Raw genomic sequence first — 57,671 nt, 5'->3', positions numbered from 1 at the left:
TCGAGGGTGACCTGAGGGGCCGGCGACTGCTCCGGGACGTCCTCGACGCCGGCAAGGCGCACGATGCGCCCGGTCATGCCCGTGAACCCAAGGGCAGAGAAGGCCTCGGCCACCTCTGCCGGGTCGAAGGTGGGAAAGCGAGCGTCCTTGAGCTCGAGCTCGAGCGGCGCGTCGGTCCGGATCGTGGCGACCTTGCGGCTAAGAAGGGCGTCGTCCACGTGGGCGCGGAGGTTCTCTCCCATCTTGCCCTTGACCTCGTCCGCATGGGCTATGACCTCGTCCAGGCTTCCGTACTGCACGATGAGGGCCGCCGCCTTCTTGGGGCCGATGCCGGGAACGCCGGGGATGTTGTCCGAGCTGTCTCCCTTGAGGCCGTAGAAGTCGGGCACGAGCTCGGGTGTGACGCCATGGTAGAGGTCGTCCACGCTCTCGGGCGTCATGATGGCGACGTCCGAGGTGCCCTTCTTGGTGGAGACGATGCGCACCCTCTCGGTCGCGAGCTGATACATGTCGCGGTCGCCGGTGACCAGCAGCATCTGGTAGCCGGCCTCCTCTCCCCTGCGGGCGAGGGTGCCCAGGATGTCGTCGCCCTCCCAGCCCTGGAGCTCCGCCACGGGCACGTCCATCGCGCGGAGCAGCTCCTTGACCATGGGGAACTGCTCGTGGAGGTCGGGGTCCATGGGGGGCCGCTGGGCCTTGTACTGGGGCAGCATGTCTATGCGGACCTGTGGGTGGCCCTTGTCGAAGGCGCAGATGATGCCGTCGGGACGGAAGGTCTCGACGAACTTGACGAACATGTTGAAGAAGCCGAAGAGGGCGTTGGTGGAGCGTCCGTCCGGCGCGCTCATGGGCTGGCGGATGGCATGGAAGGCGCGGTGCATGAGCGAGTTGCCGTCGATCACGGCGATGGTGCGCTGCTCCGCGGGCTGCGCGGTGGGCTGGGCCTGGGCGGCCTCGGTGCTTGGCTGGTCTGGCATGGGTGCTCCTTGCTGTGGTCGAGGGACGTTCGCGAGCGCGATGGCCCCAGGCCACATTGTACCCGCGGGCCGGGACGGCGGCGGAAGGGGCGAGGAGCCTGGGATAGGATCCTCGACGACGTCCGGCGCGCGTCTCAGCTGCTCGAAAACGTCCAACACGTCCAAGGCATCAGAGAACTCGCAAGTCGCGGTTCTCGCTTAGACGCGTTGGACGCTACCGGGCAAAAGTAGCGCGCGTTGGACGCTACCGGGCAAAAGTAGTGCGCGTTGGACGTTGTCGAACGGGGCAGGCACGTTTTCGGCACGCCGCGCTCCAGCCAACCGTTCAGGACTCGCCCGAGATGACAGCAAACTGCAATCTCGAGCGAGTCCTGAACGAATCGGACGAGATAGGCCAGGCCACCCGGCCGGGACCCAGCCCGGCCGGACGACCCCGACCCCGCCGAATGTCTCCCGGCCCTACCTCGCCGCGTCGGCCTCCGCAACGGCCTGCATGGCCACGGCACCGACGTAGTTGACGGGCTGGCCGAAGTTGGGCTGGAAGAAGAAGTCGAAGCCCGCCAGCTCGTCGATGGTGTTGTGGTTGTGAATCGCGATCGACACCGCATTCGCGGCCTGAGAGATGTCATGCCTGCAGGCGAACTGCGCCCCCTTGACCTCGCGGGTCGTGGGGTCCCAGGTCAGGACGCAGGTCACGGGCTCGGTGGTGAGCATGAAGTCGGGACGGAAGTCCTGCACCAGCGTGGTGGAGGCGACCTCGACGCCACGCGCCGCAGCGCCCGCCACGGTAAGCCCCGTCGCCGCGAGCGAGAGGTCATAGAGCTGCACGGACGAGGTCGCCTGCGTGCCCAGGTAGGCCTTCGTGGGCTCGACGGCGTTGGCCCCCACGAGCAGCCCCTGCCTCACCGCGTTGGTAGCCAGGGGGATGTAGTCGTCCTCGCCCGTGGGGTTGTAGAGCACGGTGGCGCTGTCGCCCGCCGCGAACACGTCCTGACAGGGCTCCGACTCGGGCATGCCGTCCTCGCCGAGCAGCGTCGCACGCATGTAGGGGTCGACCTTGATGGCCCCGTTGGGCAGCATGTCGAGCTTGCCCCGGAAGAGCTCGGTCCGGGGAGAGAAGCCCGCGGCCATGATCAGGTAGTCAACGCGGCGCTCGACCCCACCACTCGTGACGCTGACCCCCGCCTCGTCCGCCTCGACCCTTTCGACCATCTGGCCGAAGGCCAGCTCAACGCCATGCTCGCGGTATGCCTCCTCGACCAGGCGGGTGACGTCCTCGTCGAAGTTCTTCGCGAGCGCTCGATCGAGGCCGTCGATCAGCGTGACCTTCGCACCCATGAGCGAGGCCTGCTCAGCGAGCTCGGCCCCGATGTAGCCCGCGCCCACGACGGCGACCGACCTGGCGTCGGCCATCCTCTCCTTGATCTGGCGACCGTCGTCCCAGTTCTTGCAGCGCAGGACGCGACCGGCCTGGAAGCCCTCCGCCAGGCCGGGAATGGGCGGAATCACGGGCTTGGAGCCGGTGGTGACGACGATCTTGTCAAACGGGAGGGTCCCCTCGCCCTCGCCGTCGAGCTCGCGCCAGGCCAGGGTCTTTGCCGCCAGGTCGACGGAGGTCACGTCGCAGCGCATGTGCATGGTGGCGCCGAGCTCGGTCAGGGCCGCCGGCGAGGAGTAGAACATGCGCCTGGGGTCCGACACGTGGCCGCCCACCCAGAGCGCGATGCCACAGGAGAGGAACGAGAGCGTGTCGTTGCGCTCGAAGACGTGGACCTGCCAGTCGGGATGTGCTGCGAGGATCGACTGGGTGGCAAAGGTCCCCGCGTGGGTGCAGCCCACGACGGCGACGGTCAGGGCCCCATTCTTGCTGTCTGGCATCAGTGCTTCCCCTCTCTTCCGGTGGCGCTTCCTGCGCCCTCGTGCCAGCTGCGGGAGGGAATGCGGTCACTCTCGCCCCTGGCCTCTTCGTTTTAATGTTACCTAATTACTAACAGTTTTGGGGCGAGAGGGACGAGCTCCTTTTGGGACGAGAGGAACGGCGGCCTTTGCGGAGACCCTCACGGGGATCGTCGCCCCACCCGCGAACGACGCGTCCCCTCTCACCCAGCCACGCCAAGTCGCAAGCGCATGGGGCAGGCGGGGCACCCGAGCGCAGCCAATGCCCGCATTTCGTGTCGGTGGCCGTTCACTCCCCTTTAACAGGGGTCAGGTAGTGTACCTTTCGGAAAGAAACGCAGGCCCGGGCCACCGCGGAGCGCGGGCTCACAGGGGAATTGGGGGCACCATGTCAAAGGACAAGGTTTCCGAGGAATACGGCAGCCTGGTCTTCACGGACGCGGACATGCAGGACCGGCTTCCCAAGCCGACCTACCGCGAGCTCCGGCAGACCATCGACGACGGCAAGCCCCTCGACCTCGACATCGCCAACGAGGTCGCGCATGCCATGAAGGAGTGGGCGCTGGAGAAGGGCGCCACCCACTTCACCCACTGGTTCCAGCCGCTCACGGGCATCACGTCCGAGAAGCACGACAGCTTCATCAACCCCAAGGACGACGGCACCGTGCTCATGGCGTTCTCGGGCAAGGAGCTGGTCCAGGGCGAGCCGGACGCCTCGAGCTTCCCCAACGGCGGCCTGCGCGCCACCTTCGAGGCCCGCGGCTACACCGTCTGGGACCCCATGAGCCCCGCCTTCATCAAGGACGAGGTGCTCTGCATCCCCACCGCCTTCATCAGCTACACCGGCGAGGCGCTGGACAAGAAGACCCCGCTCCTGCGCTCCGAGGTGGCCCTCGAGAAGCAGGCCAAGCGCGTCCTGGCGCTCTTCGGCAAGGAGCCGCGGCGCGTGGTGACCACCTGCGGCCCCGAGCAGGAGTACTTCCTCATCAAGGAGGAGGACTACGAGGCGCGTCCCGACCTCATCCTCTGCGGCCGCACCCTCTTCGGCTGCGAGCCCGCAAAGGGCCAGGAGCTCGAGGAGCACTACTTCGGCGCCATCCGCCCCTCCGTCAACGCCTTCATGAAGGAGGTCGACGACGAGCTCTGGAAGCTCGGCGTGCCCGCGCGCACCAAGCACAACGAGGTCGCGCCCTGCCAGCATGAGCTCGCGCCCATCTTCGAGCAGGGGCCGCTCGCCATCGACGACAACCTCATCACCATGGAGAAGCTCAAGCTTCTGGCCACCCACTACGGCCTGGCCTGCCTGGAGCACGAGAAGCCCTTCGAGTACGTGAACGGCTCGGGCAAGCATGACAACTGGTCTCTTTCCGCCGACGGCGAGAACCTGCTCGAGCCAGGGGACAAGGCCGAGGACAACCTGCAGTTCCTCGTCTTCCTCGCCTGCCTGGTCGCGGCCGTCGACGAGCACGCCGACCTCTTGCGCGTCTCCGTCGCGTCCGCGGGCAACGACCACCGCCTGGGCGCCAACGAGGCGCCCCCGGCGATCATCTCGGTCTTCCTGGGAGACGCGCTCTCGCCCGTCGTCGACGCGCTCATCCGCAAGGAGCACGCCGAGTCCCACGACCGCGAGCTCGTCGACCTGGGGGTGCCCGCCCTACCCGACGTGCTGCGCGACAACACCGATCGCAACCGCACCAGCCCCTTCGCCTTCACGGGCAACAAGTTCGAGTTCCGCATGTGCGGCAGCCAGCAGAACCTGAGCGACCCCAACGTGGTGCTCAACACCGCCGTGGCCGAGCAGTGCGACCGCTTCTGCTCCTACGTGGCGGACCGCATCGGCGAGCTGGGCGACTTCACCCAGGTGGCCATGCGCTTCGTGCGTCACACCTTCCGCGACCACCAGCGCGTCATCTTCGACGGCAACGGCTACGCCGACGAGTGGGAGGAGGAGGCGGCCCGGCGCGGGCTCCTCAACCTCAAGACCACGCCCGACGCCCTCCCCTGCATGGTCGAGCCCCAGAACATCGCCTTCATGGAGAAGTACTCCGTCCTCAGCGAGGCGGAGAGCCGCGCGCGCTACGCCGCCGCCGCCGAGCAGTACGCGAAGCTCATCAACATCGAGGCGAACACCATGGTCTACATGGCGCGCCACCTGTACCTGCCCGCCCTATTCAGCTACTCGGGCGACATCGCGACCTCCGTCGCCGCCAAGGCCGAGATCGGCATCGCCGCGACGGCCGAGAAGGCCACCGTGGTCGCGCTCACCGACGGCATCAACGCCATCCACGAGGCCGTGGCAGAGCTCGAGGAGAAGAACTCCCACGCGCATGGCATCGCAAGCTGCAAGGAGCAGGACGACTTCTACCGCGACGAGGTCATCCCCGCCATGGCGCGGCTGCGCGAGCTGGTGGACGGCATGGAGAGGATCTGCGGCAGGGACTACTGGCCCGTGCCCAGCTACAACAGGATGCTCTTCTACGTCTAGGCCGCCGCGCGTGCGTGCTGTCCGCAAGTGCGTCCGTCGCGTGTCTCACCTTGCCGACGACGTCCAACGCGTGTCTCATTTCATTGACAGCGTCCAACGCGTCTGATGCCTCCGCGTTTGCCCAGTTGGCGCGCGGCGCTCAGACGCGTTCGACGTAGTCGAACATCAAATAGACGCGCCGAGCGTAGTCGCGCACTGGGTTGACGCGTTCGACGTAGTCGCATAGCGGACAAACGCGTTGGACGTAGTCGCGCGGCAGACGAACGCGTTCGACGTGCTCGCCCCACCTACCTCGCACGGCGAAGGGGCGCGCCGTCTACCCCAGGAAGGCCCTCAGGCCGATGATGACGAGCACGACGCCGCCCGCCACTTCGACGCGATCTCCCAAAAGGCAGCCGAGCCTGCGGCCGATGGCAAGCGCGACCACGCAGCAGGCTGCCGTGGTGAGGCCGATGACGCCCACGGCAAGCGGCAGGTTGACGGCCATGGCCCTGAGCGACACGCCCACGGCGAAGGCGTCGATTGCAGTGGCGACCGCCTGGAAGAGCAGCGTGGCAATGGTCAGGCGAGAGGCGCTCCCGTCCTTCCCCGAGACCACCGCGACCTGGCAGGCCTCGCTGGAGCTTGGGTCCATGAGCGCCGCCGCGCCCTCGCGCACCATGTTGCCCCCGATGACCCCCAGGATGACCAGGGTCACCACTCCGGAGTAGGCCTCGATCAGCTCCGCTGCGAGCTCTCCCAGGTAATAGCCCAAAAGGGGCATGAGCGCCTGAAAGGCACCGAAGAAGAGCGGCATGAGCAGCAGGCGCGAACGGCGCTCGCCGCCGTACACGAAGCTGTTGGATATGGTGACGGCGAAAGCGGCGGCGGAGAGCGCGAGGCCCAGGATGAATATTCCTGCGATGGACACGGCACAACCCCCCAACTGCGCTCGCGATTTTGCACAGAAACGCGATTGTACGACTGCCCGGCCCGATGGGACGGACTCGATGCCACGGTCACAAAATGGTCTACCCTGTAGCCCAGTCATCCGCATGGGACGAGGCAAGGAGCAGCAGGATGCCGGCACTTATCACGCACCACCTGTTTGGCGAGGAGGCGGCCGCCCTCCTGCCCCAGGGGATTCTGGCAGACGAGCAGGACCTCCTAGCCTTCCTCCTGGGCAACCAGGGTCCCGACCCTCTCTTCGCGCGCTTCTCGACCCTTCCCCGGACGGCTGCCACCTGTCATCGCCTAGGCAGCCTCATGCACGGCCAGAAGGTGCTCGACGCCTTCCTCGCCCTGCGCGACGCCGTGAGCCACCTGCGCGAGGACGACAAGACCTGTGGTCGCGCCTTCGCGCTGGGCATGCTCAGCCACTACGCACTGGACAGCGGCTCCCATGCCTTCGTGTACGCCCAGCAGGCGGCCATCATCGCGGCGGCGGACGGGCTCGAGGACGCACAGAGCGAGGTCCACAGCCTGATCGAGACCGACATCGACAGCTGGCTCCTCTGGGAGCTGCGCCGTCAGACCGTGGTCCAGGCGCCTCCCGCCGACATGCTGGCGCGCACGGAGCGCATCGACCGCGTCGCGGGCGCCCTGCTCTCCCAGCTGGCCTGGCAGGTCTACGGCGTCTCCCTCGACGCGGAGGAGTACGCCGGCTGCACCCACGACTACGAGCTCCTGTACCGCGCCATCGAGCCCGTGGGCTCGCCTCGGGGTCGTGCCCTCATGGCAGTGGAGAGGCTCGTGCGCCCTCACTCCAAGCTGGCGTCCCTCGCCCATCCCGTCTGGGAGGGCGGAGACTGCCCTGCCGCAAACCTGGACCGTCACGAATGGGCGGACCCCTCGACGGGAGAGCGGCGGTTCGAGAGCTTCCCCGACCTCTTCTATGCGGCGTTGGACGCCTGGCCCGACCTGGCGGAGGCCTTCGTCACGCGCGACGTCGAGGCCCTGCGGGAGCTGGCGGGACGCATCGACTACGACGGCAGGCCCCAGGAGGCCTAGCGGCCTGGGCAGCGCCCGAGCAACCTGACGACCGGCGGCATGCGGCCCGGTCCGGAGCCTGGGGCAAGGAGGCCCGAGCGACGTGGGCCCGCAGCCTGGCTCGGCGGCGCGAGCGCGTGGCGCCGCCCCTCTCCCCTACTCTTGGGGACTCTGGGGACGGTGGCCCTCCGCACGCGAGGCCCTGCCCCTGCCGGCAAGGTAGTCTGCCGAGCTGATCTGCAGGCCGCGACTCCTGCCCAGGCGGCGCTGCTCCCGAAAGACGCGCTGCCGTTCCTGGTAGGCCCTGCCGTGGCCCTCCACGACCTCGGTGAGGCTGCCCTCCCCGCGCGCAACCTCGAGCACGGCGCTCGCCACGTCGGCGTCGTCTGCCACACGGACGAAGGAGGTCAGCACGGGGATGCCAAGCACCGTGAGGGCGGCTGCGGTGACCAGCACCGACGCGCTCTGCGACGCCATGACGCCGCCCTCGACGGCAACGGAGGTCACGGCGACGACCAGCGGCAGCGCCATGGTGCAGTAGGCCGCGGCCGAGACGAGCTCGCGCCAGCTCAGGTCGCGCGTCTTGGGGTCGAGGTGCAGCGATAGTGCCACCATGACGCCGCGCACCAGGACCAGCGCGCCCATGAAGCCAAAGAGCAGGGGCAGGTTCTGGGTGGCGGCGGCAAGGTCGATCCCCGCGCCCGAGATGACGAAGAAGGCTGGCTGGAAGAAGCCATTGGAGATGATGTCGATCTTCTCCTCCATCTGCTCGTTGCCCTCGGGGAAGAGGGCGCGCAGGATGAAGCCAGCGGCGAAGGCGCCGAGCGCCGCGTCGAAGTCGAAGTAGGTCGCCGCCAGGAGCAGCAGCACCAGCACGGCCGACACCATGCGCAGGAGGGGCTGCGAGGCATGGCCCACGTCGTTGACCAGGAAGTGCCAGAAGCGTGCGCCGGCACCCTTCGCCCTGGCGGAGAGACCCAGGACCAAGAGGGCGATGAGGCCGAAGGTGGCGAAGCTCGCGAGCGTGCCCACCGTGGAGCGAGACGAGAGCAGAAAGGACATGGCCACGACGGGAAGGAGCTCCCCGAAGGCGCCGTGCACGGTGACCAGGCGGCCGACACGGGTCTGGGTGAGGTCGCGGTCGCGCAGGATGGGCGCCAGGGTGCCGTAGGCGGTGGTGGTCATGGCGATGGCGAGCGCCATCCAGGCTGCGGGGTCCGAGAGCCCCAGGTTGGCGAAGAGCGGGACGAGGGCACTCCCCACCGCGAGCGAGGCCACCCACGACGCGGCGGCAACCCGACCGGAGTGCCCCACCAGCTCGCGGGGGTCTATCTCGTAGCCTGCCTTGAGGAAGAGGAAGCCCAGGCCAAGGTCGCTCACCAGGCTGAGCGCGATGCTCGAGGTGTTGATCAGCTTGAGCCCATGCGCGCCCAGGAAGGCGCCGGCGAAGACGAGGAAGACGACCTCGGGCACGGCACGGCCGGGAACGAGGCTGGCGAGGAAGGGCGCGAAGGCACAGACGGCCAGGATGAGCGCCAGGGAGAAGAGTATCGTGTTCATGCCGTCACTATAGCGCCCCCACGTGTGCAGGACGTGGGGGCGCCATTCGCTCCAACTCCTATGTCCCGTCCCGCGCAGCCCATCTGCGAACTGCTCAGGATGATCAATTTACCTGGTCATTCTCTCTTTCGCGCGCAAACTGATCGTAATCTGCGCAGCTAGCGCCCGAGTCACCGGCCATCAGGCGAGAGGAGCCCCGGATCGATCCGGCGCGTCGCCCGAAGTCGAGCTGCCTCCGGGGGCGAACCCTGGCTGGCCCGGGCCCGTCTGGTCGCCTCCGCCTTGCGGAGCACCGCCGCCCACCGCGCCGCTGACGTCGCTGTAGGTCGTGCCGTCCATCGTCACATCGGTGAAGGTAGCTCCCACCGCGAGAGTGTAGCTCTGGCCCGCCTCGACGCCCGGGGCGCTGACCAGCACGCAGGCGAAGGACTTGGCAGGCGAGAAGGACGCGAGCGTCTCTCCGCCGGAGTCCTTGAGGGTCACCACGTCACCGGCGTCGCCCGAGGCTGCGACCAGCATGCTTCCCTGCGAGGAGGAGGTCGAGAAGTCCTCGGCCATCCCCGCGGAGCCCGCCGCCACGACGATGCCGCCCGATATGGTGGCCGTGGCGCCGTCGCCGTAGTCTATGGCCCCATCGCCGTCGCCGGTGGGACCGCTCACGTAGGTCTCGCCCCCCGTGATGGTGAGGTCGCCGTTGGAGTCGATGCCGTCGCCCTCGGCGTTCACCACCACCCTTCCGCCACTGATGAGGATGGATGCGCTGGAGTCGGAGCCCATCATGCCACCGCTCGGCGCCGACGGTGCCTGACCGGACTGGGCGAGGTCCGTCACGCTCGTCGAGTCCGTCGAGCTCATCACGCCAGTAGTGCCCGTAGGCCCCGTCGGGTCGCCTGCCGCGTTGAGGCCGTCATCGCTCGAGACGACGCTCGTCTCGCCGCCCGTGATGCTGACGCGCGCGCCCTCGACGCCCTCGTAGCTCTGGGTGACGTTGACGCTGCCACCGTTGATGGCGAGGTCGTACTCGGCGTGGAGCCCGTCGTCCTGGGCGGCGACGCTCACGCTGCCCCCATCCACCTGCAGGACCGAGCCCGCGTCGATGCCGTCGCTGCCCGCGGTGATGCCCAGCGAGCCTCCGGCGAGGTAGACGTAGCCCTTCGAGGAGTCCTCGTCGTTCTCGGCATGGATGCCATCCGTGCCTGCCGTGAGGGTCCAGGCGCCGCCGTTGACGCGGACGCTGTCGTTGGCCTGGATGGCATGGCCCGCCGCGCTCACGTCCACGATGCCGTCCACCAGCCGCAGGTCGTCCTTGCAGACGATGCCATGGCCCTGCGAGCTCGAGACGCTCAGGTTGCCATCGCCGTTGATGGTGGGGTCTGACTTCGAGAAGACGGCGCCATCCACGTTGCCATAGTCCGACTCGACGTCCGCACCGCTTGCCGTGAGGGTGTTCTGGCTGCCCTGAGCCAGGGTCAGGAATACTTTGTCGGCCTGCGTCACGACGAGGGCGGCGCTCGAGGAGCTGCCCACGCTCGCACCGTCGAGCACGACCTGCACCTTGTCCTCCTCCCCCGCGCTCACGACTATCCGCCCATCCGACAGGCTGCCGCTGACGACGTATGTGCCGCTCTCGGTGATGGTCACGGTACCGCCGTCCACGCTCGCCCCGTCGCCAGTGACCTTCGACCCCGAGTCGGCGAGCTCGACGCGCGTGGCGCCCGACTCGTCATAGCTGGCATCGAGGTCGCGGTCGGTGAACTGGGAGCTTGCATCCACCAGGCTGGTCGCCGTCCCACTCGCAACGGAACTGGTCGATCCGGACTCCGTCGAAGCGCCCGTCGCAGTCGATGACTGCACGGCGCTTGCGGTGCAGCCTGTGAGCGGGGTCGCAGCGAGGGCGAACGCCAAGCCTGCGACGATGACGCCACCACGAAGGCCATGCATACGCCCCTGGGAAGTGGCCGCGACCAATCCGCACCTCTCCCCTTGTCCGAAGTCACCCGTGCGAGCCCCCGTGGGCTCCCCACCTTCGTTGCGTCTCCTACATCTCATTTCCCGCCACCTCCCGATGCGCAAGGGCAACCTCGAGGTTGCCGTTCCGGCAGCGCAGCTCGTCCATGAGGGGCCGCCCCTGCTCCGGTTCGCGCAGACAGACGTCGTAGACGAGCTTGTAGAGGCTGCCCATGTTGGTGGTCTTCACCGAGACGAGCTCATGCTGGCTGGTGTAGCGCTCGAGTAGGTCGTCGAAGGCGTGGGTGTGGTCCAGGTCCTCGGGAATGGTCACGCGCAGGCTGAGGTGATCGTCCTCGGTCCCGTGGCCGAAGTCGACTGCCTGGAGAACGAGGTTGCAGCCGCCTATGGCCACGGTCACGATCGCGGCGAGCGCCAGGTAGCCCATGCCGCAAACCAGGCCCAGGGCCATGGCCAGGAAGATGTAGGCGATGTCGCGAGCCTGGCCGGGGACGCTGCGAAAGCGCACCAGGCTAAAACCTCCGGCAACTGCGACGCCGGTCCCCACGTTGCCGTCGACCATCATGATGACCACGGCGACGATGGCGGGAAGGGTGACCAGGGACATGGCAAGGCTCCGGGTGTGTCGGCCGCGGTAGCCGTAGATGAGGGCGAGGGCGAGCCCCAGCGCCAGGGCCACGAGCATGCAGACGACGAACTCGAAGGCGTCCTGCGCCGTGGTGGCGTTGCTGAGGTTCGTGTCGTTGAAGAGCGTCTCGAACATGGCTGGGTTCCTCCTCTAGCCTCGTTGGATGACGTAGGGCGCTATGCCGCGGCGAAGCTTGGCACGGACCTGCTCGCCGGCACGGGGACCCGACACCAGAGGCAGACCTTCCCTCCCGCCTGTCGACAGGACCTGCTGGCACAGGGGACGACGGGAGGACTGAAGTCGCCAGGCGGCCCCGTACTTCGAGAAGCTCGCCTTGAAGATCCTCTGGGAGCCAAGGAACTCGACCATCCAGAGGGGCAGGGCCTGGCTGCTCTTGAGCTCCATCAGCGTCTCGCCAGGGGAAATGAGCAGCTCGCCGTCGGTGGGGCCCGCCAGGCTCACGTCGTCCCAGCGGCAGCGGATGCCTTGGTCGAGGGTGACGCGGAAGTCATGGTCGCCGCGGGCGAAGAAGGCCTCTCGCTCGTAGGCGAGGTACATCGCCGGACGCAAGCCTTCGTAGACGGACGCCGCCGTGGCGATCTCGCGCTCGATTTGCCCCTGGGGTGCCCGCTCGCCGACGAGCGTGGCCTCCGCGGCGGCGAGGGGAAGGGTCGCGCGACGCTTGTACACCACCCCATCGAACTTCTTCTTAAGCTCGATGAAGACGAGGGAGGACTCGCGCGCGGGCACGTAGCTGCGCAGTCGGAGCTTCTCCTTGTAGAGCGGGTGCTCCTCGGAGCGTCGAGCCAGAAGGTGGGTGGGGGTGTCGTAGTAGACGTTGCGCACGGTGGACGCCCCATGGGCATCAGGCTCCATGTGTGCCGCCAGGAGCTCTTCGAGGAGCCTGCGCTGGTCCTCCCGCAGGCGGTACTTGAGCTCGTTGCGCTTGAAAACGAACTGCATGCTGCCTCCTCTCCTCGCCCAGCTCAGGGTGGCCGTCACGGCGTCTGGAGGCTGGGTTGGAGGCATTATGCGAATCGAAATCGTAAGCTAGCTTAAAATCCATGGCAGCCCACCAAAGGGCGACCACGTTCTTGGTAATCTGAAACTAGATTGACAAATTTCTGAAAACCTGAAGGCTGACAAGGCGAGAGGGGCGGGGTCGATGCGGCATGCGACCGCGAGGCGTGCGCCGTCGCCCCGGCACGACCCTCTCGCTTGGCGCGACCTATGCCTGGGGCGGCACGTCGTCGGGAATCTCGAACTCGTCCCAGCACTCGACCCGCAGTCCATCCACGCGCTTGAACTCCCTCACGTTCCTCGTCACGAGTGTCGCTCCGTTCGCAAGTGCGGTCGCGGCGATGAGCAGGTCGTTGGGCCCTATGACCATACCTTTGCCCGCGAGGTCCTGTCGAATCCTGCCATAGGTCCAGGCGCAGCGGTCATCGAAGGGCAGCACCCGGTAGGGTGCCAGGAGCCTCTCCACCGCAAGCCTTGACTTCGAGGGGTTTCCGGAGCGCTCCGTGCCATACGCGAGCTCCCCCACTACCACCGCAGGAACGCCAAAGGACTTCGGGTCGCTGGAACGGAGCGCCTCAAGGGTGCCCGGAAGCCTTCCGCGCAGAAACTCGACCAGTACGCAGGAATCGATGAGGTACATGGCTAGGCCTCGAACCAGTCGCAGGCCTCGTCGAGGGAGGCATCAAGGGACTCGTCGTCCTCTGCCGGAAAGTCCGGCAGCGACCCGTAGAGGTCGAAATAGCCCGAGGGCCATCCAGACATGAGCTGACGCTCGCGCAGGATGCCGCCCACGAGCTTGGATATCGAGACGTGCTCGCGCGTTGCTTCGCTGCGAAGCCCCTCAAGAGTCGCGTCGTTCACATAGAGCGAGAGCTGCGCCATCGTTCCACCCCTTCATCCATTCGAAGAATGACAAGTATAGTGTCAAGTATAGAGAATGACCGAGGCGATGGCCCTACTATCACGGCGATTGGGACCACGGGCTTGGTCACCGCCAAACAGAGCAGCAGCCAAGCAGCCCCGACCCTCTCGTCTGGCGCGACCTATGCCTGGGGCGGCTCCCCCGTCGCGAGGATCTGCGCAAGCGCCGCCTCGTCCAGCACGGGCACGCCCAGCTCCTGCGCCTTGGCGAGCTTGGAGCCCGCCGCCTCCCCCGCCACGACGAAGCTCGTCCTCTTCGAGACCGAGCCCGAGACCTTGGCGCCCAGGGCCTTGAGCTGGTCGCCCGCGTCAGTGCGCTTGTAGTTCTGCAGCGTGCCCGTGAGCACGAAGGTGAGGCCTGCCAAGGACTGTGGCCGCTCGGGCTCGCGGACCTCCTCCTCGAGCACGACGCCCGCCTCGCGCAGGCGTTCGACCACGGCGACGTTCTCGCGCACGGAGAAGAACTCGCGCACCGACGCCGCAATCTTGGGTCCGATGCCATCCACCTGCGCGATCTCTTCCTCGCTCGCCGACGAGAGGGCGGCCATGCTGCCGAAGCGCTCGGCGAGGAGCACCGCCACGTTGGCCCCCACGTGACGGATTCCCAGCCCGAAGAGCACGCGCGAGAGCCCGCGGCCCTTCGACTCCTCGACCTGCGCCATCACCTTGCCGGCAATGGTCCTCCCCACCAGGATCGGGTCGCCCTCCTCGTGGTCCTTCGCGCTCGTCTCGTAGACGCGGCCGGTGTCGACGCCGGCGAGGAGGTCCTCGCTGAGCGCGTCGTAATAGTCCGCGACGTCCGTGAGCAGGCCCTGCTCGACCATGCGGCCCACGAGCTCGTCGCCCAGGCCGTCGATGTCCATGGCCTTGCGGCTGCCCCAGTGGATGAGGCGCTCGGAGGCCTGGGCCGGACAGTCGATCGAGACGCAGCGGAAGGCGACCTCGCCCTCCTCGCGGACCACGGGGCTCCCGCAGCTGGGACAGGCCTCGGGCATCTGCCAGAGGGGGCGCGCCTCGTGCCCGGCTGCCAGGTCGCCCTCGGTCACGGGACCCACGACCTCGGGAATCACGTCGCCCGCCTTATGCACCACGATGGTGTCGCCCACGCGCACGTCCTTGCGGCGCACCTCGTCGATGTTGTGCAGGGTCGCACGGGCGATGGTCGAGCCGGCGACCACGACGGGGTCGAACTCGGCGACCGGCGTCAGGACGCCGGTGCGGCCCACCTGGACGCGGATCTCGCGCAGGACGGTGCGCCTCTCCTCGGGGGGGAACTTGAACGCGATGGACCAGCGCGGGGCGCGGGCGGTGAAGCCCAACGCGTCCTGGCCAGCGAAGGAGTCGACCTTCACCACGACGCCGTCGATGTCGTAGTCGAGCTCGTCCCGGTGCGCCAGGGCGTCGGCGCAGAAGTCATGCACCTCTCGGGAGCTGGTGACGAGGGCGGCGCGGTCGTTCACGTGGAAGCCGCAGGCGCGCAGCCAGTCGAGGAAGGCGTGCTGGGTGTCCACGGCCAGCGGGGACTCGTCCGCCACGGCATAGATGAAGGTCTCGAGGTCGCGGTGGGCGGTGATGGCCGCGTTCTTCTGGCGGAGGCTGCCGGCGGCGGCGTTGCGGGGGTTGGCGAAGACCTGCTCGCCGGCGGCGTCACGCTCTTCGTTGAGGCGCACGAAGCTGTGCTTGGGCATGTAGACCTCGCCGCGCACCTCGATGGAGTGGCCAAAGCCGCCGTCGGCGACGTCGTCGAGGCCTGCGGGCGCCAGGGCGCGCGGGATGTCGTCGATGGTGAGGACGTTTGCCGTGACGTCCTCACCCGTGGTCCCGTCCCCACGCGTGGCGGCACGCACCAGCTGGCCGTCGCGGTAGGTCAGCGCCACGCCCAGGCCGTCGATCTTGAGCTCGCAGGTGTAAGCGACGGGGTCGTCGGGCGTGGAGCCCAGGGCCTCGTCGGTGCGGGCAAGCCACTCGTCGAGCTCACCCAGGTCCATGGCGTCGTCGATGGAGTACATGCGCTGGGCGTGCTGGACGGGTGCGAACTGCTCGCTCACGTAGCCGCCCACGCGCTGGGTGTAGCTGTCGGGACGCGCGAGCTCGGGATGGGCGGCCTCGATGGCCTGCAGCTCACGCAGGGCGCGGTCGAAGTCGACGTCCGACATCTCCGGGTCGTCGAGGGCATAGTACTGGTACGCGGCGTGCTTGAGGATGCGGTCGAGCTCCGCGGCGCGGGCGGCTGGCGACTGCTGCGCGGCGCGGCGCGATGCGGGGACGCCGACGGGGGTGCCGGCCGGGTCGTCCCCGCTCGCGAACATCGACTTCTGCGACTGCTCCTGTGCCATGTGCCTCTCCCTTGCACCGTTTCTTCCGGCGACGCGCACTCGTTGCGCCGTCGATTATCGCATTCCCGGCACGCCCCGCCGCGCCGGGGTGCCGCCGCCTCTCCCCCGCCGCCGCGCCGGACGCCCGCGCCTCTCCCCCCCGCCGTCGCGCCGGACGCCCGCGCCTCTCCCCCCGCCGTCGCGCCGACCCCGTTCCCCCTTTCGTTCTCTATGCATTCTCCTGAAATGAATCATGCACCAACTGGGCTTTTGCGATGACGATTTCAGAGAACGGCATAGAGAAGGAGGGGGCCTGTCATGAACTTGCATAGAGAACGTGGCAGCTAAGCGCAAAGCTACCGTTTGCGGAACAACAACCAGACGGGCGGTGTGGACGTCTCCCCACATATGGGAAATCATTCCATTTACCAGTAGTTCCCGTCGAAGGGAGAGGCGTGGAGGGAAGCGTGACGGACGAGCTGAGAGTGGCCCTGGACGACGCCGAGGCACGCGAAAGCTGCCTGGTTCCATCCACCACGGCCGTACGGAATCGTCTCGATCATCTGACCCGACGTGGGGAGCTTGCGCGCGTCCAGAGCTCTGCCTACGCACGTGCGGCACACTGGGATGGGCTCGATGCGGCCAGGCGCGCGATGTGCCGAATTCGGGCGCTCGCGACACTCCATCCCGACTGGGTGTTCTGCGGGGCTTCAGCCGCGCTCGTCCATGGGCTCTCCGTCTCGTACCGCTCCGCCAGTCGCATCGAGGTCGCCACGCGCAAAGAGGCACCATGTCGTTCGACAAGAAACGTCGGAAGGCACGTCATCGGGCGCGACGAGCGCACGGTCGTCGCGGGCGTACGGGTCTCGACCTTGGAGCGGACCGTCTACGACTGTCTGAGGAGACTCGACTTCCGAGGCGGGCTCGCGCTCGCCGACTCCGCACTGAGGGTGACCGGAAAACCACGGGAGTGGCTCACGTCCCTGTTCGCGGCACCTCGCAAGGGAGCTCGCGGCATCAAGCACGCGCGCGTGGTGGCGTCCTATGCCGATGGCCGTGCGGAGAGTGGCGGCGAGTCGATAGCTCGTGGGGCGATGATAGAGCTTGGCTTCATGCTTCCCGAGCTGCAGGTCGAGGTGCCAGACCCGTTGGAGCCCTGGCATGGCTACCGTGTCGACTTCGCTTGGGCGGCGCTTGACGGAGCGACGGTGTTTGGCGAGTTCGACGGGCGAGAGAAGTACCGCAACCCCCGCATGACGCAGGGGAGAGATGCCGTTGACGTCTTTGCCGACGAGCGCCTGCGGGAATCCAGGATCAGCGCGCAGGGTGCGCGCATCCTGCGCTTCTCGTTCGCCGACCTGCTCGATGACCAGCGCTTCTCTCGTCTGCTTGTGGCTTACGGGGTCCCGAGGGTGGGCGAGCCTGGAAGAATCGAGCTTCGCCCCGGCCATCGTGATTGGCAGCCGTCCGACGATGAATCCCGGTAGCGGGGTCCAACAGCGGGGTTCCGGTGGTGAGTTCCGGCGGTGGGTTGGCAGCGGAATCCCCCCCGCATGCGGCGTTCTCAGCGGAATCCCCCCCGCATACGGCGTTCTCTATGCAACTCTCTGAACGACAACACATCGCAACTGGGGTTTTGTAATAGCGATTTCAGAGAAAGGCATAGAGAACGAGAGTTGAGGGCGCACAAGTCAGGAACTTGCATAGAGAACGGAGGGTGAGAGAGGTGGCAGGGTGAGGGCGCGTCGCAGCAGGGTACGGCATCGTAGCGGGGCGCGTCGCCGCGTCGCGGCAGGGTACAGCATCGCAGCAGGGCACGTCGCCGCGTCGCGGCAGGGCACAGCGCCGCGGCAAACCACTGCGCCACAGCAATACGGGTCACGGCGGAGGGATGCCGACATCATCCCTCGCATTACGTCCGTGGGTCGAAGTGCGCAGCAGCCGACCCAACGTCCCTGTCGTCCCCTAGAATCCTCACAATGCGCAACACACCGCGCATGGCATCGCACGCGACGCAGGCGCAAGCGCCACGCATGCGCGCAACGACGCCATGCGTCGCAGGGGATGGAGGCCACATGGGAAGCTACGTCGAGCGCGAATGGTGGGGCCGGCGCGAGGACCGGGACATCTACGGCAAGCTCTTCCTGCCCGAGGGTTTCGACGACGGTCGCCCGCGAGCCACCGCGATCTTCTCCCACGGACTCGCCACGAACCGTGGTGACATGGAGCCCTACGCCCGCACGGCGGCGGAGCGCGGCATGGTCAGCTACGTCTTCGACTTCTGCGGCTCGGGACCCTACAGCCGCTCGAGCGACCAGCCTGGCGGCATGTCGCTCTTCACCGAGCAGCACGACCTCGAGTCCGTTGCATGGGAGCTCTCGCGGGAGCCCTTCGTGGACGAGGACAACGTCTTCCTCATGGGAGCCAGCCTGGGGGCCACCGTCACGCTCATGGCCGCGCGCGCCAACGCCGAGCTCGTGCGCGCCTGCGTGTTGCTCTATCCCGCCTTCAACCTGCACGACTCCGTGCGCGCCGCCTGCCCAAGGCGAGAGGACATCCCCGACGAGTTCCCCATCATGACCACGACGGTGAGCAAGGCGTTCCTGCAGAGCTGCTGGGACTACGACTTCTTCGAGCACATCCCCTCGTTCCCTCGCGACGTGCTCATCTGCCACGGCGACAGCGACCAAGCCGTGCCGCTCTCGTACTCCGAGCGTGCCGCGGCGCTGTTCCCCCACGCCGAGCTGCACGTCGTGCACGGCGGGGGCCACGGCTTCGTGGAGCCGGCCTACAGCGAGGTCGTCAACGTGGCGGCTGACTTCCTGGTGAGTCACATAGCGCACTGACCCGTAGCGTCCCGACGGCGCCGAACCGTCCCGCACGCATCGCACACGTCGCCCTCCCCTCCTGTGGAGTCGGCCTCTTTTCCTCTTTACATCATACTGTGTTTTACATAGTATGATGTAAAACACAGTTAGAGAGAGGAGGGAAGTTGGACTCGCAATTCAAGCGTGGGTTCCTCGATGCGTGCGTTCTTGCCATCCTCGCCGCACAGGACTCCTACGGATACCAGATCGTGAGGGATGCTCCGCCATCGCTGGAGCTTTCGGAGTCGACGCTCTATCCCGTGCTCCGTCGCTTGGAGAAGCAGGGTGCCCTCACGGAGTATCGCAGCGAACATAACGGTCGCCTGCGCAAGTACTACTCCATCACCGAGCAGGGGCGCCTCCAGCTACGGGAATTCGTCGCCGAGCGCGACGCCATCGACCGACTTATGGACTTCATCCAGAAGGGAGCGGAGCAATGAACAAAGGGGCATTCCTCGACGCGCTCGAAGGCGAGCTGACAAAGCGTCGGCTCTCGGCAGACGAGGTCCGTGCGGCAAGGGAGTACTACGCCGACGCCATCGACGAGCGCATGGACGACGGGCTCTCCGAGCAGGAAGCCACCGCGTGCATGGGGTTGCCCGTCACCTGTGCCCAGGCGGCAGCCAGCGAGACGGCTCCCGTCCCCCACCTCGTCCGTCGCTTTGCCACGCGCTTCGCGTTGGTCAACCTCGTGCTGGCAATCCTGACGCTCCCCGTCTGGGGGATGTTCGTCATCGCGTTCCTGATGATAGTCGCGTCGGCATACGTCACGCTCTTCTCCCTCCTGCTCTGCGCGTGGCTCTTCTTTGGCTGCGGGATCTTTCTGGGGGTCGCGAGCGTCGTGACGTTCTTCTCGTCCCTCCACGCGGGCGTGCCCTTCTCCGGGCTCTTCGTCCTTGGCGTGGGGATGCTCTCCACGGGCACGGCGCTGCGCCTGCTTCCCCTGGTCGCCTGGGCGACGCAAGCCCTCGTGGAGACCATCCGTCTGCTTGGCCTTCGGATCGTCGGCCTCTTCAGGCGAGGCGGGCAGGGTGATGCGGCGGCATCGCGACCCCGCACGAGGCTCCACGCCCCTCGATGGCCCAAGGAGTTGCTCTCTTCCGGCCTGGGCTTCGTGGGACTTGGGGCCCTCTCTACTCTCACAGCGCTCGTGAGCTGCGGATTTGATATCAGCGCGCTGCCTGGCGTCCCCGTTCAGCAGCTGGGACGGCTGACGGTGAACCTCAATGGGCTCCTGCACCTTGGTGACACGATACTCATAAATCTCTAACAGGATGCGATAAGCGCGCAGAGCATGCCCCGCCCCGCCCAAGTAGTGGAGCCGGGCGGGGCTGTGCTATAGTTGCCCGCGTGTTGTTGCACGAGCAAGGGGCCGTCGTCGACTCTTGATGGCCCACTCCGTCTGGGAGAATGTCGTATGTCTGCTGGGATCAAGGAGCGCCTCGCCCATTAGGGCGTGCCGTGGCAGCCAGCCTGTCCACTCTTGTCCGCATCCCTCATATGCATCGCCACCGCACGCGAGGCCCATGGGCCAGCGGCGATGGGCATTTGCAGACGTCACCCAGGAGACCACCCATGCATCTCGTCAAGTCGCTCAGGGCGTGCAGCCCATCCGAGCGCGCCCTCGTGCTCGCATCCTTCTTTCTCGTGACCGCCTTCCAGTCATCCTATTTCATAGGCATCATCGGCTATGCGACCTATGCGCTTGGCGCGGGGCCCGACCTGGTCTCCCTTCTCACCCTTGCGTACAACGCGGCGACGTTCCTCGGCAGCATCGCCGCTGGCATACTGATCGACCGCAGAGGGCCGCGGCAGGTCCTGCTGGCCTCGCTCGCCGGCGGGATCTGCCTGGCGTTGTTTGCGTGGGCCGTTCCCCTCTCTCCCCTCATGCTCATGACGTCCTCCTGCCTCTTTAGCCTCGCGTGGAGCGTCTCGAGTGGGACGCTGTCGAGCTTCGCCCCCTACCTCACGCAGGAGGGCGAGCGCCTCAAGCAGTTGAACGGGCTCATTGACACCGCGACGAGCGTCTCCGTCGTGGTGGGGCCCGCCATCGGAGGGACCATCTCTGCCGCGTCGTCGACCAGCGGCGTCTTCGCGTTCATGGCGGCATCACTCGGGGCTGCGCTGGCCTGCGCCGTCGCATGCAAGGAGCTGCCCGGAGCACGGCAGGCAGGCGAGAGGGACGATGGCCCGCTGCCGAAGGCCACCCTGCGCGAATTCGGAGAGGGGCTTCGCGTGACGCTCTCCTCCCGCGACCTTCGCCTCATCCTTGCGATGTGCTTCTTTGGCTTCTTTGCCTTTGGGGCCTTCGATGCCCTCGAGTCCGTCTACTACCGTGACGTGCTGAGACTCGACGCGTCCTGGATGGGCTGGCTCTCCATGGTGGCTGGCGTGGGCTGCACGCTGGGGTCGCTCGCGCTGTTGCGCATCCCACGTCGCCAGGTGAGCCTCAGGCTCCTGGCCACCACCCTCCTCGTCGAGGGCCTGGGCGCCATGCTCTATGTCGGAACCGGGAAGCCATGGTGCGCCGTGCTGGGACAGCTTGTCCTGGGCGTGGGCAACGGCCTTTCCGTTCCCGTCGAGCACACGCTCGTCCAGGAACGCTGCGAGATCGGGCAGTTGGGTCGGGTGAGCAGCGTCATTCGAATGGGCATCATGAGCTCGGGCATCGTGCCGCTGCTCCTCGCGCCGCTGCTCGCGGACAGGCTTGGGGCCCAGTCGGTGCTGTTTGCCGCCTCGACGACCGTGGCAATCGTCGCCCTTGCCTTCTTGCTGCGGCTGAGGGTGCGCAGGGCGGAATAGCGGCCGTGGGGACGGGGAGCTGTCTCTTCATCGACAGCGCCCCTCGCCCGCGGCACAAGCTGCCCCCGGTCGCCAGCACGCCCCCAACCACGAGCGCGCCGTAGCCCCCCAGCCACGCTTCTCTATGCAACTCTCTGAACTGCCGTACCTCTCAACTGGGGTTTTGTGCTGGTGATTTCAGAGAAAGGCATAGAGAACGAGAGGTGACGTCGCACAACTACAAGTCCACGCCCGCAAGACAGAAAGTGCGGGGGGTCCGCCGGAGCGAGCCCCCGCACCATGTGCGCCAGACGCCTCAGCCTAGGCGCCATCCTCGGCGGTGCCTCCTACGCGATGGAGGTCACCTTGTAGCCGGCATCCACCACAGCTTGCTCGAGCGCCTCGTCCTTGACGAGCAGCCCGGCGTCCACCTTGGCCGTGCCGTCCTCCAGCGAGACGCGGACGTTCTTGACGCCCTTGACGCCCTCCAGGGCCTCGGTCACATGGGCCACGCAGTGCTGGCACATCATCCCCTCGACGTTCAGGGTCTTTTCGGTCATGTCTTCTCTCCCTTCGTCGGCTCCCTCGAGAGCCTTCCTGCTTGCGTCGACTTGTTTGGTTCCGCCGCGCGTCTCGGCTCGACGCGGCTCGACGTCATTCGCCACGGCGCCACCCACTCCGGCGTCACGCACGCCCGCGCCACCGCCCCGCGCCGCCCGGCTGGGCCTCCAGCCGAAGAGCCTGAGCGCGTTGCTCACCACGAACACGGACGAGAAGCCCATGGCGGCCGCCCCGATCATGGGATTGAGCGTGACGCCCCACGGGGCCAGCACGCCCATGGCCACCGGAATGCAGATGGCGTTGTAGAACAGGGCCCAGAACAGGTTCTGGCGGATGTTGCGCATCGTGGCGCGCGAGAGCTCGATCGCCGTGGCGACGTCTGCCGGGTCGGAGCGCATCAGCACGATGTCCGCCGAGCTTATGGCCACGTCGGTCCCGGCACCGATGGCGATCCCGACGTCCGCCCGGGCCAGGGCCGGCGCGTCGTTGATGCCGTCTCCCACCATGGCCACCCTGGCGCCTGCCTCCTGGAGCTCGCGGACCTTCTCCTCCTTCTGGTCGGGAAGGACCCCCGCCACCACCTCGTCCACGCCCACCTGGTCGGCGACCACCTGCGCCGTCGCGGCCTGGTCTCCGGTGAGCATGATGGTGCGCACGCCCATCTGGCGCAGGCGGGCTACGGCCTCGGCGGAGCTGGGCTTGACCACGTCGGCCACGCCCATGAGGCCCAGGACGCTCCCGTCGGCGGCAAAGAAGAGCGGCGTGCGCCCCCGTGCCGCCATGTCGTCCGCCGCACGCGTGAGCCCAGAGACATCCACGCCGCGCTGCGCCATGAGGCGCGCGTTGCCGGCCAGCACGGCATAGCCTGCCACCGTGCCCGCAAGGCCACCACCCGCGACCTGCTCGAAGCCCTCGACCTCGGCCTCGCTGGCCACGTCACGCCCGTCGGCATAGGCGCAGATGGCCTCGGCCAGGGGGTGCTCGCTCTTGCGCTCGAGCGCGGCAGCGAGCCCCACGAGCTCGTCCTCCTCGACGCCCTCGGCCATCACCACGTCGGTCACGCGGGGCGCACCCTCGGTGACGGTGCCGGTCTTGTCCAGCACCACGGTGTCCAACCTGCAGGCGCCCTCGAGGGCCTCGGCACTCTTTATCATGATGCCGTTGGCCGCCCCGCGCTCGGTACCCACCATGATGGCCGTCGGCGTGGCCAGCCCCAGCGCGCAGGGGCAGCTGATCACCAGGACCGAGACGGCGTGCGTGAAGGCGCCGGCAAAGTCGCCAGGCGAGAGGAACGCGAGCCAGGCCACCAGCGTGGCCAGCGCGATGGCGATGACGACGGGCACGAAGACGCCGGCGATGCGGTCCGCCTGCCTCTCGATGGGAGCCTTGGTGCTGGTCGCCTCGTCCACGAGGCGGATGATCCGCGCGAGGGCCGTGTCCTCGCCCACGGCGGTCACGTCCATGGCCAGCCAGCCCCGCCTGGACACGGTGGCGCCCGTCAGCCGGTCGCCCACGCCCTTCTCGACGGGAAGGGGCTCGCCCGTGATGGCAGACTCGTCCACGGAGGCGGCACCCTCCGCGACCACGCCGTCCACCGGCACGGACTCTCCGGCCCTCACCACGACGCGGTCTCCCACGCGCAGCTCGGAGGTAGCCACCTCCCGCTCGACGCTGTCACGCACGACGGTCGCGGTCTTGGGAGCGAGGTTCATGAGCGCGCTGATGGCGCTGGTGGTGCGGCCCTTCGCGCGGGCCTCGAAGAACTTTCCCAGGGTGATGAGGGTCAAGATCATGCCCGCCGAGTCGAAGTACAGCCCATGGAAGGCAGCGTGCGCGAGTCCTGCGTCGCCCACCCCCAGGGCGAGCGCCATACGGTACAGGCCCACCAGGCTGTAGGCGAAGGACGACGCCGAGCCGATGGCGATGAGCGAGTCCATGTTGGGCGAGAGGTGCGCGAGCGTCCTGAAGCCCATGACGAAGTAGTGACGGTTGGCGAACAGGATGGGGATGCAGAGCAGCAGTTGCGTGAGCGCGGAGGCCATCATGCCCTGCGTGCCCGCAAGCGCGGGCGGTTCGGGCCAGCCGAACATGGGACCCATGGCCAGGTAGAAGAGGGGCACGGAGAAGGCGAGCGAGACGACGAGCTGGCCTCGCTTCTCGTCTATGGCGCGCTGTGCAGCCCTCTGCGGGTCCACGAGTCCCGCCGCCTCGGGCGAGAGGGGCGTCCCGTCCGAGTCCGTGCCCTCCGCATGGGTTCGGCGCGGTGTGGCACCGTAGCCCGCCTTCCTGATGGCGGCCTGCACCGCGCTCACGGTGGCAGCCGACCCGTCATATTCGAGCTCCATCGAGTTCTTGAGCAGGTTGACGTTGGCTGCGGCGACGCCGGAAACGCCCGACGCAGCCCTTTGGACCCTGGCCGAACAGGCAGCGCAGGTCATGCCCGTGACATCGAAGGTCTCGCGCACGGCACCGCTCTGCGCCGTGCCATCCTTGGCATATGTAGCGGTCTCTGCCATCGACAGGGCCTCCCCTCTTCCCGCGTCCGCGGGAGCGATCACATGAACTTCTTGAAGAGCCGCATGACCTCGTCGGTCACCTCGGTGTCCCCCGCCTGGATGCGTTCGACCACGCAGGTCTGAAGATGGTCGCGCATGACCTCGCGCGAGATCGCCTTGACGGCGGACTCGACGGCGGCGAGCTGGGTGAGGACGTCGCCGCAGTAGCGGTCCTCCTCCACCATGCTCTTGATGCCACCCAACTGGCCGATCGCCCGGTTGATCCGACATTCAAGGTCGCGCTTGAGCCTCTCGTCGCGAGGCGTCGCCTTCATGCTGACGTCGCAGGCATGCTGCGAGTCCACGTCCCTCTCCTCTGGCATCGCTTCCTCCTCAATACCCCTTGAGGGTATGTTCCATCGACGTCACTATACCCTCTGGGGGCATATGTAATGATGGGGTGGCAGACTCGACCATAGGACGGCCACAGAAGGAAGGGGCCCGGCGTCGCCGTCGAGCCCCCCCGAGGACGTGCGTCACGAGCGTGGCTACGACTGGCTGCCGTCCTGTTGGGTCTGGCTGTAGCCGCCGCCACGGTTGCCGAACGGGTCATTCTGCTGGTTGCGCTGGTTGTACAGCTCCTCCAGGTACCGGTACAGGTCGTTGGTCGAGATGCCGTTTCCGGAGTCGGACCCGGAGTTGCCCTGGTCGCTGCCGCTGCCCTTCTGCTGCTCCTGCAGGGCCTCGTCGGAGCCCAGGGTCACGTTGACCGTCTGCTCGCTGGTGCCGCGCATGAAGGTGACGGCAACCGTCTCGCCGATCTCGTGCGAGCGGATGTTGAGGATCATGCCGTCGGCAGAGATGATGGACTCGCCGTTGACGGCGGTGATGATGTCGCCCTTCTGGATGCCGGCCGTGTCGGCGGGGCTGCCGCTCGTGACCTCGCTCACGTAGGCACCTTGGTTGACCGCCAGGTTGTTCATGGTGGCGTTCTGGGAGTTCACGGTCTGCATCGAGAGCCCGATGTAGGCGTGCGTCACGGTCTGGCCCGCGATGATCTTGTTGGCGACGGCAACCGCGTAGTTGGACGGGATGGCGAAGCCCACGCTCGCGGACGACTCGGTGCTCGAGGAATAGAGCGTGCAGATGCCCACCAGCTTGCCCTGGGAGTCGACGAGGGCGCCACCGGAGTTGCCGGGGTTGATGGCCGCGTCAGTCTGGATCAGGTTGGTGTAGAGGGTGTTGCCCGAGGACGACTGCATGAGCTGGTTGCGCGAGAGCGAGCTCACGATGCCGGCCGAGACGGACTGGTCGAGGCCGAAGGGGCTGCCGATGGACATGACCCAGTCGCCCACTACGAGCTTGCTGGAGTCGTCCACCTCGACGGGGGTCACCTCGGTGCCCGCCCAGTCGACCTTGATCACGGCGAGGTCGCTGGAGGAGTCGCTGCCCACCACGCTGGCGTCATAGCTCTTCCCGCCGTAGCTGACCGAAATCGCGGTGGCGCCATCAATAACGTGATAGTTGGTGATGATGTTGCCGTCGGCGTCCAGGATGACGCCGGAGCCGATGCCGGAGCCCTCGGAGGTCGTGACATTGACCGAGACGACGGAGGGGAGCGCCTTGGCGGCGACCGCCTGGGCGACGCTCACGTCCTGGTCGCTCGCGGTGATGTTGACGGTCTGCCCGGCGGAGCTGTCGGTGGTCTTGATTATCTGCGTGCCGCCGATGACGCCTCCTGCCTTGAGCGCGAAGACCAGGGCTGCAGCGCCCAGCACGCCGCCGACGGCGCCGAAGACGGCTCCCTTTGCGACCCCTCCCCTGCGGGGTCCCTTCGCCGGCGCCTGGCCGACCCCGGACGGCGGAACGCTGCCGAAGGGCTCCTGCGTGTGCGCCGCCTGCGCGTGCACCTGAGTCGCAGCGACCTGGGTCTGGTCGTCGGGCTGCGCGGGAGCGCCGGGCACGGGAGGACGGTTCTCGTCAAACGTGGCCATGTCTGCCTCTTTTCTCCAAAGGTGCGAGGGCACCCACGGGACGGCGTGTCACAGCCCTCAATCTACCCGTCGGCCGCGCGCGCAACGCGAGGCACCAAGAGCTCACATGCAAGGGAAACATCACTTTTGGCTATCTGAAAAACCTAGGCGAGAACGGCCGTAATCTGCCTCGCGACGCCGCCGCAGCTCGCAAGCCCGCAGCCTCAGCCCTAGAGCTTGAAGAGGTAGCCCACGCCACGCACGGTGACGATGTGGGCAGCGACCTGGGGGCCCACCTTGGAGCGGACGCGTCGGATGTGCACGTCCACCGTACGGGTGCCGCCACAGTACTCGAAGCCCCAGACGCGATGCAGCAGGGTCTCGCGCGAGTAGGCGCGCGAGGGGTGCGTGGCGAGGAACGAGAGGAGCGAGTACTCCATCAGCGTGAGGTCCACGGGCTCCTCGTCGATGTACACCTGGTAGGTGGCCAGGTTGATTGCCATGTTGTCCACGGTGACGATGTCCGCGGGGGCACTCTCCTCGCCCGGCCACAGAAGCAGGGCGCAGCGGACCTCGAACTCCGCCTCGCCGGCGCTGGCAAGGATGAAGTCGTTTCTCCCCTGCGCGGGCATGCGCAGGCTCGAGAGCTTGGACTCGTCCTGGATGCTCAGCGTGGGGATGAAGCCGTTGTCCGACACGTAGGAGTCCACCGCGGCGAGCGTGTCCTGGCTCAGGCCGTCCATGTCGAGGATGACCAGGTCGAAGTCGTGCCCAGACGAGATCGCCTGCGAGAAGGTCTCGGGCGTGGTGGGAAGGATCGAGACGTCCAGCGCGTGCTTGAGCTCGCGCATGCGCTCGATGAAGCGCGAGGTCCTTGCGAGGAGCAGTATGTTCTTGTGGTGCATGAACGCCCCCAGACGTACCACGAACGACCGGGACAAGCCACCGGTGCGCGAAACACTTTTTAGAAGACTAGCATAAATCGGGGCCCCGCCACCCCTTGGCAAGGGCCCCACCTGGTAACGAACCGTTTCTTGCGAGGGGTGCCTGGCCTAGCCTATCGAGCCCAGGAACTCCCGTGTGCGCTCGGTCTTGGGGTGGTCGAAGACCTCCTCGGGAAGGCCCTGCTCCACCACCACGCCGCCTTCCATGAAGACCACGCGGTCGGCGACGTCGCGGGCGAAGCCCATCTCGTGCGTGACCACGACCATGGTCATGCCGCTGTTGAGCGCGAGGTCGCGCATGACGGCAAGGACGCCGCGGACGAGCTCGGGGTCGAGGGCGGAGGTGGGCTCGTCGAAGAGGAGCACCTTGGGGTGCATGGCCACGGCGCGTGCTATGGCCACGCGCTGCTGCTGGCCACCCGAGAGCTGGGGCGGCTTGAAGTCTGCGCGGTCGGCGAGGCCGACGGCCTCGAGCTGCAGCAGGGCCTCGCGCTCGGCCTCCTCCTTTGACCTCCCCAGGACCTTGGTCTGCCCGATCATCACGTTCTCCTTGGCCGTGAGGTGCGGGAAGAGGTTGAAGCCCTGGAAGACCATGCCCAGGTCGCGCCTGAGCTTGGTGGTGTCGGTCTTGCTCGACCCCGTGATCTCGTGGTCGTCGATGAGGATGTGGCCCGCCGTGGGGGTCTCGAGCAGGTTGATGCAGCGCAGCATGGTGGACTTTCCTGAGCCCGAGGGGCCCAGCACCACGACGATCTCGCCGTTCCAGACGTTGAGGTTGACGTCGCGCAGCACCGGGGTGTCGGTGAAGGTCTTGTTGAGGTGCTCGATGCGCACCACGGGATGCTCGCCCTCCACGAAGTGGTGGCGCGAGAGGGAGCGGTCCTGCGCGATGGCGACGCGCGCCGCCTCGTCGGCGTCCATCGCGGGCGGGACCTCTGCCACCTCGGGCACTGCCTGGTTCTTCTTCCTAAAGAGCATCTGCGACACCTCCGTCGGTGCGAACGTGCGATCGGAAGGGAGCGGCAAGCGACTCGACCATCGAGGCACGCGGCTCGGGGGCGCCGCCGGCAGGGGCCTCCGAGGCCTTCTCGCCCGTGGCCTCGCCTGGTTCCTTGGGACGGGGCCCGGCCCCGTGCTCGGCGTCGTAGAGGCGCCTCTCCACCACGCCCACCGCCTTGGTGAGCGGCAGGGTCACGATGAGGTAGTAGACCGCCGCGGCGATGTAGGGGGTGATGTTGCCCGACACCGTGGTGAGGTTCTTCGAGAACATCATGAGCTCCATGACGCCCACGGACGAGAGCAGCGACGTGTCCTTGTAGGAGGTGATGAAGTCGCTGGTGATGGTGGGGATCACGCGGCGCACGGTCTGGGGCAGGATAATCCAGAGCATGGTCTGCATGCCCGTCATGCCCAGCGACGCGGAGGCCTCGTACTGCCCCTGGGGGATGGACTGGATGCCAGCACGGAAGATCTCGGCCTGGTAGGCGGAGGAGTTGATGGCGATGACGATGACGCCCAGGACGTTGTTGTCGATGTTGATCCCCAGCATGGGCAGGCCGAAGAACATGATGTAGATCTGCAGGAAGAGCGGGGTGCCGCGCAGGATGTTGATGTAGACGATCGCGATGGCGCGCAGGACGCGGTGCTTCGAGATCTTCATCAGCGCGAAGGCCAGGCCCAGGAGGATGGCGAAGGGATAGGCGACTACCACGAGGGCGAGGCACACGAGCCAGCCCTGGAAGAGCGAGACGAACGAGGTCACCAGGAGCTGCGGCTTGAAGAACATGTTGAGGAAGGGCACGGAGTTCCACCCCCCGACCCACGCTTGGCCGTCCAACCAGTTGACGACGGCCTGGACCGGCGTGTTCTTGATGATGGAGATGGAGGGCGAGTCGGCGAGGCTGCCGGTGGCACCGCCCGCCGTGGCGTACGACCCGCCCACGGAGTAGTCCCCGCCCGCAGCGGGAAACTGCATGTCGGTGACCTCGAGCCTGAGCAGGGAGCCGTCGGGGATGGGGGTCGCGAAGTCGACCTCGAGGCTCGTGCCGGACGGCTTGGCGGTGGCGTCCACGCTCACGCGGTCAAGGCCGTCGAGCACCGTCACACGGGTGCTGGAGCCGTCGAAGGTCGAGCCCTCGGGAAGGGTCAGGGTGACCGACGAGACGCCCGCAGGGACGTGCACCGTCCCCTCCCAGGTCAGGCGGGTGTCCATGCCGCCGATGACGCCGGAGCCCCCGTTCTCGTTGGGACGGGCGGTGGCCTTCTCCACCATGACGTTGCTGGCATCCGTCGCGGAGGAATCACCCGAGCCTGCGGTGGCTGCCGTGGAGGCAGACCCCGCGGAACCCTCGCTTGAGCCGAACCACTTCTGCTCGAGGGCGTCCAGGGTGCCGTCCGCGCGCGTCGCCGCCAGCGCCTCGTCGAGCGCGGCCGTGAGCCTGGGGTTGTCCTTGCTCACCACGATGCCGTACTGCTCCCCCGTGGGGACCTGCAGCGCGACCTTGAGCTGGGAGTAGGAGTTGAGCACCTCGTACTGCATGACGGGCAGGTCGGCCACCGCCGCCTGATAGAGCCCGCTCTGCACGCCCGTGAGGGCGGCGATGGGATCGTCCAGCGCCACGACGTTCGCACGGGGCAGGTTCTCGCGCGCCCAGGCCTCCCCGGTCGTGCCCGCCTGGACGGCCACGGTCACGCCAGCCTGGTCGAGCGCGGAGGAGTAGTCCGCCTCGACGGGACCCGCGAGGGCGGCGGAGGTGACGACGCCCTGGTTCGAGTCTATGTAGGCGTCAGTGAAGTCGATCTCTTCCAGGCGCTCGTCGGTGATGGTGAAGTTGGACGCGCCCACGTCGGCCTTGCCGCCCTGCTTGATCATGGGGATGATCGAGTCGAACTTCTGGGCGGGCAGGAACTCGCACTCGAGCCCGAGCTTCTGGGCGAGCGCCTGCATGAGCTCCACCTCGAAGCCCGCTGGGTTGGTAGTCCCCTCCTCTATGTAGTCGAAGGGGGGGTTGGCGAGGTCCGAGACCACGCTCAGCTTGCCCGGGCTCACCAGGCCGAGGTCGTCGCCGGTTCCGCCCGAGGTCGAGGACGATCCCGCGCAGCCCGCAAGCCCCAGGCCGCAGGCCAGGGCGATGGCGAGGGCGAGCGTCACCCCCAGGCCCCCGAACCATGAATGCCGTCTGCCGTCCCTCATGTGCACCACTCCCCAATAACGTCGCACGGGACGGGCCTGCACCAGGCTCCGTCCCGTCGCTCGCGCCCACGGTGGGGGCTCGAATAGGAGGCAGTATAGTTTATGCAACGAATTGGGTCATGGTTAATTCCCAAAATTGCATAACTGAGGGTACGATATTTTAATTTGACGAAACAAAGCCGGATGAGAGAGACAATTGGAGCGACGGTGCGGAACGCTTCGGCACCGTCGCCCTAACCTGGGCCGCCTCCCCGCACAAGGGTCGTGCGAGCCCGTCTGTGCCCCTACAGGCCCGCGTAGTAGCTCTTTCTCTCCCACTCGGTGACCGTGGCGCTGTACTCGTCCCACTCGCGCCACTTCTGGGCGACAAGGTAGTCGCAGATGTGGTCGCCCAGGGTCTCTCGCATGAGCTCGCTCTTGTCGAAGCGCTTGATTGCGTCGCCCAGGGTCCTCGGCAGGCGACGGAAGCCCCTGCTCGCCAGCTCGCCGTCGTCGAGGCGCTCGAAGCCCGAGAAGGACTCCTCGGGAAGTTCGAGCCCCTCCTCGATGCCGCGGATGCCTGCCGCGAGCGAGACCGCGAGGGCCAGGTAGGGGTTGGCCGTGGGGTCGGGGTTGCGGAGCTCGACCCTGGTGGCCTGGTGCTTGCCCGGCTTGTGGGTGGGTATGCGCACCAGCGCGGAGCGGTTCTTGCGGCCCCAGGTGGCGTACACGGGAACCTCGCCGTTGGAGACGAGGCGCTTGTAGGAGTTCACGGTGGGATTGGTGACCAGCATGAACTCTGGGGCATACTTGAGGAGTCCCGCCACGTAGTGCTAGGCCAGGGGCGAGAGGTGCGCGGGGTGCTCGGTCTTGGGGGCCCCAGAAGAGGTTGTTGCCGTCGTGGTCGAAGAGCGACTGGTAGAGGAACATGCCAGAGCCCGACGCCCCCGTGAAGGGCTTGGGCATGAAGGAGGCCATCATGCCGTGCTCGTGGGCCAGCTGCCTGATGACAAGGCGCGACGTCATGATGTTGTCCGCGCAGGTGACGGCCTCGGAGTAGCGCAGCTCGATCCCGTTCTGGGAGGGGGCGCTGCTGTGGTAGGAGTAGGTCACCGGGATGGACATGTGCTCGAGGCTCAGGGTGGTCTCGCGCCTGAGGTCCATAGCGGAGTCGGACGAGGTCAGGTCGAAGTAGCCCGCATGGTCGAGGGGCACGGGCGTGGGGGCCTTCTCCTGGTCGAAGTAGAAGTACTCGAGCTTGGGACCCACGTTCATGACGTAGCCCTTCTCGTCCGCGGCGGTGAAGACGCGGGTCAGCACCGAGCGGGTGTCCCCCTCGAAGAGCTCGCGGCTGGGCGTGCGGATGTCACAGAACATGCGGGCGACGCCGCACTTCTCGGGCCGCCAGGGGAGCACCTGGAAGGTGGTGGCGTCAGGGAAGGCGAGCATGTCCGACTCGTCCTGTGACACGAAGCCGGCCACGGAGGAGCCATCGAAGCCGACCCCCTCCTCGAAGGCCTCCTCGAGGTCCTCGGACGAGATCGAGAACGACTTGAGGTTGCCCAGCACGTCGGTGAACCAGAGCCTGATGAAGCGGACGTCGCGCTTCTCCACCGTCCTCAGGACGAAGTCGATGTTCCTGTCGCCGCTCATGGGCTCCTCCTTGCAGGTCCGTTGGGTCGCGCACGCGTCGGCCCCGACGGTCGCGAGTCATGCCATTCAGACGTTCGCACACAGAGGTTACTCCTCTGTTTCGCACAAGGCGAGAGGGGCCCAGGCGACCGTGGGCGGACGGCCCGACGGAGCGGGGCGCGGCGCGGCAGGCGCTACTTGCCCTCTGTCGCCCGGTCGGCGGAGCCCAGCGCGGCGCTGGCGTGCGCGAGCATGTCCTGGGCGGCGGAGCAGCTCCCCTCTCCCGTGGCATGCGCGCTGCAGCTCGACCCCGAGGCACAGCCCGAGCACTCGGACCCTCCCTTGACGAAGGAGCGGACGCAAAGCCCCAGGAGGGCGATGACAGCAAGCACTATGACGACGTCGGCGATACCCATGTCGGCCTCCAATACTGTTAGTCAAGACAAACTGTAGGCGAACGGCCACCCCTGCGATGCGAGGAGAGGGAAAAGGGCGGGCGCCCGACCGCGAATCCACAGGACCGCGTCGGGCGCCCGCCCCGAAAGCCCGCGCCCGGAGGCCCAGGGACTAGCGAACGTTGTAGAACGCGGAGAGGCCGGCGTAGTCGGCAGAGCCTGCCAGGGAGTCCTCGATGCGGAGGAGCTGGTTGTACTTCGCCACGCGGTCGGAGCGCGCGGGGGCACCGGTCTTGATCTGGCCTGCGTTGGTGGCGACGGCCAGGTCGGCGATGGTGGTGTCCTCGGTCTCGCCGGAGCGGTGGCTCACGATGCAAGTGTAGCCAGCGCGCTGGGCGGTCTGCATGGCCTCCAGGGTCTCGGTCAGGGTGCCAATCTGGTTGACCTTGATCAAGATGGCGTTGCCGGCACCGAGCTCGATGCCCTTCTTCAGGCGGGCGGTGTTGGTGACGAAGAGGTCGTCGCCCACGAGCTGGACCTTCTTGCCCAGGCGCTCGGTGAGCTTCACCCAGCCGTCCCAGTCCTCCTCGGCGAGGCCGTCCTCGATGGAGATGATGGGATACTTCTCGACGAGCTCCTCCCAGTAGTCGACCATCTGGTCACTGGTGAGCGAGCGGCCCTCGCCCTTGAGCTCGTACAGTCCGGTCTCCTTGTCGTACACCTCACTGGTCGCGGGGTCCATGGCAAACATGAAGTCCTTGCCAGGCGTGAAGCCCGCCTTCTTGACGGCGGCCATGAGGTACTCGAAGGGCTCGGCGTTGGTCTTGAGGTTGGGCGCAAAGCCACCCTCGTCGCCCACGCCGGTGGAGAGGCCGGCGTCCTTCAGCACGCCCTTCAGGGTGTGGTAGACCTGTGCGCACCAGCGCAGGGCCGTCTTGAAGTCGGGGGCGCCCACGGGCATGATCATGAACTCCTGGAAGTCCACGTTGTTGTCCGCGTGGACCCCACCGTTGAGGACGTTCATCATGGGCGTGGGCAGGGTGTGGGCGTTGACGCCGCCCAGGTAGGCATAGAGGGGCTGGCCAGCGGAGACCGCTGCGGCACGGGCCGCAGCGAGCGAGCAGCCCAGGATGGCGTTGGCACCGAGCTTCGCCTTGTTGGGGGTGCCGTCTGCGGCGATCAGGGCTGCGTCCACGGCGCGCTGGTCGGCGGCGTCGACACTCACCAGGGCCTCGTTGCACTCGTTGTTCACGTGCTCGACGGCCTTGAGCACTCCCTTGCCCTGGTAGCGCGCGTCGTCGCCGTCGCGAAGCTCGACGGCCTCGAACTCGCCGGTGGAGGCGCCGGAGGGAACTATGGCGCGACCCACGGACCCGTCGGCCAGGGCGACCTCCACCTCGACGGTGGGGTTGCCGCGCGAATCCAGGACCTCGCGACCGTAGACATCGATGATCTCGCTCATGGGCAGAACCTTTCTCTAGGCTTTTGACCCCCATGCCTGGGAACCTGTTAGGCATGTCTTACTTGTTCCCCTGGCCGTGCGAACGGGAGCCCCGCCAGCGCTCTCCACGACTTCTTCATAGTCAGGAGAGGCGGCGGGCCTCATCCGGCACCTTAGGCAGAGAGCTTCTCTCCCAGGGCCTTGAGCTCCTCGAGCGCCTCATCGTCCGGCTCGAGGTTGGCGATGACGGTGCCGACCACGTTGACGCCGGCGTCCTCCGCGGCAGACTTCCAGCTCTCCATCCAATCGCCCGTACCCCAGTCGTAGCTGCCGAAGAGGCCGACGGGCCTCTCGCCCAAGGCGGGCAGGCACTCGTTCCAGACCTCCTCGAAGTCCGGGTCCAGCTCCTCGTCGCCCATGGCAGGGCAGCCGAAGGCCAGCGCGTCGTAGTCCGCGACGGAGTCGGCGGAGAAGGACGAGACCTCGACGGCCTCCGTCCCCATGGCGTCCGCCAGGGCGTTTGCCATGGCCTCCGTGTTTCCCGACTGGCTCCAGTAGACGACCGCTGTCTTGCTCATGTCTCTCCTCCTTGCTCGTGGTTGGACATCGCCTGTGCGATGCGCGGGCGGGTGCCGGAGAGGTGCCAGGACCCGCCCGCGCGTCACGCAGGGCCTACGAGAGGAGTGCCGCCAGGCTCAGGCCCGAGGCGAAGCGCCTGCGGCAGCACGCCTCGCTCGCGGCCACCCTCCCGAAGCGGCGACGCGCCTCGCTGGCGCTGCCATAGGCCTTCCAGGGACCGCGGCAGGTCTCCCGCCCACCCGAGATGTAGCCCCTGACGTCCTCGAGGGGGTACCCCAGGAGCACGCCCACCTCATGGGGGAAGCGCGGCTCGATGCCCAGGTGGAAGGCAGCGAGGCGATGGCGGAAGCAGCCCACCAGCTCGGACGCGCTCCCACAGCGGTAGCCCGACGCCTCGAGGAAGGAGCTGAGCTCCGGGTCGCGGACGATTCCCTCCACGAGGGAGGAGCGCCAGACGAGGAGCTGCACGCGGTCCCTCGCGTGGCCGAGGACGGTGAGGTCCAGGCCATGGAGGGGAAGCTCGCGCGCGTAGGCGGCGATCGTCTCCCTCAGGCGGGCCTTGCGGCAGGCCGCGTTCCCACAGTCGCAGGCGGGAGGTCTGAACGAGAAGAGCGCCGCGGGCTTGGTCCCCTCGATCACGGCGGCGCAGCAGCGCACGAGGGTGGTGGCGAAGGCGTGCGCGAGGGCGCTCTGCTCCGCGTCGCAGCCCTCGAGCGGCGCATGGACCAGTCGCACCGACATCGCGCTCTTTCCGCTCATTGGATCACCCCTTATGAGCCCCGGGGACGACGCGCTCGGCGACGTCCCCGGGCAAAGTGACAAAAAGAGCGCCGCTCGCGCAGGAAAGGGGGGACGCGGGCGGCGCTTGAGGACCTGTTCGCAAGACGGGGAGAGGGTCCGCTTGCGCCAGGTAGGGATAAACGAGTTGCCGTGGGTCGCGCGCCTTTGCGCCTCCCACTCCCCTCGGGCCGTCCTTACCTGCCCTCGGGGCTTTTTGTTAACTCGCGTTAACTCCTGCTGGCAAGTAGAGTACACCAAAGCTAACTAATGTCGAGCGAAAGGCCGGCAGGCGTCCGATTGGAGCATTCATGGCGCTTCGTCGCAGGTGGGAATCCCGTGTGGCGTGCGATTCGGGAAGCCGCCACTCGCGCTTGCGCTTTCTCGCGTGCGTCGTCCCGACGTGATCTGTGTCACCATACGGCATCGCCGCTCGCACGAGCGTCATCCCGATGCGGCCTGCGTCATCGGACGGCACCGCCGCTCGCACGACTGCGCTCTCATGCGAAGAGAGGTGCCGTCCTCCCAGTTGGAGCCCCTCTCCCCTCCCACAGAATCCTTTTGGTGCGAAGGAAGCAGGTCGCATGACGCACGGAAGGGCCTGGCGAGGCTGCCAGCGCATGCCCCTCGGCACGTCGTGCCGCCCCAAGGCTTATCATTCAAGCTGTAGCAGGCAGCTGAGGGGAGAACCCTCCCCCAACGAGAAGGGAATGCCATGGCAAACGACGAGTACATGCACCTCGTGATCATCCGTCACGGAGAGAGCGAGTGGAACAAGCTCAACCTCTTCACCGGCTGGACCGACGTCGACCTCACCGAGACCGGACACGAGGAGGCCGCCGCTGGCGGGCGCGCCCTCAAGGAGGCAGGCTACGACTTCGACGTGTGCTACACCTCGCTGCTCAAGCGTGCCATCCACACCCTCAACCACGTCCTCGACGAGATGGACCGCAACTGGCTGCCCGTCCACAAGACCTGGCGCCTCAACGAGCGCCACTACGGTGCCCTCCAGGGCCTGAACAAGGCCGACGCCGCCGCCGAGCACGGCGACGAGCAGGTCAAGATCTGGCGTCGCTCCTTCGACGTCTGCCCGCCCGCGCTGGAGCCCGGCGACGAGCGCGACCCCCACGTCCAGGACCAGTTCCGCGACGTGCCGCAGGAGGACCTCCCCTACACCGAGTGCCTCAAGGACACCATCGCCCGCGCCTGGCCCTACTTCGAGCAGGAGATCAAGCCCCAGCTCGAGGCCGGCAAGCGCGTCCTCATCGCCGCGCACGGCAACAGCCTGCGCGCCCTCGTGATGCAGTTCGAGCACCTGACCCCCGAGCAGATCCTCGAGGTCAACATCCCGACGGGCATCCCCTGCTCCTACACCTTCGACAAGGACTGGAACGTCGTCGACAAGCACTACATCGGCGACCCCGCCACCATCGAGGCGAAGATCAACGCCGTCGCCAACCAGGGCAAGGCCAAGAAGTAGGCAGCATCCAGAGCTTGTGGCATGGTCCCGCGGCTTCAGTCGCGGGACTTTTTTTGCGCCAGGCTGATTCGCGCCCTTCCCCCGGGGTATCAGCTAACGGAGTCGACATTAGCCACATCTAACTTATGGAGGCAGCATGGAAGAGATCGACCTCGAGCTCAGCGTGTACGAGCTCTGCAACGCGCACCCCGGCCTCAGGGAGGCCATGGCGAAGCTCGGCTTCGACGAAATCACCAAGCCCGGCCGCCTCCAGACCATGGGTCGCCTCATGACCATCCCCAAGGGCTGCAAGACCAAGGGAATCGACCTCGACGAGGTCATCTCGGGCCTCAAGGCGGCAGGCTTCTCCGTCAAGGGCCACGAGGACGAGCCCGCACACGCCCCCGCAGCCGAGGTGGCAGACGAAACCCCCGAGCAGCGCCAGGCGCTCCTCACCAGCTACCTCGAGCGCCTCGGCGCCGGCGAGGACGTCGAGGACGTGCGCGAGGACTTCGCCCTCCACTTCGCCAACGTCTCGGGCGGCGAGATCGCCGCGGCCGAGCAGGCCCTCATCTCGGGCGGCGTTCCCGTCGAGAAGGTGCAGCGCCTCTGCGACGTGCACGCCACGCTCTTCGAGGGCAGCGTGTCCTGCGCGCCCGGCCTCTCGGGCACGGACCCCCAGGACAGGCCCGGCCACCCCGTCCACACCCTGCGCAGCGAGAACGAGCAGATACTCAAGCTGATCGAGGGGCTTCGAGACGACGTCGACCTCTCCCGCGCGGCCAAGGGTGCCGACGTCGTTCGCGCGCTCGCCCAGAAGCTGCGTGCGGACGCGGACCTGCTCGCCGCGATCTTCCCGCACTACAAGCGCAAGGAGGAGCTCCTCTTCCCCCACCTCGAGCGTCACGGCGTCACGGGCCCCTCGAAGGTCATGTGGGGCAAGGACGACGAGGTCCGCGAGCTCGTGGGTGACCTGAGGCAGATGACGGAGGCCCTTGCGAGCTCCGGTGACGCGGCGGGGCTCGCCGCAGCCGCGGACACGCTCGCCGCTGCCTGCGAGGGGGCGGAGTCCATGGTCAGCAAGGAGGAGAACGTCCTCGTGCCCCTCTCGCTCGAGACCCTGGGAGCATCCGAGTGGACGCAGATCGCCGAGGAGAGCGGCGAGTTCGGCTACGTCCTAATCGACGAGCCCCCCGCATGGCGCGCCTCCGCGCTCGAAATCGCCGAGGAAAGGCTCAACGCCGGCGCGTCCGCCCCTGCCCCCGAGGCGCCCCAGGCAGGCGGCACGCAGAAGGTCAGGCTCTCCACGGGAGAGTTCAGCGTCGCCCAGATAGAGGCCGTTCTCAACACCATCCCCCTCGACCTCACCTTCGTCGACGCCGACGACAAGACCCGCTACTTCAGCCACGGGGACACGCGCGCCTTCCCGCGCCCGATGAGCTGCCTGGGACGCGACGTCTACGACTGCCATCCCCCCAAGAGCCAGGCCATGGTCCACAAGGTGTTCGAGGACTTCCGCAGCGGTGCCAAGGACAGCTTCGAGTTCTGGATCCACAGGGGCGAGCAGTTCCTCTACATCCGCTACTTTGCCGTGAGGGACGAGGAGGGCAGATACCTGGGCGCACTCGAGACCACCCAGGACATAGCCCACATCCGCTCCCTCGAGGGCGAGAACCGCCGCGGTGCCGACCAGCGCCGCGCGGAGGCGGAGTAGCGCGACGACGGAGACACGCTAGCGCAGGATGCGAAAACAGCATTCTGTGGGAAATGCTGTCGTTTTTCGCGTTTGGCCTGTTGGCGCAGCTAGACGACAGCATTTCACAGGATTTGCGGTCTTCTCTCGCCCACATGGCGCGGCCAGCAGGAAGGCGGGGCAGGCCCTTACTCGACGGGGGTCTTCTCTCGCCCACATGGCGCGGCCCCCGTCCCCTGGGAGACGGAGGCCGCGCTCCTTGTCGCGTCGTCGCTGGCGGCGCGTCGCAAGCTACTCCTGGACCTTGAGCGCCTCCGAGAGGGAGACCCTGCGAATGTTGCGCAGGTGAATCAGGGCGACGACGCCATAAGTGGCGAATCCGATGACCACCAGCTCCACCAGGTGCTGGGGTGCGTACCAGAGTGTCCAGTTCCCGGAGTAGTTGACCATCATGAACTTCATGATCAGCCTGAAGAGGCTTACGATCCCGCCGAGGCTCAGCATTAGGGTCAGGGCCACCACCGTGGTGATCGAGCGGACGTAGAGACGGGCGACCTCGCCGTCCTGGTAGCCGAACACCTTCATGTACGAGATCGAGCGGGCGGACCTGTCGATGACCGTCTTGGTGAGCAGGTACATGACCACCAGGTAGAAGGGCACCGAGAGGGCGACCATGGTGTTCATGATGTCGCCCATGGACTCCTGAATCTGGTCGACGACCTTGAGCATCTCCTGCGGCGTGATCTCCTTGGCGACGAAGCGGGGGTCGAGGTCGAGGGCCTCGTCCGACGCATAGCCGTTGAAGTAGTCGTCCGGCTCCCCCATCAGCGCGCAGAAGTCCGCACGCGACAGGTACGCGTCCATGTTGGTGTCGCCATCCGTGATGCCATCCACCCTGAGCTCATAGGTCTTGCCCTCGAAGCGGTCGATGAAGGGGTAGGTCTGCCCGACCCTGAGGTCACACTTCTGGGACAGCCCCTTCCCCACGACGATGCCGCCGTGCGAGAGCTGCACGTCAGACCAGTAGCGCGACGGCTCCTCGATGCCATAGAGCGTGATCTGCTCCATCGAGTCGGCAAGGTTGCGCTTGACCTCGAGGCTGGCGGCGGCGAATCGCTCGGCCTGCTCGATGCGCTCGGGAGAGTTCTCGCGCACGTTGACCGCCCGGTCGTCCGGGTTGACCGTCTGCGCCTTGACCGCAAGGCCCAGGAGTGCCGCGGGGTCGAGTGCCTGGATGTCCTCCGCGCTCGAGGTGGAGAGGGTCTCCGCCGCCTCGAACGCCGCCCGCTCGTCGACGCTGCCGTCGAGGCGCAACGGCGCCTTGAGCAGGTACACGTGCTGGGCGGGAACCGACTGGCTCATGGTGCGGGCGACGTGCTCGACGGTGGGCAGCATGATCAGCCCCATCAGAAGGAGGATGCTTCCCACCGAGATGCCCAGGAAGAGGATGACGAACTGGGAGATGTTGCGCAGGAAGACGCGCGCCCTGAAGCGCAGGGAGAAGCCCCAGGAGCTGGGGAGGCGCACGCGGCCGAGGCCCCTGCGATGGGAGGTCTCGTGCCGCAGGAACGCCAGGGGGGTCGCACCCAGCTTGCGCAGCAGGCCGAAGAAGGTGATAAGCACCAGCATGCCCAGGGGAATGAGCGTCGTCATCACGAAGACGCGCGGCTGGAAGGTCACAACGTACGGAGGTAGGCTGTAGCTGCGCATGTACAGGTTGGCCATGGGCTTGACCAGGAACGCGTAGCCCACCACGTTGCCCACGACGCAGGCGACGGTCCCCACCAGGACGGGCAGCGTGAGGTAGTGGCGCAGGATCTCCGAGCGCCGCCAGCCCGAGGCGAGCAGCGTGCCGATCGCCGAGCTCTGCTCCTCGATGGTGGCGTTGGTGAGCACGACGAAGACGAAGGCCATGATCAGCACGAGCAGGACCAGCATGACCTCCCACATGCCCTGGTCCTGGACCACATCGTCCTGGCTGAAGGTGATGGCCTGGTTGGACTCGCGGTCCACGATGCTCGAGAGCGACGCGCCGTTCTGGCTGATGGCCTCTGCCACCCTCCTCTCGAGCTCGACCCTCTGGGGAAGCGCCATAGAACGATCGTCCAGGACCGCCGAATAGCGCCACTGCGCCGAGCTTCCCACGAGCTGGTCGAAGTCCTCGTCAGAGACCTGCGAGACCGAGAAGCTCTGGGTGTTGTACATGAGGTCGGAGTTGTGGACCATCTGGGTGGGATAATCCGAGAGCGTCATGACGCCACTGATGGCGAAGTCCCTCCCGTCCACGGTGACGTGGTCCCCCACCCGCAGCCCGTTGTTCTCGCAGAACGTCCGGTCGAGCGCGATCTGGCCCCTCGAGTTCGGCTCCTCCCCCTCCACGTATATGGGAAGGTCGAAGTCTCGCCTGACGCGCATCGCGCGGACGGTGCCGGTTCCCTCCTCCCCGGACGCCTTCCTCCAGCCCATCGTGAGGTCACGGTAGAAGTTCTCGTGCACCGTCATCCCCAGCGCCTCGACGGCCCTCACCGCCTTCTTGGGGGCCTCGAAGTCGCAGTCGAACTGCAGGTCTTCGACGACATACCTGTCGCGCATGCCCTCGATGGTCGCCTGGAGCGACGATGCGGCGACCATGTAGCCGGTCACCATGGCGGAGATGAGGAAGAGGAGGGCAAAGATGCCCAGGTACTTCCCGAGGTTCGCCTTGAGCTCGCGTGGGATTCGCCTGTCGAGTGGGTTCCTCATGGCGGCTACCAGCTCAGCTCGGAGGCGGGCTTAATCGTCTGGTTCGTATGCTCCGAGACGATCTGTCCGTCGCGCAGCTGGAGCACGCGATGGGACATGTACTGGATGGCCTCGTTGTGGGTGACGATGACCATCGTGCAGCCATAGCGCTGGTTGACGTCCTCCATGAGCTGGAGGATCTCCTTGGAGGTCTTGTAGTCGAGGGCGCCCGTGGGCTCGTCGCAGAGCAGGAGGCGGGGGGCCTTGACCAAGGCGCGTCCTATGGCGCAGCGCTGCTGCTGGCCGCCCGAAACCTGGCTGGGGAACTTGTCGCGGTGGTCCCAGAGGCCCAGGGACTCGAGGAGCTCGTCCATGGGGAGGGGCTCGGAAGAGAGGTAGGCGCAGACCTCTATGTTCTCCCTGATCGTGAGGTCCGGGACGAGGTTGTAGAACTGGAAGACGAAGCCGAGCTCGCGGCGTCGGTACTCGACGAGCTCGCGCTTGGAGAGGGTCGTGAGCTCCTCTCCGCCCACGCGGATGCTGCCGGAGTCGGCCGACTCGAGGCCACCCACGAGATTGAGGAAGGTCGACTTGCCCGATCCCGAGGGGCCCAGGAGGGTGCAGATCTCGCCCGACCGAACACCCGTGCAGAGGCCCCTGAGGACCTCCACGTGGGCCTCTCCCGACCCGTACCCTTTTCTGAGGTCCGTGACCTCGAGGTAGGCTGCATTCTCCATGCGCTTCCCATCCATGTCCAAAAGTTAGCTCGTGCTTACCAATTATAGGAAGACGCAAGCACAAATGACAGGACGGGAGCAGGAAGTCCCAGGCGCACGCAGCCAGCCCAAGGCAAGAGAGGCGCGCTAGTCGACCCCTCCCTCCCCCGCTCGCAGCAAGTGGCGCGTGTTGAGGGCCACCGCGCCCAGCGTGGAGGCGTTGTGCAGGTAGGCGGCGGTCGTGAGGGATATGGCGCTGGCAACTCCCAGGGCGATGAGCGCGGAGTTGAAGCCCACTATGAAGCCGTAGTCGCGACGGATGCGGCCCATGAGGCGCTGGGAGAGGAGACGCATGGTCACCAGGGACTCGAGCGACGAGTCCAGCACCGAGACGTCGGCCACGGCGCGGGCGATGTCGCTCGCGTCAGAGAGGGCGACCGAAACATTTGCCGCAGCAAGTGCCGGCGAGTCGTTGATGCCATCGCCCACCATGATGACGGTGTGGCCCTCGTCGCGCAGCGCCTGCACATAGCCACTCTTGTCCTCTGGCAGCACCTGCGCATGGTAGCTGTCGATGCCGACGGAGGAGGCGACGTGGGCGGCGCAGGACTCGGAGTCGCCCGTGAGCATGACCACCTTCTGGATGCCGAGCCCCCTGAGGCGCGCGATGGTCGCGGCAGCCTCGCCGCGCAGCGGGTCGCTGATGCAGATGGCACCCACGAGCTCGCCGCCGAGCGCCAGGTAGACAACCGAGGCGGTGGGCATGGCCTCCTGGATGGTCTCCTCGAGGTCGTCCGGCTTCGCGATCCCCTCGTCCTCGAAGAGGAAGTGGGCGCTGCCTATGAGCGCCTCGAGCCCGTCCACCTGCGTCGAAATGCCATGCGCAACCACGTAGTTGACCCTGGCGTGCAGCTCGTCCTCGTGGCTGAGGCCACGTCGGTCTGCCTCGGCAACGATGGCGCGCGCCATGCTGTGGGGGAAGTGCTCCTCTATGCATGCCGCGTAGCGCAGCACGGTGTCCTCGTCCGCACCGGCGAGGCTCAGCACCCTCTCGACGCGCGGAGAGGCATGGGTGAGGGTGCCGGTCTTGTCGAAGACGACGGTGTCCGCAGCGGCGAGGGCCTCGAGGTACTTGCCGCCCTTGACCACGATGCTGCACTTGGAGGCCTCGTCGATGGCGCTCATGACCGCGACGGGAGTCGAGAGCTTGATGGCGCAGGAGTAGTCGACCATGAGCACGGCCATGGCCTTCGTCACGTTGCGCGTCAGGGCCAGAATCGCGAAGAACGAGAGGAAGCTGTAGGGCACCAGCGCGTCAGCAAGGTGCTCCGCCTTGCTCTGGACGCCCGCCTTGAGCTCGGAAGACTGCTCGACCATGGTCACGATGCCGTCGATGCGCGCGTCCCCCGGAGCAGCGGTCACGCGAACGAGGAGGTCCCCGTCCTCGAGGGCGGTGCCCGCATAGACCGTGGACCCCACCGACTTGTGCACCAGGCGTGACTCGCCGGTCATGGACGCCTCGTCTATCTGTCCCTCCCCGTCCACCACCGTGCCGTCGACGGGAAGCACGCTCCCCTGGGGAAGGTGGAGCACCTGGCCACGCTCGACCTCGTCCATGGAGATGCGCACGTCCCTGCCATCGACCACGGCCCAGACGTTCTCGGCGCGCGTGATGAGACCGTCCTTGAGGGCGAGGTGGGCGCGGCTCTGCACGTGCCTCTCCAGGACCGAGGAGAGCTGCAGCAGGAACATGACCGTGTCGGCCTCGCCGAAGCTGCGCCTCAGGAGCGACGCCACCACGGCGGTGGCGTCGAGCACTTCGACCGTGATCTCGCCGCGCGCAAGACGCCTCAGACCCTCCGCGATGAAGCCGACGGAGCGCATGAGCGTCCATGCGTGGCGCAGGGGGGCAGGAAGAAGCAGGCTCCGTATGCCACGCCAGGCGATGAGGCCGCCCAGGCGCAGGGCGAAGCGGTTGTTCTCGGCCGCGATCTCGATGGCGTTCGCGTACGACTCGATGCCCACTTCCGCAGTCGGAAGCCTGAGGACATCGAGGCCGTCTACCACGCCGAGGACGCGCTCGCGACAGGACGGGTCAAAGACCACCAGGACCGACCCGTTGGCGGGGTGGACCTCCGCATGCCTCACGCCGGGACTGCGCATGAGCGCGTATGCGACGCCACGCGCCTCCTCGTCTCCAAAGAGGTTGGAGCCGCAGCGCAGGCGCAGGCGGCCAGGAAGGTCAGAGATGATCTTGTAATGCATGAAGGGCTATGCCTCGCAACCCTCGGCATCGACCTTGGCAGTGACCTCCTCGCGGATCCTTGCCTCCTCGACGGCAAGGCGCTCCTTTACGGCTGAGTCGATCTTCGCCCTGCGGCGAGCCTCGGCCGTGGCGTCGTTCGCGTCGTCCACGATGCTCTGGGTCTCGGCCGTCACGGCGGCGTCGACCTTCATCGCGCAGGTGGCAACGGCGACGGCACCCTTGTGGAGCAGCCCCGTGCTCGCGAGCTTTGCGACCGTCCCTGCGACGGCGGCACCCCCGACGGCGAACCAGATGTGATGAGCGTGCATGACTACTCCCTCTCTCTCGTGGCACAAGGTCGCCTTGGTTGACATTGTGCAGCAGTCATTCCTCTCGTACGCTAAGGCAGCGTCGAGAGAATTCACAACTCCGAGAGGATGCACCGCTCCAATCGGACGCGCTACTTGGACGGTCTTCTGGGGAGTGTGCCGTTCTGACCCGCGAGAGGTGTCCGTGCGACGATGCTCCGAGGCAGACCTCAGGCCATGTGGCGCGCCCTCCAGACGCTGGGAGAGCAGCCCATGCAGGCGGAGAAGGCACGGGAGAACTTGGACGGGTTGGAGTAGCCCACGGCTGCCGCGACCTCGGAGACGCCCAGCCGGCCGTCCCCCAAAAGCTCCGCCGCACGCCTCATGCGCTGCCTGCGGTACCAGGAATAGACGGGACTGCCGAAGGTCTCGCGGAAGGACTGCTTGAGCACGGTGGGTGAGCTTTCGCAATGCTCCGCCAGCTGCTCGATGGTGAGCGGCGTGGAGAGGTCGCGCATGAGCTCGCCCTGGGCGCGATAGGCGATCTGCCGATGCGACTGGCGGACGGGCGGACGGCTGACGGAGCCCGTGAGCTCGATGTGCGAGAGGAGACGAAGCAGCTCCACGACCTTGAGCCTGAGGTAGCCCTCACGACCCCGCTCCGGGGCGCCGTTCAGCTCGAAGAGCACATGGACGAGCTCGGGATGCCCGTCCAGGGAGGCCACCGTGGTGCCCATGCGGGAAAGAAGAGCCAGGCCCTCGGCATCCACGCCGAACTCGGCGAGCGCCTCTCCCTCCTCCCGCGCGATGCGCCCCAGGTCAAGCAGCAGGACGATGCCCCCTAGCTTGCGCAGCTGCAGGGGATGGACGCCTTCTCCCCTTCCGCGAAGCGCCAGGAGCGTCTTGGACCGGGGCGACGAGGACGAGGCGCACCTGGGATGGGCGGGGCGGATGCCTTCCTTGCAATAGATGAGGAGGAGCTCCCCGTCACTCCAGCGAAGGCAGGAGTCCGCGGCGTTCGTCCCCTTCGCGAGGGGGCTCGAGATGGCGAGACGGGCGCCCCTCAGGGGCTCGAAGACCTCGACCGACCTCTGCGTCCGCTCCATTTCCGCTCTCTCCTCGTTCATGAGAAGGCGCGCCACCCACCTTCCAGGCAGGCGGCGCGCCTTGGCTTGCAGTCTGGGGTCACGCGAAACCCCGTCGTGCCCGCGATGCGGGCGGGTCTAGGACTAGGCCACGTCCTCCGCAAGGCTGTCCAGAATCTTCTCGTCCTTCTTGTCCCACTTGGGGGCCGGGCGGAAGAGCTGGAAGAGCATGGCCGCGAGCAGCACGAAGGCGATCACGGTCCAGATGCCGAAGCTCCCGAAGACGACCAGCTCGTAGAACTGGTTGATGAACAGGCCGATCACCCAGCCGAAGACGCACTCGTAGGCGATGGCGAAGGCCGTCCACCAGCCGGAGTTCATCTGGCGACGAATGGTGCCCATGGCGGCGAAGCAGGGCGCGCAGAGCATGTTGAACGCCACGAACGCGCACATGGCACCGACGTGGAGCGTGCCGGCGACGGTGAACATCCCGGCGAAGCCCTGCCACATGCTCACGGAGTTCTCGGTTGCGCCGCCCAGGCCGTAGAGGACGCCGAAGGTGGAGACCAGGTTCTCCTTGGCGATCAGGGCAGAGATGGACGCCGCAGTGGCCTGCCAGTTGCCAAATCCCAGGGGAAGGAAGATCCAGCCCAGGGCGCCACCCACACCGGCGAGGATGGAGTAGTCCATGTAGTTCTCGGGGACACCCTCCATGCCGGAGAGGAAGCCGAAGGCGCCGTCGCCGCCGTCCCAGCCCGCGATGCCGAAGTTGGAGAGGAACCAGATGCCCACGGCAGCCGCGAAGATGATGGTGCCAGCCTTCTTGACGTAGGAGGCGACGCGCTCCCACACGTGCAGCGCCCAGGAACGGATGCTGGGGAAGTGGTAGTCGGGGAGCTCCATCACGAAGGGGACGGGCTCGCCCTCGAAGGGCTTGGTCTTCTTGAGCATGATGGCCGAGACGATGATGGCGACGATGCCCAGGAAGTAGAACATGGGGGCGACCCACCACATGTCGGAGCCGCCGGCGAGCACGCCCATGACCAGGGCGATGATGGGCAGCTTGGCCGAGCAGGGGATCATGGTCGTGAGCATGGCCGTCATGCGGCGGTCGCGCTCGTTCTCGATCGTCTTGGTGGCGAGGACGCCGGGGACGCCGCAGCCGGAGGAGACGATCATGGGGATGAAGGACTTGCCCGAGAGGCCGAAGCGGCGGAAGACGCGGTCCATGACGAAGGCGACGCGGCTCATGTAGCCGCAGTCCTCGAGGAAGCAGAGCATCACGAAGAGGACGAAAATCTGGGGGATGAAGCCCAGGACCGAGCCCACGCCGCCGATGACGCCGTCTACCACGAGGCCCTTGACGAGGTCGGAGGTGCCAGCCGCCTCGAGCGCGTTGGTCGCGGCGGTGGGGATGGAGTCCACGAAGCTGCCGAAGTCGTGCTCGTCGGGCTCGGCAGCCTTGCCCTCGAGGGCGGCCGCGAAGCCGGCGGCGTCCACCTTGTCGATCACCTGGAGCTTCTGGCCCTCGGCGAGCACCGGCTCGCCGTCGCTGGTCTCCTCGGTGATGGCCTCGTCGTCGGTGTCGACGAAGTTGCCGTCGTCGTCGTGCACGGGGACGTCGGTGGCGACGACCTTGGCCTTCTCGGCCGCAGCCTGGAAGTCGGCGATGGTCGCCTCGTCCTCGGCGGTGGGCTCCTCCGCGGCGATGGCGTCCGCGACGCCATCGGTGTTGACGCCGGCCTTCTCTGCGGCGGCGAGATAGCCGTCGATCTGGTCGGCGTAGTGGTTGGAGGACCACTCCTCCTTGGCCTCGTCGAAGGCGGCCTGCGACTGGCCGCTCAAGAAGAAGCCATCGGAGAAGAGGTTGTCGTTGACCCAGTCGGTCCAGCTGGTGCCGATGGTGGAGATGGCGATGTAGTAGACCAGGATCATGATGGCCGCGAAGATGGGAAGGCCCAGAACGCGGTTGGTCACGATGCGGTCGATCTTCTGCGAGGTGGTGAGCTTCTTGGGGGCCTTCTTGACGCAGGCGTCCATGACCGTGGCGATCCAGTCGTAGCGGTCGGAGGTGATGATGGACTCGCTGTCGTCGTCACGGTCGTCCTCGATGGCCTTGATGGCCTTCTCGGCGGATGCGAGGACGTCCTTGCCGAGGTTCAGCGGCTGGATGGCCTCGGCATCGCGCTCGAAGACCTTGATGGCATACCAGCGAACGAGCTCGGCGGGGCAGGCATCCTTGATGAGGCCCGCGATGGTCTGCAGGGCGGACTCGACCTCGGCGGAGAAGCACTTGACGCCCTCTGCGGGCTTGCCGGCCTTGGAGGCGTCGAGGGAGGCGTTGACCAGCTCGTCGAGGTTCTTGTTGTGCAGGGCGGAGACCTCGACCACGGGAACGCCCAGCATCTGGGACAGCTTCTTGGAGTCGATGACGTCGCCACGCTCCTTGAGCAGGTCGCACATGTTGAGGCCCACGACGGCGGGACGGCCCGCCTCGAGGACCTGGGTGGTGAGGTAGAGGTTGCGCTCGAGGTTGGTGACGTCGATCAGGTTGATCACGGCATCGGGACGGTCATTGACCACGTAGTCACGCGAGACGACCTCCTCGGGGGAATAGGGGGAGAGCGAGTAGATGCCGGGAAGGTCGACGAAGGTGACGTCGTGGTTGGCCTTCCAGGTGGCCATCTTCTTCTCTACCGTGACGCCGGGCCAGTTGCCGACGTAGCCGTTCGAGCCGGTGAGCTCGTTGAACAGCGTTGTCTTGCCGCAGTTGGGGTTACCAGCCAGGGCGATGTTGATCTTGTCTGCCATTCCTTGCCTTTCCTGCTACGTGTCCGGAGTTATTCTCGGCTTACCTTTGCTACCTGAAGACTCACATTTGTTAGTTTTAGGTAACTCGCTCGGCCAGAAAAAAGGGGCCGTGCCCCGGGGAAGCTACTCCTTGGCTATGTCCACGACCTCGATGCACGCCGCCTCGTCCTTGCGCAGCGAGAGCTCGTAGCCGCGGATGGTGCACTCGATGGGGTCCCCCAGCGGCGCGACCTTGTGGACCAGGACCTTGGTGCCCTTGGTGAGGCCCATGTCCATGATGCGGCGCTTGATCGCCCCCGCACCGGTGAGCTTGGAGACGGTACAGCTCTCGCCGACCTTCACGTCCCTCAGACTTGCCATTCTTCCCCCTTAGAAAAACAGGCCGGGCGATGCCCGGCGCCAATACCCCCCGTTGTCTTGCTAGCAGGTGGCGATCTTCATGGCCATGTCGCGCCCGATGCCGAAGGTAGCCCCCTTGACGCTCACGAGGACGTCGCCGTTCACGCGCGAGACGACCTTCACGGAGGCACCCTGCACGAAGCCGAGCTCGGCGAGATGCTGCCTGAGCTCCTGGCTGCCACGGACGCGGGCGACGGTGACCGTCTCGCCTTCCGAGACCATCGAGAGGGGCAGCTGTGCCCCGACCACGCGCACTCCTGCGGTGCTCGTCATGCTCGTGCCATCCACAACGCTTCCATCCATCAGACGCTCCCCCACCCGGGTCCCGCCCGTTTGGGCTACGGACCACAAGTTTATGCTAGCTAACACGCTATTGTAGAGATTTTTGGCAACTGGGGAAGCCAAAGCTAACAAATTTTTTGGGAAGGGGAAATCATGGCAAAACATACACATTGGATCCTGTTGGCCTGGATGCGAAGCCCAGCTCAGACTGGGTGACACGTCGGCCCGCGAGGTCCGACCGGAGCCATTGCCCGTCATGGGACGAGAGGGACGACCTCCACGGCCCGTCCCTCTCGCCTCATGAGCCCTTGCCCTCGTGGCACGCCACGGGTCATCGCGCACCGCCGTCCGACAGGATCAGCCCGTGTTCTGCAGGCCGGCGGAGACCCCGGAGACGGTGCAGAGAATCAGATAGATGAAGCGCTCGCGCTCCTCGGGAGTGAGCGCCTCCCCCTTGTTGCGCAGGGTGTCCAGCGCGCGCACCTGCGCCAGCGAGAGGACGTTGACGAAGGGCAGGCGCATGCGGATGACGGGACCCAGGACGCGACGGCTCTGGAGGGGCCACTCGTTGCCGGTGATGGCGAGCACCCACTTGCGAGTGAGGCGCATCTCGTCCAGGACCTTCTCGTTAAGGTCGGGACGATTGGCGAGGTCGAGGTACATCTGGGCGATGCGGTCGTCGGTCTTGGCGAGCGACATCTCGATGTTGTCGACGAAGGTCGTGAAGAGGGGCCACTCGGCGTAGGCCTCCTTCAGGCGGGCGAGGTCGCCGAAGCTCTCGCAGGCGCTGCCCAGCCCGTACCAGGCGGCGAGGTTGGTGCGCGCCTGAGACCAGGAGAAAATCCAGGGGATGGTGCGGAGGTCGGCCAGGGACTTGGCTCCCAGGCCGCGCTTGGCCGGACGGCTGCCTATGGGCATGAGGCCGATCTCGGCCAGGGGGGTCACGACGCCGAACCACTCTGCGAAGCCCTCGCTGTTGAGGAGGTCGAGGTAGCGCTCGCGCGAGGCCCGGTCGAGCGCCGTGGCGACGTCGGCGTACTTGGCCGTGGTCTCGGTGTTGACGTACTCGATGGAGGGGGAGCTTTGGAGCAGCGTCGCTCCGGCGACCGACTCCACGTGGCGGCGTGCCAGGGTGGGGTCCCCGTAGCGGGCGAAGATGACCTCGCCCTGCTCGGTGAGCTTGAAGTGGCAGTTGACCGAGCCCTTGGGCTGCGAGAGGACGGCGCGGTTCGCGGGGCCGCCGCCGCGTCCCACCGCGCCGCCGCGGCCGTGCATCAGCACGAGGTCGATGTTGTTCTCCTCCGCCCACTTGGCGATGCGCGCCTGGGTGGCGTGCAGGACCAGGGTGGCAGAGGTGGGGCCGGCGTCCTTGGAGGAGTCGGAGTAGCCCAGCATGACCTCGAGCCTGCGGCCGGTCTGGCGGAGCCTGCGCTGCACGTCGGGAAGCTCGATGACCTCGTTGAGGGTGTCGATGGCGTTCTCGAGGTCCTCCACCTGCTCGAAGAGGGGAATCACGTCGAGGGTGGGGACGTCCTCCTCGTGGGCGAAGGCGAGGCGGGCCAGCTCGTAGACGTCGGCCACGTTCTGTGCGCTCTGGGTGAACGAGATGATGTAGCGGCGAGCGGCCTTGACGCCGTTCTTGCGCTGGATGGAGCCGATGGCGCGGAAGGTGTCCAGGACCTCGCGGGTCATGGGAGCGAGCTCGCCGCGCTCGCCCCAGCGGCCGTGTGCGCGGATGTCCTCGAGGGCGCGGCTGTGGACCAGCGAGTGCTGGCGAAACTCCATCTCCACCAGGTGGAAACCGAAGGTCTGGGCCTGCCAGATGAGGTTCTGGACGGGTCCGTAGGCAGTGCGCACTGCGCCAGCCTTGGCGAGGGAGCGCTGCACCACCATGAGGTCGGCGACGTACTCCTCCGCGTTGGCGTACATGACGTCGGCCGTGCGGGTGATGGTCGCCCTCAGGCGGTTTGCCATGACGATCATCACGGCGCGGTGGAGCTCGGAGGCGCTCACGTCCTGGGCGCGCTTTGTGAGCGACTCGCTCATCTCGACCTGGTGGCTCCAGAGGTTGAGCAGCTCGGAGGAGGGCCTGGTCGACGCGGCGTCCAGGGTGATATTCCGGCCCGTGACCTGCGTGGCATCGGCAAGGGTCTCGAGCATGTGGACGCGGAACTTCTCGCTCACCTTGCGGCTCACCTTGGCGGTTACGTTGGGGTTGCCGTCACGGTCGGAGCCGATCCAGCTGCCGGGATGGAAGAAGGCGGGGCAGATGGGCGGGACGGTGCCGGCCTTCTCGCCCAGCTCCCAGTCGTCGAAGCGGCGGTAGACCTCGGGAACCATGTCGAAGAGGGTGTTGTCGAAGATGTCAATGACGGTGTCGGCCTCCTCGACGGGAGTCGGCTTCTTGATGCCGATGGGCGAGGTGCGGAAGAGCGCGTCGATCTCTTGCAGCATGCGACGCTCGTTCTCGGCCAGGGACGCGCCGCCCAGGCGGGGACGCTCCTCGAGCAGGCCTGCGATGCGGCGGATCTTGCCCTCGACGGCCTTGCGACGTGCCTCGGTGGGATGCGCGGTGAAGACCGGGTGGAACTCGAGGCGGTCGAGCAGGGCCATGGCCTTGCCGGTGCCGCACTCGTCCACGAGCTGGCGATATGCGACGGTCAGGTCGTTGATGGTGTCCTCGCGCTCGCTGGTCGAAATGGCGCTCTCCCGCGCACGCAGGGAGCCGACGCGGTAGTTCTCCTCGCAGACGTTGGCGAGGTGGAAGTAGGCCGCGAAGGCCCGCATGACCAGGGTTGCCTTCTCCACGGGCAGCGAGTCGATGATGCGCACCGCGTCGCGGAAGGCGTTCATCTCGACCTCGTTGGTGCCAGGCTCGTAGGAGTTCGCCTTGATAGTGTCGACGAGCAGCGCGTCGAAGGTCGCGCGCAGGTCGCTGTCGTACTCGCCAAGTACCTTGCGCACCAGGCGCAGGAAGAGCGCCATGTTGTCCTTGAGCCCGTCGGGAACCTCGACCTCGGAGAGCGCCTCGCGGGCGGCAGCCCACTCGAGCTCTGCCTCGCTTGCGGAGGGTCGGACAGAACCCTGCCCGCCCTCCTTCAGTCTATCCAGCTCAGACACCGTACCTCCCCCTGGGCCAACGTCGCGGGCGCCGGCCTCGAGCCTCTTGTGCCAAAGAATCGCACACCATACTTTAGCCGGCGGGTGTATGCCGAGGATGTAGCCGACCGCAGCGAAACCCAATCTTCACGCGCAGGACGGGATACAATCGCCAGGGCGAACGCGTGGCACGGGATGCGCGCCGAGCGTCCGAGCAGGCGACGAACCAAGCGAACAGGATGTGCGAGGCACTGCATGACCAACCCACTGGAGCGCATTCTTTCGGGCAGGAGCGATGCTGCGGGAAGGCGTCCCGGCGCGGGAGGGTCTCGCGGCGGGAGGGTGGCAAGGACTCCCCTCGTCGTGCGCCTCGCCAACGACTGGTGGGATCGACTCATCTCGTCCGTGTGGTCGGGGTCGCTCGCAGACCAGACCGCACGCTACGCCGCCCACCGCACCCGCAGCGACTACCTCTTCAACAGTCTGGGCCTAGGGCTCTGGGGAGTGCTCTTCCCCCTGCTCACCGTCATCGCGACCCAGCTCGCGGGAACAGAGGCGGCGGGTCGCTTCTCCATGGCCTTCGTCATCGCCAACCTCCTGCAGTTCGTGGGGACCTATGGCGTGCGCACCTACCAGGTCTCCGACGTGGACGAGGCTGAGTCGTTTGGCTCGTACCAGCTCCAGAGGGCCGCGAGCTGTCTGCTCATGGTTGGGGTGGCCTGGCTCTGGTGCCTGGTCAAGGGCTACTCGGGCGAGATGCTCTCGATCTGCGTGGGTACCTTCGCCTTCCGCCTGGTCGACTCGCTCGCAGACGTGTACGAGGGACGGCTCCAGCAATGTGACAAGCTCTGGCTGGCTGGCGTCTCCCAGGCGCTGCGCTGCGGCGTGTCCATGCTCGCCTTCACCGTGGCGCTGCTCGTCACGCATGACGTCGCGGTGGCAAGCCTTGCGCTTGCCGGGGCGGCAGGGGTCTCGCTCCTGCTGGTGAGCCTTCCCCTCGCCCTGCTCGAGACCCCTCGCTCGCGTGGGGTCCGCCTCGTGGAGCTGCGAGAGATCTTCGTCGAATGCGCACCAGCCTTCGCGGCGCAGTTTCTCTTCGTACTCATCGAGTCTGTGCCGAAGTTCGCCATGGAGGGGGCGCTAGCATACGAGAACCAGCTCTTCTTCAACGCCATCTACTTCCCCGCCCAGGGCATAGCCATGACCGTGGGGCTGGTGTACAAGCCCCAGCTCGTGAGGCTCTCCAACATCTGGTCCGAGCCCAACCACCGGGGACGCTTCGACCTCATCGTGATTGCCGTGGCGGGCGTCGCCGCGGCCCTGACCGCCGGCACCCTCCTTTTCAACGCCGCCTTCGGCGTGCCCCTCCTGAAAATCCTCTACGGGACCGACTTCGAGCCGATGCGCAACCAGCTGTACCTGATGGTCCTCGCGGGGGGGATGTCGGCGGTCGTGGACTTCCTCTACCAGATCATCACCGTGCTGCGCCGCCAGGAGCTCGTCACCAGAAGCTACGCGCTCACCTTCGCACTCTCGGTCGTGTTGAGCGTGGCGCTGGTGGCGACGCTCGGGTTCAATGGTGCGGTCTGGGCCTACTTCGCCTCGATGGCCACCCTCTTCGGCATGCTCGTGGTCCAGTACGTCCTGCTCCGCGTGAGGGGCTAGAAGGGGGCTGACCGACGCCAACCGCACGCGCCCGGGAATCTTCACCAGACTTCCCCACGCCCTTGTCAGGAGCCTCATCAGACCGCTCTGCCCGCGACATCCCCAAGTGCTATGACAAAAAAGACATTCCATCTGCGCTCCCCGTTCGCCACGCACCAATCGTCAAACGCCCCGCACTCGATTCCCAACGAGAGTGGTTTCGACTTCAACGATTGTGCGAAGTTCGCTGCCGGAGAACATGGGCAAATGGACGTGTTCTCCGATTGTGTAAAAGAATTCTGTGGCTCATTGCCAAGTTGAGCTAATCATCCTTACACAATCGTCAATCACATCCAGAATCATCCATTTTTCCTGTCCGTTGTTTACACTAACGCCATTTAGGTTTCTTGCACCTTGAAAAGCTCGCGGCAGCACTTGCGACACCGAAGTTTCCAGTCAGGGGGGCCAACGGGATGAATCTGGTAATCACGGGAAAAGTGGGAGTGGCGCTCCTTCGCGCCGCTCGCCTGAGGTCCGACCTCGGCCTGGCACCAGCCACGCTCCAGGCGGTGCCTCCCGTCGACGCAAGCGGCCGAGACGTGATGGGGCACAGCGGGGTCAGGGAACTCGTTGCCCCCCTGTTTGCGGCCGAGGACCCAGCAATCGGCATCAGGGTCGCATCAAGCAAGGAGCGCATTCTTGTTCGTGGCCTCAGTTGCAGCGTCACCGAGGGCGAGCTGTTGCCAAACTCGCTCCTGCGCGTCTGTGACACCAGGACCCCCTTTCTCGACAGTCCCATAAGGGGCGTCAACGTCTATGTGGACGCCCCCGGGCTCATGCTCCTAGGACGAGCCTCCGAACTGAACCAGCTCGTTTCATCGGGAAGGATGAGCAATCTTTCCGCGACTGCCGAGCTCATGGGCCTGGGCTGCGAGCTCTGCGGCACATACTCCTTTGAGCCAGGGCACGACGGCGGGTGTGGGTTTGGCCTGGACCCCCTTGCCACCTCCTCGGAGGTGTCTTCGTACCTAGCCGCGAGCAGGGGGAGGCACGGAGCGAAGCTGGCTCGACAGGCGGCGAAGATGATCCTCGATGGCTCCGCCTCCCCCATGGAGTCCATCCTGGGGCTGATGCTCTCGAACCCACCGCGCTATGGGGGAGTGAGCCTGACCTTTGGGGCGCTCAACAGGCCCATCGACCTCTCGAACGACCCAAGGGGGCTGCTGATGCATCGCAGCATGAGGCCTGACATCCGATTTGACCGCTTTGGGATCTCGCTCGAATACAACGGCCGCGATTCCCATGCGCAAGAGCGGAGCATGCGAGACGACAAGCTGCGCATCGAGGACTATTCCACCATGGGCGACACGCTCTTCATCCTTCGTAGCGAAGACCTGAGGGATACGTCCTCCCTCGAGAGAACCCTCGCCCGCATCGCAAACGCAATTGACGCCAAGGGCCACAGGACAGAGGCGAGGAGGGTGCTGCGGCTGCTTGACGACCCCGCACGGCACGCCATCCGGGCAGAGGTGTTGGGATCCCTGCTTGCCCAATCCAGACTACGAGTCGCGTCGGTCAACAGACGGGAGACAAGGCGCGTCAAGAGGAAGAGGCATGCCAGGCTTCCCGGCAACAAGGAGCCGGGTCCCGCCAGCTGACGGGTCCCATGGCCAAGCGGCCTTGGCTCTTGCGAGACTCTGGCCTACTCCTGCGCCGCGACCGGACGCCCGGACTCGTCCAGCCCCATGTAGCGCAGCATGCCGACGACCGCCCTCTTGGCCCCCTCGACGGAGTGCACCACCGTCTTGGGGCCGTTCACCACGTCACCCGCGGCGAAGACGCCCTCGACCGTGGTCATGCAGTCGTCATCCACCACCAGGGTCCCCCGCTCCGTGCCCCTGAGTCCCTGGGTGGTGAGGATCAGCTTGTCCTTGGGCACCTGCGAGACGCAGAAGATCACCGTGTCACACTCCACCTGAACGAGTTCGTCGCTCATGTCGATGACTTGCCCCTCCTCGTCTAGGATCGAGCGGCGGAACACCGGCCCCCTGTCGTTGATCGACTCGATGGACTGCCCGTAGACGATCTGCGCGCCATCGAGTTGCGCAAGCTCCACCTCGTCAGAGTTTGCCGAGACGCCACCCCAGTTGGAATACAGCGTCACGCGACGCGCCCCCTGGCGAATCGCCGTGCGCGCCACGTCCATGGCGACGTTGCCCACGCCGATGACGGCGACGTCCTGGCCGATCTCACAGACCTCGGGGTTGACCAGGTAGTCGATTCCGAAGAAGACGTTGCCGCGCGCCTGCCCCTTGATGCCCAGGGTCTTTGCGCGCCAGGCGCCAGTGCCCACGAAGACGCCGTCGTAGCCGTCACGCAGGAGGTCGTCGAGCTTCAGCGCGCCGCCAATCGTCGTGTTGGGACGCACGAGCACGCCCAGGCGATCGAGCAGCGCACGATAGCGGTCGATGATGGAGTTGGGTAGCCTGAACTCGGGGATGCCGTAACGCAGCACGCCGCCGATCTCCATCTTCTGCTCGAAGATCGTGACGTCGCAGCCAAGGGTGGCAAGTTGGATGGCAACCGTGAGACTCGCGGGACCGGAGCCCACCACGGCGACGTGGCGTCCGTTGCGCTCAGGCAGCTCGTCCGGCCCCATGCGGTCCAGGTATGCGTCGGAGATGTAGTCCTCGATGGCCGAGAAGTGGATCGGGGTGCCCTTGCGCCCCCGAATGCAATGCCCCTCGCACTGCGCGCTGTGGTTGCACACCAGCGCGCACACCACGCTCATGGGGTTGTTCTCGAAGAGGGTCCTGCCCGCCTCCTCCATCCTGCGCTCGCGAAACATCTGAATCACCTGGGGGATGGCCGTATGGACCGGGCATCCCTCCTGACAGAGGGGCCTCTTGCAGTTGAGACAGCGGTCTGCCTCCTCGACTATGTGCAGCGCCAATTCGAACCTCTCCCTTTGTGTCATCTGTGCGCCCCCGCCCCCCGGCAGGATGGCGCGCGTGCTAACCCCAGATTCCGCCACGGGAGAGATGAGGTCAAGCGAGAACGACGTGCTGCCCCTCTGCACTCGTGGGCACAGGCGGGCTAGACCGCGGACCGACCCAAGAGGAAGGCCCGGACCGCCGACTCGGCGGCAAAGGGCACGCTCCTCTCCACGCCCCTCATGCAGTCCTCGAGCGAGCATGGCTCGTGGACGCAGGGAACGACGAGGTCGACTCCCTGCGCGTACGCGGCCTCGAGCTCGTCGGAGCAGCTTCCCACCACCGCGACCACCGGCTTGCCCTGCGCCTTCGCACGACGTGCCACGCCGACCGGCGCCTTCCCGCAGGCGGACTGGGCGTCCATCCTTCCCTCGCCGGTGATGACGAGGTCAACCCCCGCAAGCGCCTGGTCGATGCCGACGGCATCCAGAACGAGCTCGATGCCACGTCCCGGCCTGGCGTCGGCGAGCGCCATGAGGCAAGCGCCCAGGCCTCCGGCAGCACCGGCGCCCTCCACAGCCGCGACGTCCCTGCTGCAGACGCGATGCAGGAGCTCGCCCCATCCGCTCATCCACCCGTCATAACGGTCGAGCTCGCGTGGGTCCAGCCCCTTCTGGGGTCCGAACACCCTCACCGCCCCAGCGGAGCCAACGAGCGGGTTGGTGACGTCGAGCAGGAGCTCCATGTCCACCTCCCCAAGGCGCGGGTCCAAGCCCGAGACGTCCAGCGACTCCACGCGCACGAGCCCTGCGAGGCCCTCCTCGACGGGCATGCCGTAGCGGTCGAGGAGCCTGGCCCCGAGCGCCTTGGCGAGTCCTGCGCCGCCGTCGCTGGTGGCACTGCCGCCCAGGCCGACAAGCA

42 protein-coding genes and 1 pseudogene (2 of these 43 running past the window's edge) are annotated in these 57,671 nt (G+C 66.7%); 11 read left to right on the top strand and 32 right to left on the bottom strand.

All coding sequences use genetic code 11. From position 1 onward, the window contains the following. Together polA and HMPREF1868_RS01180 are read right to left on the bottom strand one after the other, a co-directional pair. Positions 1-977, bottom strand: the beginning of a protein-coding gene (gene polA, locus HMPREF1868_RS01185; protein ID WP_062529657.1) for a DNA polymerase I. The gene continues 1,747 nt to the left of window position 1, outside the view; only the first 977 of its 2,724 coding nucleotides appear in the window; it begins with the start codon at positions 975-977; its stop codon lies beyond the left edge, outside the window. Positions 978-1,436: 459 nt separating this feature from the next. Then, positions 1,437-2,855 (bottom strand): NAD(P)/FAD-dependent oxidoreductase, encoded by a 1,419-nt coding sequence (locus HMPREF1868_RS01180; RefSeq protein ID WP_062529655.1) that lies wholly within the window; start codon positions 2,853-2,855, stop codon positions 1,437-1,439. 406 nt (positions 2,856-3,261) lie between these two features. Between HMPREF1868_RS01180 and HMPREF1868_RS01175 the strand changes: the two genes are divergently transcribed. Beyond that, entirely contained in the window at positions 3,262-5,358 is a 2,097-nt protein-coding gene (locus tag HMPREF1868_RS01175) for a glutamine synthetase III family protein (RefSeq protein WP_062529653.1), read from the top strand. A gap of 316 nt (positions 5,359-5,674) precedes the next feature. Here the strand turns inward: HMPREF1868_RS01175 and HMPREF1868_RS01170 are convergent, their stop codons facing one another. Next, on the bottom strand, positions 5,675-6,268 hold the full coding sequence (locus HMPREF1868_RS01170; RefSeq protein ID WP_062529651.1) for a manganese efflux pump MntP: 594 nt from the start codon (positions 6,266-6,268) through the stop codon (positions 5,675-5,677). A 149-nt stretch (positions 6,269-6,417) separates the two neighbouring features. Here HMPREF1868_RS01170 and HMPREF1868_RS01165 point away from each other — a divergent pair, with 149 nt between their 5' ends. Beyond that, entirely contained in the window at positions 6,418-7,347 is a 930-nt protein-coding gene (locus HMPREF1868_RS01165) for a zinc dependent phospholipase C family protein (RefSeq protein WP_062529649.1), read from the top strand. A 135-nt stretch (positions 7,348-7,482) separates the two neighbouring features. Here HMPREF1868_RS01165 and HMPREF1868_RS01160 read toward each other — a convergent pair whose 3' ends face one another. The 7 genes from HMPREF1868_RS01160 to ligA all read right to left on the bottom strand — a co-directional run bounded on the left by HMPREF1868_RS01160 (position 7,483) and on the right by ligA (position 15,759). After that, the gene (locus HMPREF1868_RS01160) at positions 7,483-8,886 is read right to left on the bottom strand and encodes a cation:proton antiporter (RefSeq protein WP_062529647.1); all 1,404 of its coding nucleotides are present in this window, start codon (positions 8,884-8,886) and stop codon (positions 7,483-7,485) included. Positions 8,887-9,066: 180 nt separating this feature from the next. Beyond that, entirely contained in the window at positions 9,067-10,659 is a 1,593-nt protein-coding gene (locus tag HMPREF1868_RS01155) for a carbohydrate-binding domain-containing protein (protein WP_197414908.1), read from the bottom strand. Between the two features lie 265 nt (positions 10,660-10,924). Continuing rightward, positions 10,925-11,617, bottom strand: a complete 693-nt coding sequence (locus tag HMPREF1868_RS01150; RefSeq protein ID WP_062529642.1) for a DUF4956 domain-containing protein — start codon at positions 11,615-11,617, stop codon at positions 10,925-10,927. Positions 11,618-11,632: 15 nt separating this feature from the next. Beyond that, positions 11,633-12,445 carry a polyphosphate polymerase domain-containing protein gene (locus HMPREF1868_RS01145; RefSeq protein WP_062529640.1) on the bottom strand — a complete coding sequence of 271 codons (813 nt, stop codon included), beginning with the start codon at positions 12,443-12,445 and terminating at the stop codon, positions 11,633-11,635. A gap of 265 nt (positions 12,446-12,710) precedes the next feature. Next, positions 12,711-13,142, bottom strand: coding sequence for a type II toxin-antitoxin system VapC family toxin (locus HMPREF1868_RS01140; RefSeq protein WP_062529638.1), 432 nt, complete (start codon positions 13,140-13,142; stop codon positions 12,711-12,713). Between the two features lie 2 nt (positions 13,143-13,144). After that, a complete protein-coding gene (locus tag HMPREF1868_RS01135; protein WP_062529636.1) occupies positions 13,145-13,384 on the bottom strand; it encodes a hypothetical protein in 240 nt (79 codons plus the stop codon). A 161-nt stretch (positions 13,385-13,545) separates the two neighbouring features. Beyond that, entirely contained in the window at positions 13,546-15,759 is a 2,214-nt protein-coding gene (gene ligA / locus HMPREF1868_RS01130) for an NAD-dependent DNA ligase LigA (protein ID WP_062529633.1), read from the bottom strand. A gap of 632 nt (positions 15,760-16,391) precedes the next feature. Between ligA and HMPREF1868_RS01125 the strand changes: the two genes are divergently transcribed. From HMPREF1868_RS01125 to HMPREF1868_RS01105, 5 genes are all read left to right on the top strand, one after another. Further along, entirely contained in the window at positions 16,392-17,225 is an 834-nt protein-coding gene (locus HMPREF1868_RS01125; protein WP_129583146.1) for a hypothetical protein, read from the top strand. A gap of 588 nt (positions 17,226-17,813) precedes the next feature. Beyond that, the gene (locus HMPREF1868_RS01120) at positions 17,814-18,584 is read left to right on the top strand and encodes an alpha/beta hydrolase family protein (protein ID WP_062529629.1); all 771 of its coding nucleotides are present in this window, start codon (positions 17,814-17,816) and stop codon (positions 18,582-18,584) included. 146 nt (positions 18,585-18,730) lie between these two features. Then, positions 18,731-19,045, top strand: coding sequence for a PadR family transcriptional regulator (locus HMPREF1868_RS01115; RefSeq protein ID WP_009277909.1), 315 nt, complete (start codon positions 18,731-18,733; stop codon positions 19,043-19,045). After that, positions 19,042-19,875 carry a DUF1700 domain-containing protein gene (locus HMPREF1868_RS01110; RefSeq protein ID WP_062529627.1) on the top strand — a complete coding sequence of 278 codons (834 nt, stop codon included), beginning with the start codon at positions 19,042-19,044 and terminating at the stop codon, positions 19,873-19,875. The genes HMPREF1868_RS01115 and HMPREF1868_RS01110 overlap by 4 nt, the downstream gene beginning before the upstream one ends. Before the next feature lie 305 nt (positions 19,876-20,180). Continuing rightward, complete coding sequence (locus tag HMPREF1868_RS01105) at positions 20,181-21,407, top strand: MFS transporter (RefSeq protein WP_062529625.1); 1,227 nt, start codon at positions 20,181-20,183, stop codon at positions 21,405-21,407. Positions 21,408-21,733: 326 nt separating this feature from the next. Here the strand turns inward: HMPREF1868_RS01105 and HMPREF1868_RS01100 are convergent, their stop codons facing one another. The 11 genes and pseudogenes from HMPREF1868_RS01100 to HMPREF1868_RS01050 form a co-directional block, all read right to left on the bottom strand. Further along, entirely contained in the window at positions 21,734-24,463 is a 2,730-nt protein-coding gene (locus HMPREF1868_RS01100) for a heavy metal translocating P-type ATPase (protein WP_062529623.1), read from the bottom strand. 38 nt (positions 24,464-24,501) lie between these two features. Continuing rightward, a complete protein-coding gene (locus tag HMPREF1868_RS01095) occupies positions 24,502-24,825 on the bottom strand; it encodes a metal-sensing transcriptional repressor (RefSeq protein WP_009277913.1) in 324 nt (107 codons plus the stop codon). Between the two features lie 165 nt (positions 24,826-24,990). Continuing rightward, a complete protein-coding gene (locus HMPREF1868_RS01090) occupies positions 24,991-26,436 on the bottom strand; it encodes a S1C family serine protease (protein WP_062529621.1) in 1,446 nt (481 codons plus the stop codon). Positions 26,437-26,645: 209 nt separating this feature from the next. Beyond that, positions 26,646-27,320, bottom strand: a complete 675-nt coding sequence (locus HMPREF1868_RS01085; RefSeq protein WP_062529619.1) for a winged helix-turn-helix transcriptional regulator — start codon at positions 27,318-27,320, stop codon at positions 26,646-26,648. Positions 27,321-27,467: 147 nt separating this feature from the next. Then, a complete protein-coding gene (locus tag HMPREF1868_RS01080) occupies positions 27,468-28,337 on the bottom strand; it encodes an amino acid ABC transporter ATP-binding protein (protein WP_304437891.1) in 870 nt (289 codons plus the stop codon). Continuing rightward, the gene (locus HMPREF1868_RS01075) at positions 28,327-30,552 is read right to left on the bottom strand and encodes an ABC transporter permease subunit (RefSeq protein WP_062529617.1); all 2,226 of its coding nucleotides are present in this window, start codon (positions 30,550-30,552) and stop codon (positions 28,327-28,329) included. Before HMPREF1868_RS01075 ends, HMPREF1868_RS01080 begins: the two co-directional genes overlap by 11 nt. Before the next feature lie 284 nt (positions 30,553-30,836). After that, positions 30,837-32,184, bottom strand: a pseudogene (locus HMPREF1868_RS01070) (glutamine synthetase family protein). 173 nt (positions 32,185-32,357) lie between these two features. Next, positions 32,358-32,579: a hypothetical protein gene (locus tag HMPREF1868_RS01065; protein ID WP_062529615.1), complete on the bottom strand. Its 222-nt coding sequence runs from the start codon at positions 32,577-32,579 to the stop codon at positions 32,358-32,360. Positions 32,580-32,730: 151 nt separating this feature from the next. Further along, a complete protein-coding gene (eno, locus tag HMPREF1868_RS01060) occupies positions 32,731-34,020 on the bottom strand; it encodes a phosphopyruvate hydratase (protein WP_062529613.1) in 1,290 nt (429 codons plus the stop codon). A 152-nt stretch (positions 34,021-34,172) separates the two neighbouring features. Beyond that, positions 34,173-34,577, bottom strand: a complete 405-nt coding sequence (locus HMPREF1868_RS01055) for a flavodoxin domain-containing protein (protein WP_062529611.1) — start codon at positions 34,575-34,577, stop codon at positions 34,173-34,175. Between the two features lie 94 nt (positions 34,578-34,671). Next, positions 34,672-35,337, bottom strand: coding sequence for a DUF3793 family protein (locus HMPREF1868_RS01050; RefSeq protein WP_082719459.1), 666 nt, complete (start codon positions 35,335-35,337; stop codon positions 34,672-34,674). A gap of 733 nt (positions 35,338-36,070) precedes the next feature. Between HMPREF1868_RS01050 and gpmA the strand changes: the two genes are divergently transcribed. Then, a complete protein-coding gene (gene gpmA, locus HMPREF1868_RS01045; RefSeq protein WP_062529607.1) occupies positions 36,071-36,835 on the top strand; it encodes a 2,3-diphosphoglycerate-dependent phosphoglycerate mutase in 765 nt (254 codons plus the stop codon). A gap of 136 nt (positions 36,836-36,971) precedes the next feature. Next, entirely contained in the window at positions 36,972-38,528 is a 1,557-nt protein-coding gene (locus HMPREF1868_RS01040) for a DUF438 domain-containing protein (RefSeq protein ID WP_062529605.1), read from the top strand. 270 nt (positions 38,529-38,798) lie between these two features. Here the strand turns inward: HMPREF1868_RS01040 and HMPREF1868_RS01035 are convergent, their stop codons facing one another. The 9 genes from HMPREF1868_RS01035 to HMPREF1868_RS00995 form a co-directional block, all read right to left on the bottom strand. Continuing rightward, on the bottom strand, positions 38,799-41,249 hold the full coding sequence (locus HMPREF1868_RS01035; RefSeq protein WP_062529603.1) for an ABC transporter permease: 2,451 nt from the start codon (positions 41,247-41,249) through the stop codon (positions 38,799-38,801). Between the two features lie 5 nt (positions 41,250-41,254). After that, positions 41,255-41,965 carry an ABC transporter ATP-binding protein gene (locus HMPREF1868_RS01030; protein WP_062530369.1) on the bottom strand — a complete coding sequence of 237 codons (711 nt, stop codon included), beginning with the start codon at positions 41,963-41,965 and terminating at the stop codon, positions 41,255-41,257. Positions 41,966-42,091: 126 nt separating this feature from the next. Further along, complete coding sequence (locus HMPREF1868_RS01025; RefSeq protein WP_062529601.1) at positions 42,092-44,209, bottom strand: heavy metal translocating P-type ATPase; 2,118 nt, start codon at positions 44,207-44,209, stop codon at positions 42,092-42,094. Positions 44,210-44,215: 6 nt separating this feature from the next. After that, on the bottom strand, positions 44,216-44,518 hold the full coding sequence (locus tag HMPREF1868_RS01020; protein ID WP_009277928.1) for a hypothetical protein: 303 nt from the start codon (positions 44,516-44,518) through the stop codon (positions 44,216-44,218). 209 nt (positions 44,519-44,727) lie between these two features. Beyond that, entirely contained in the window at positions 44,728-45,603 is an 876-nt protein-coding gene (locus HMPREF1868_RS01015) for a helix-turn-helix transcriptional regulator (protein WP_009277929.1), read from the bottom strand. A gap of 123 nt (positions 45,604-45,726) precedes the next feature. Next, complete coding sequence (locus HMPREF1868_RS01010; protein ID WP_062529599.1) at positions 45,727-48,393, bottom strand: ferrous iron transporter B; 2,667 nt, start codon at positions 48,391-48,393, stop codon at positions 45,727-45,729. Positions 48,394-48,516: 123 nt separating this feature from the next. After that, positions 48,517-48,753, bottom strand: a complete 237-nt coding sequence (locus HMPREF1868_RS01005; protein WP_009277931.1) for a FeoA family protein — start codon at positions 48,751-48,753, stop codon at positions 48,517-48,519. A gap of 60 nt (positions 48,754-48,813) precedes the next feature. Next, positions 48,814-49,095, bottom strand: a complete 282-nt coding sequence (locus tag HMPREF1868_RS01000; protein ID WP_231782223.1) for a FeoA family protein — start codon at positions 49,093-49,095, stop codon at positions 48,814-48,816. Between the two features lie 336 nt (positions 49,096-49,431). Then, positions 49,432-52,194 carry a phosphoenolpyruvate carboxylase gene (locus HMPREF1868_RS00995; RefSeq protein ID WP_062529596.1) on the bottom strand — a complete coding sequence of 921 codons (2,763 nt, stop codon included), beginning with the start codon at positions 52,192-52,194 and terminating at the stop codon, positions 49,432-49,434. A gap of 234 nt (positions 52,195-52,428) precedes the next feature. Between HMPREF1868_RS00995 and HMPREF1868_RS00990 the strand changes: the two genes are divergently transcribed. Further along, on the top strand, positions 52,429-53,838 hold the full coding sequence (locus tag HMPREF1868_RS00990) for a lipopolysaccharide biosynthesis protein (RefSeq protein ID WP_062529594.1): 1,410 nt from the start codon (positions 52,429-52,431) through the stop codon (positions 53,836-53,838). 452 nt (positions 53,839-54,290) lie between these two features. After that, a complete protein-coding gene (locus HMPREF1868_RS00985; RefSeq protein WP_156439367.1) occupies positions 54,291-55,475 on the top strand; it encodes a hypothetical protein in 1,185 nt (394 codons plus the stop codon). Between the two features lie 44 nt (positions 55,476-55,519). On the opposite strand, the gene HMPREF1868_RS00980 is transcribed toward HMPREF1868_RS00985, so the two are convergent. Continuing rightward, positions 55,520-56,770 carry an FAD-dependent oxidoreductase gene (locus HMPREF1868_RS00980; protein WP_062529590.1) on the bottom strand — a complete coding sequence of 417 codons (1,251 nt, stop codon included), beginning with the start codon at positions 56,768-56,770 and terminating at the stop codon, positions 55,520-55,522. A 143-nt stretch (positions 56,771-56,913) separates the two neighbouring features. Beyond that, a protein-coding gene (locus HMPREF1868_RS00975) for a glycerate kinase family protein (protein WP_062529588.1) crosses the window boundary here: on the bottom strand, positions 56,914-57,671 show its 3' portion. 388 nt of this gene lie beyond the right edge of the window; only the last 758 of its 1,146 coding nucleotides appear in the window; the start codon falls outside the window, past its right edge; it ends in the stop codon at positions 56,914-56,916.

This window comes from Olsenella sp. DNF00959 (assembly GCF_001553055.1).
GTDB classification, from domain to species: domain Bacteria; phylum Actinomycetota; class Coriobacteriia; order Coriobacteriales; family Atopobiaceae; genus Olsenella_I; species Olsenella_I phocaeensis.
The sequence above is the reverse complement of the archived record's forward strand: the minus strand, read 5'-3'. Positions and strand labels throughout refer to the sequence as shown.

Coding starts and splice junctions, on each gene's coding strand:
- HMPREF1868_RS01140 (WP_062529638.1), bottom strand. CDS start 13,142: ATGTACCTCATCGATTCCTGCGTACTGGTCGAGTTTCTGCGCGGAAGG.
- HMPREF1868_RS01095 (WP_009277913.1), bottom strand. CDS start 24,825: ATGCCAGAGGAGAGGGACGTGGACTCGCAGCATGCCTGCGACGTCAGC.
- HMPREF1868_RS01085 (WP_062529619.1), bottom strand. CDS start 27,320: ATGCACCACAAGAACATACTGCTCCTCGCAAGGACCTCGCGCTTCATC.
- HMPREF1868_RS01120 (WP_062529629.1), top strand. CDS start 17,814: ATGGGAAGCTACGTCGAGCGCGAATGGTGGGGCCGGCGCGAGGACCGG.
- HMPREF1868_RS00985 (WP_156439367.1), top strand. CDS start 54,291: ATGAATCTGGTAATCACGGGAAAAGTGGGAGTGGCGCTCCTTCGCGCC.
- ligA (WP_062529633.1), bottom strand. CDS start 15,759: ATGGCACAGGAGCAGTCGCAGAAGTCGATGTTCGCGAGCGGGGACGAC.
- HMPREF1868_RS01030 (WP_062530369.1), bottom strand. CDS start 41,965: ATGGAGAATGCAGCCTACCTCGAGGTCACGGACCTCAGAAAAGGGTAC.
- HMPREF1868_RS01000 (WP_231782223.1), bottom strand. CDS start 49,095: ATGGATGGAAGCGTTGTGGATGGCACGAGCATGACGAGCACCGCAGGA.
- HMPREF1868_RS01145 (WP_062529640.1), bottom strand. CDS start 12,445: ATGCAGTTCGTTTTCAAGCGCAACGAGCTCAAGTACCGCCTGCGGGAG.
- HMPREF1868_RS01090 (WP_062529621.1), bottom strand. CDS start 26,436: ATGGCCACGTTTGACGAGAACCGTCCTCCCGTGCCCGGCGCTCCCGCG.
- HMPREF1868_RS00990 (WP_062529594.1), top strand. CDS start 52,429: ATGACCAACCCACTGGAGCGCATTCTTTCGGGCAGGAGCGATGCTGCG.
- HMPREF1868_RS01110 (WP_062529627.1), top strand. CDS start 19,042: ATGAACAAAGGGGCATTCCTCGACGCGCTCGAAGGCGAGCTGACAAAG.
- HMPREF1868_RS01055 (WP_062529611.1), bottom strand. CDS start 34,577: ATGAGCAAGACAGCGGTCGTCTACTGGAGCCAGTCGGGAAACACGGAG.
- gpmA (WP_062529607.1), top strand. CDS start 36,071: ATGGCAAACGACGAGTACATGCACCTCGTGATCATCCGTCACGGAGAG.
- HMPREF1868_RS01050 (WP_082719459.1), bottom strand. CDS start 35,337: ATGAGCGGAAAGAGCGCGATGTCGGTGCGACTGGTCCATGCGCCGCTC.
- HMPREF1868_RS01035 (WP_062529603.1), bottom strand. CDS start 41,249: ATGAGGAACCCACTCGACAGGCGAATCCCACGCGAGCTCAAGGCGAAC.
- HMPREF1868_RS01065 (WP_062529615.1), bottom strand. CDS start 32,579: ATGGGTATCGCCGACGTCGTCATAGTGCTTGCTGTCATCGCCCTCCTG.
- HMPREF1868_RS01105 (WP_062529625.1), top strand. CDS start 20,181: ATGCATCTCGTCAAGTCGCTCAGGGCGTGCAGCCCATCCGAGCGCGCC.
- HMPREF1868_RS01005 (WP_009277931.1), bottom strand. CDS start 48,753: ATGGCAAGTCTGAGGGACGTGAAGGTCGGCGAGAGCTGTACCGTCTCC.
- HMPREF1868_RS01075 (WP_062529617.1), bottom strand. CDS start 30,552: ATGAGGGACGGCAGACGGCATTCATGGTTCGGGGGCCTGGGGGTGACG.
- HMPREF1868_RS01080 (WP_304437891.1), bottom strand. CDS start 28,337: ATGCTCTTTAGGAAGAAGAACCAGGCAGTGCCCGAGGTGGCAGAGGTC.
- eno (WP_062529613.1), bottom strand. CDS start 34,020: ATGAGCGAGATCATCGATGTCTACGGTCGCGAGGTCCTGGATTCGCGC.
- HMPREF1868_RS01150 (WP_062529642.1), bottom strand. CDS start 11,617: ATGTTCGAGACGCTCTTCAACGACACGAACCTCAGCAACGCCACCACG.
- HMPREF1868_RS01015 (WP_009277929.1), bottom strand. CDS start 45,603: ATGGAGCGGACGCAGAGGTCGGTCGAGGTCTTCGAGCCCCTGAGGGGC.
- HMPREF1868_RS01100 (WP_062529623.1), bottom strand. CDS start 24,463: ATGGCAGAGACCGCTACATATGCCAAGGATGGCACGGCGCAGAGCGGT.
- HMPREF1868_RS01180 (WP_062529655.1), bottom strand. CDS start 2,855: ATGCCAGACAGCAAGAATGGGGCCCTGACCGTCGCCGTCGTGGGCTGC.
- HMPREF1868_RS01165 (WP_062529649.1), top strand. CDS start 6,418: ATGCCGGCACTTATCACGCACCACCTGTTTGGCGAGGAGGCGGCCGCC.
- HMPREF1868_RS01010 (WP_062529599.1), bottom strand. CDS start 48,393: ATGGCAGACAAGATCAACATCGCCCTGGCTGGTAACCCCAACTGCGGC.
- HMPREF1868_RS01020 (WP_009277928.1), bottom strand. CDS start 44,518: ATGCACGCTCATCACATCTGGTTCGCCGTCGGGGGTGCCGCCGTCGCA.
- HMPREF1868_RS01160 (WP_062529647.1), bottom strand. CDS start 8,886: ATGAACACGATACTCTTCTCCCTGGCGCTCATCCTGGCCGTCTGTGCC.
- HMPREF1868_RS01175 (WP_062529653.1), top strand. CDS start 3,262: ATGTCAAAGGACAAGGTTTCCGAGGAATACGGCAGCCTGGTCTTCACG.
- HMPREF1868_RS01125 (WP_129583146.1), top strand. CDS start 16,392: ATGTGCCGAATTCGGGCGCTCGCGACACTCCATCCCGACTGGGTGTTC.
- HMPREF1868_RS01025 (WP_062529601.1), bottom strand. CDS start 44,209: ATGCATTACAAGATCATCTCTGACCTTCCTGGCCGCCTGCGCCTGCGC.
- HMPREF1868_RS01040 (WP_062529605.1), top strand. CDS start 36,972: ATGGAAGAGATCGACCTCGAGCTCAGCGTGTACGAGCTCTGCAACGCG.
- HMPREF1868_RS01135 (WP_062529636.1), bottom strand. CDS start 13,384: ATGGCGCAGCTCTCGCTCTATGTGAACGACGCGACTCTTGAGGGGCTT.